General features: G+C 31.9%; 57 protein-coding genes and 1 tRNA gene (2 of these 58 running past the window's edge). 26 read left to right on the top strand and 32 right to left on the bottom strand.

Features of this window, described 5'->3' with window-relative positions:
- Positions 1 to 433 carry the 3' portion of a 3-hydroxyanthranilate 3,4-dioxygenase gene (locus tag ACYSNV_RS02845; protein ID WP_461761047.1) on the top strand. It extends 101 nt beyond the left edge of the window, so 433 of the gene's 534 nt are visible here — the last part of the coding sequence; its start codon lies off the left edge, out of view; the stop codon is at positions 431 to 433.
- Between the two features lie 99 nt (positions 434 to 532).
- Here the strand turns inward: ACYSNV_RS02845 and ACYSNV_RS02840 are convergent, their stop codons facing one another.
- Genes ACYSNV_RS02840 through ACYSNV_RS02830 form a run of 3 tightly spaced genes read right to left on the bottom strand, consistent with a single transcriptional unit; the run spans position 533 to position 3,007 of the window.
- Positions 533 to 1,090, bottom strand: a complete 558-nt coding sequence (locus tag ACYSNV_RS02840; protein WP_461761046.1) for a DUF3575 domain-containing protein — start codon at positions 1,088 to 1,090, stop codon at positions 533 to 535.
- Positions 1,091 to 1,125: 35 nt separating this feature from the next.
- Positions 1,126 to 1,860, bottom strand: coding sequence for a metallophosphoesterase family protein (locus ACYSNV_RS02835; protein ID WP_461761045.1), 735 nt, complete (start codon positions 1,858 to 1,860; stop codon positions 1,126 to 1,128).
- On the bottom strand, positions 1,853 to 3,007 hold the full coding sequence (locus ACYSNV_RS02830) for a DUF5929 domain-containing protein (RefSeq protein WP_461761044.1): 1,155 nt from the start codon (positions 3,005 to 3,007) through the stop codon (positions 1,853 to 1,855). The genes ACYSNV_RS02835 and ACYSNV_RS02830 overlap by 8 nt, the downstream gene beginning before the upstream one ends.
- Before the next feature lie 195 nt (positions 3,008 to 3,202).
- Between ACYSNV_RS02830 and ACYSNV_RS02825 the strand changes: the two genes are divergently transcribed.
- From ACYSNV_RS02825 to ACYSNV_RS02790, 8 genes are all read left to right on the top strand, one after another.
- The gene (locus ACYSNV_RS02825; protein ID WP_461761043.1) at positions 3,203 to 4,207 is read left to right on the top strand and encodes an AAA family ATPase; all 1,005 of its coding nucleotides are present in this window, start codon (positions 3,203 to 3,205) and stop codon (positions 4,205 to 4,207) included.
- A 96-nt stretch (positions 4,208 to 4,303) separates the two neighbouring features.
- Complete coding sequence (locus ACYSNV_RS02820) at positions 4,304 to 5,167, top strand: DUF58 domain-containing protein (protein WP_461761042.1); 864 nt, start codon at positions 4,304 to 4,306, stop codon at positions 5,165 to 5,167.
- Between the two features lie 10 nt (positions 5,168 to 5,177).
- Entirely contained in the window at positions 5,178 to 6,803 is a 1,626-nt protein-coding gene (locus tag ACYSNV_RS02815; protein WP_461761041.1) for a BatD family protein, read from the top strand.
- Positions 6,800 to 7,801, top strand: coding sequence for a vWA domain-containing protein (locus ACYSNV_RS02810; protein ID WP_461761040.1), 1,002 nt, complete (start codon positions 6,800 to 6,802; stop codon positions 7,799 to 7,801). Before ACYSNV_RS02815 ends, ACYSNV_RS02810 begins: the two co-directional genes overlap by 4 nt.
- A 9-nt stretch (positions 7,802 to 7,810) precedes the next feature.
- Positions 7,811 to 8,842 carry a VWA domain-containing protein gene (locus ACYSNV_RS02805; protein ID WP_461761039.1) on the top strand — a complete coding sequence of 344 codons (1,032 nt, stop codon included), beginning with the start codon at positions 7,811 to 7,813 and terminating at the stop codon, positions 8,840 to 8,842.
- Between the two features lie 18 nt (positions 8,843 to 8,860).
- Positions 8,861 to 9,700: a tetratricopeptide repeat protein gene (locus ACYSNV_RS02800; RefSeq protein ID WP_461761038.1), complete on the top strand. Its 840-nt coding sequence runs from the start codon at positions 8,861 to 8,863 to the stop codon at positions 9,698 to 9,700.
- 6 nt (positions 9,701 to 9,706) lie between these two features.
- Positions 9,707 to 11,467 carry a BatD family protein gene (locus ACYSNV_RS02795; RefSeq protein ID WP_461761037.1) on the top strand — a complete coding sequence of 587 codons (1,761 nt, stop codon included), beginning with the start codon at positions 9,707 to 9,709 and terminating at the stop codon, positions 11,465 to 11,467.
- A gap of 3 nt (positions 11,468 to 11,470) precedes the next feature.
- On the top strand, positions 11,471 to 12,235 hold the full coding sequence (locus tag ACYSNV_RS02790; protein ID WP_461761036.1) for a tetratricopeptide repeat protein: 765 nt from the start codon (positions 11,471 to 11,473) through the stop codon (positions 12,233 to 12,235).
- Between the two features lie 7 nt (positions 12,236 to 12,242).
- Here ACYSNV_RS02790 and ACYSNV_RS02785 read toward each other — a convergent pair whose 3' ends face one another.
- Positions 12,243 to 12,776 carry a CvpA family protein gene (locus tag ACYSNV_RS02785; RefSeq protein WP_461761035.1) on the bottom strand — a complete coding sequence of 178 codons (534 nt, stop codon included), beginning with the start codon at positions 12,774 to 12,776 and terminating at the stop codon, positions 12,243 to 12,245.
- Between the two features lie 81 nt (positions 12,777 to 12,857).
- On the opposite strand from ACYSNV_RS02785, the gene ACYSNV_RS02780 reads away from it, so the two are divergent.
- The 3 genes from ACYSNV_RS02780 (at position 12,858) to ACYSNV_RS02770 (ending at position 15,635) form a co-directional block, all read left to right on the top strand.
- Entirely contained in the window at positions 12,858 to 13,214 is a 357-nt protein-coding gene (locus ACYSNV_RS02780) for a hypothetical protein (protein ID WP_461761034.1), read from the top strand.
- A 90-nt stretch (positions 13,215 to 13,304) separates the two neighbouring features.
- On the top strand, positions 13,305 to 14,321 hold the full coding sequence (gene pheS / locus ACYSNV_RS02775) for a phenylalanine--tRNA ligase subunit alpha (protein WP_461761033.1): 1,017 nt from the start codon (positions 13,305 to 13,307) through the stop codon (positions 14,319 to 14,321).
- A 261-nt stretch (positions 14,322 to 14,582) separates the two neighbouring features.
- A complete protein-coding gene (locus ACYSNV_RS02770) occupies positions 14,583 to 15,635 on the top strand; it encodes a 2Fe-2S iron-sulfur cluster-binding protein (RefSeq protein ID WP_461761032.1) in 1,053 nt (350 codons plus the stop codon).
- 43 nt (positions 15,636 to 15,678) lie between these two features.
- On the opposite strand, the gene argH is transcribed toward ACYSNV_RS02770, so the two are convergent.
- The 11 genes from argH to ACYSNV_RS02715 form a co-directional block, all read right to left on the bottom strand.
- Positions 15,679 to 17,010 carry an argininosuccinate lyase gene (argH, locus tag ACYSNV_RS02765; RefSeq protein ID WP_461761031.1) on the bottom strand — a complete coding sequence of 444 codons (1,332 nt, stop codon included), beginning with the start codon at positions 17,008 to 17,010 and terminating at the stop codon, positions 15,679 to 15,681.
- A 1-nt stretch (position 17,011) separates the two neighbouring features.
- The gene (locus ACYSNV_RS02760) at positions 17,012 to 18,076 is read right to left on the bottom strand and encodes a M20 family metallo-hydrolase (protein WP_461761030.1); all 1,065 of its coding nucleotides are present in this window, start codon (positions 18,074 to 18,076) and stop codon (positions 17,012 to 17,014) included.
- 17 nt (positions 18,077 to 18,093) lie between these two features.
- The gene (argB, locus tag ACYSNV_RS02755) at positions 18,094 to 18,879 is read right to left on the bottom strand and encodes an acetylglutamate kinase (protein WP_461761029.1); all 786 of its coding nucleotides are present in this window, start codon (positions 18,877 to 18,879) and stop codon (positions 18,094 to 18,096) included.
- A gap of 8 nt (positions 18,880 to 18,887) precedes the next feature.
- Entirely contained in the window at positions 18,888 to 19,880 is a 993-nt protein-coding gene (locus ACYSNV_RS02750) for a Rossmann-fold NAD(P)-binding domain-containing protein (protein WP_461761028.1), read from the bottom strand.
- A gap of 13 nt (positions 19,881 to 19,893) precedes the next feature.
- On the bottom strand, positions 19,894 to 21,030 hold the full coding sequence (locus ACYSNV_RS02745) for an aspartate aminotransferase family protein (RefSeq protein ID WP_461761027.1): 1,137 nt from the start codon (positions 21,028 to 21,030) through the stop codon (positions 19,894 to 19,896).
- A 14-nt stretch (positions 21,031 to 21,044) separates the two neighbouring features.
- Positions 21,045 to 22,016 carry an N-acetyl-gamma-glutamyl-phosphate reductase gene (gene argC, locus ACYSNV_RS02740; RefSeq protein WP_461761026.1) on the bottom strand — a complete coding sequence of 324 codons (972 nt, stop codon included), beginning with the start codon at positions 22,014 to 22,016 and terminating at the stop codon, positions 21,045 to 21,047.
- Positions 22,017 to 22,027: 11 nt separating this feature from the next.
- A complete protein-coding gene (argG, locus tag ACYSNV_RS02735) occupies positions 22,028 to 23,221 on the bottom strand; it encodes an argininosuccinate synthase (RefSeq protein WP_461761025.1) in 1,194 nt (397 codons plus the stop codon).
- 17 nt (positions 23,222 to 23,238) lie between these two features.
- Positions 23,239 to 23,919 (bottom strand): GNAT family N-acetyltransferase, encoded by a 681-nt coding sequence (locus tag ACYSNV_RS02730; protein WP_461761024.1) that lies wholly within the window; start codon positions 23,917 to 23,919, stop codon positions 23,239 to 23,241.
- 409 nt (positions 23,920 to 24,328) lie between these two features.
- The gene (locus ACYSNV_RS02725) at positions 24,329 to 24,847 is read right to left on the bottom strand and encodes an adenine phosphoribosyltransferase (RefSeq protein WP_461761023.1); all 519 of its coding nucleotides are present in this window, start codon (positions 24,845 to 24,847) and stop codon (positions 24,329 to 24,331) included.
- Positions 24,848 to 24,870: 23 nt separating this feature from the next.
- Positions 24,871 to 25,914 carry a glycosyltransferase family 9 protein gene (locus ACYSNV_RS02720; RefSeq protein WP_461761022.1) on the bottom strand — a complete coding sequence of 348 codons (1,044 nt, stop codon included), beginning with the start codon at positions 25,912 to 25,914 and terminating at the stop codon, positions 24,871 to 24,873.
- A gap of 75 nt (positions 25,915 to 25,989) precedes the next feature.
- The gene (locus ACYSNV_RS02715; RefSeq protein WP_461761021.1) at positions 25,990 to 26,595 is read right to left on the bottom strand and encodes a DUF4254 domain-containing protein; all 606 of its coding nucleotides are present in this window, start codon (positions 26,593 to 26,595) and stop codon (positions 25,990 to 25,992) included.
- Between the two features lie 59 nt (positions 26,596 to 26,654).
- Here ACYSNV_RS02715 and upp point away from each other — a divergent pair, with 59 nt between their 5' ends.
- Positions 26,655 to 27,308 (top strand): uracil phosphoribosyltransferase, encoded by a 654-nt coding sequence (upp, locus tag ACYSNV_RS02710; RefSeq protein WP_461761020.1) that lies wholly within the window; start codon positions 26,655 to 26,657, stop codon positions 27,306 to 27,308.
- Here the strand turns inward: upp and ACYSNV_RS02705 are convergent.
- Entirely contained in the window at positions 27,303 to 28,241 is a 939-nt protein-coding gene (locus ACYSNV_RS02705) for a DUF6427 family protein (RefSeq protein WP_461761019.1), read from the bottom strand. The genes upp and ACYSNV_RS02705 overlap by 6 nt on opposite strands.
- Before the next feature lie 113 nt (positions 28,242 to 28,354).
- Between ACYSNV_RS02705 and ACYSNV_RS02700 the strand changes: the two genes are divergently transcribed.
- The gene (locus ACYSNV_RS02700) at positions 28,355 to 28,585 is read left to right on the top strand and encodes a DUF6341 family protein (protein WP_461761018.1); all 231 of its coding nucleotides are present in this window, start codon (positions 28,355 to 28,357) and stop codon (positions 28,583 to 28,585) included.
- A 7-nt stretch (positions 28,586 to 28,592) separates the two neighbouring features.
- On the opposite strand, the gene purD is transcribed toward ACYSNV_RS02700, so the two are convergent.
- The 7 genes from purD to ACYSNV_RS02665 all read right to left on the bottom strand — a co-directional run bounded on the left by purD (position 28,593) and on the right by ACYSNV_RS02665 (position 36,758).
- Positions 28,593 to 29,864: a phosphoribosylamine--glycine ligase gene (purD, locus tag ACYSNV_RS02695; protein ID WP_461761017.1), complete on the bottom strand. Its 1,272-nt coding sequence runs from the start codon at positions 29,862 to 29,864 to the stop codon at positions 28,593 to 28,595.
- Positions 29,865 to 30,024: 160 nt separating this feature from the next.
- Positions 30,025 to 31,008, bottom strand: a complete 984-nt coding sequence (locus tag ACYSNV_RS02690) for a UDP-glucuronic acid decarboxylase family protein (RefSeq protein WP_461761016.1) — start codon at positions 31,006 to 31,008, stop codon at positions 30,025 to 30,027.
- A 115-nt stretch (positions 31,009 to 31,123) separates the two neighbouring features.
- Complete coding sequence (rfbD, locus tag ACYSNV_RS02685) at positions 31,124 to 31,918, bottom strand: dTDP-4-dehydrorhamnose reductase (protein WP_461761015.1); 795 nt, start codon at positions 31,916 to 31,918, stop codon at positions 31,124 to 31,126.
- Complete coding sequence (gene rfbC, locus ACYSNV_RS02680; RefSeq protein ID WP_461761014.1) at positions 31,915 to 32,463, bottom strand: dTDP-4-dehydrorhamnose 3,5-epimerase; 549 nt, start codon at positions 32,461 to 32,463, stop codon at positions 31,915 to 31,917. The genes rfbD and rfbC overlap by 4 nt, the downstream gene beginning before the upstream one ends.
- 217 nt (positions 32,464 to 32,680) lie before the next feature.
- The gene (locus ACYSNV_RS02675) at positions 32,681 to 34,366 is read right to left on the bottom strand and encodes a DUF6909 family protein (protein ID WP_461761013.1); all 1,686 of its coding nucleotides are present in this window, start codon (positions 34,364 to 34,366) and stop codon (positions 32,681 to 32,683) included.
- 11 nt (positions 34,367 to 34,377) lie between these two features.
- The gene (locus tag ACYSNV_RS02670; RefSeq protein ID WP_461761012.1) at positions 34,378 to 35,865 is read right to left on the bottom strand and encodes a GH3 auxin-responsive promoter family protein; all 1,488 of its coding nucleotides are present in this window, start codon (positions 35,863 to 35,865) and stop codon (positions 34,378 to 34,380) included.
- A gap of 5 nt (positions 35,866 to 35,870) precedes the next feature.
- The gene (locus ACYSNV_RS02665) at positions 35,871 to 36,758 is read right to left on the bottom strand and encodes a murein hydrolase activator EnvC family protein (RefSeq protein ID WP_461761011.1); all 888 of its coding nucleotides are present in this window, start codon (positions 36,756 to 36,758) and stop codon (positions 35,871 to 35,873) included.
- 193 nt (positions 36,759 to 36,951) lie between these two features.
- Here ACYSNV_RS02665 and ACYSNV_RS02660 point away from each other — a divergent pair, with 193 nt between their 5' ends.
- Positions 36,952 to 37,167, top strand: coding sequence for a twin-arginine translocase TatA/TatE family subunit (locus tag ACYSNV_RS02660; RefSeq protein WP_461761010.1), 216 nt, complete (start codon positions 36,952 to 36,954; stop codon positions 37,165 to 37,167).
- A 127-nt stretch (positions 37,168 to 37,294) separates the two neighbouring features.
- On the opposite strand, the gene ACYSNV_RS02655 is transcribed toward ACYSNV_RS02660, so the two are convergent.
- On the bottom strand, positions 37,295 to 39,421 hold the full coding sequence (locus ACYSNV_RS02655) for a Tex family protein (protein ID WP_461761009.1): 2,127 nt from the start codon (positions 39,419 to 39,421) through the stop codon (positions 37,295 to 37,297).
- Positions 39,422 to 39,476: 55 nt separating this feature from the next.
- Between ACYSNV_RS02655 and ACYSNV_RS02650 the strand changes: the two genes are divergently transcribed.
- Entirely contained in the window at positions 39,477 to 39,740 is a 264-nt protein-coding gene (locus tag ACYSNV_RS02650; RefSeq protein WP_461761008.1) for a DUF1294 domain-containing protein, read from the top strand.
- A 63-nt stretch (positions 39,741 to 39,803) separates the two neighbouring features.
- On the opposite strand, the gene rpiB is transcribed toward ACYSNV_RS02650, so the two are convergent.
- The 3 genes from rpiB to ACYSNV_RS02635 form a co-directional block, all read right to left on the bottom strand.
- Positions 39,804 to 40,235 carry a ribose 5-phosphate isomerase B gene (gene rpiB, locus ACYSNV_RS02645; RefSeq protein WP_461761007.1) on the bottom strand — a complete coding sequence of 144 codons (432 nt, stop codon included), beginning with the start codon at positions 40,233 to 40,235 and terminating at the stop codon, positions 39,804 to 39,806.
- A 50-nt stretch (positions 40,236 to 40,285) separates the two neighbouring features.
- Entirely contained in the window at positions 40,286 to 41,899 is a 1,614-nt protein-coding gene (locus ACYSNV_RS02640; RefSeq protein WP_461761006.1) for an AMP-binding protein, read from the bottom strand.
- A gap of 260 nt (positions 41,900 to 42,159) precedes the next feature.
- Complete coding sequence (locus tag ACYSNV_RS02635; protein WP_461761005.1) at positions 42,160 to 43,056, bottom strand: 3-hydroxyacyl-CoA dehydrogenase; 897 nt, start codon at positions 43,054 to 43,056, stop codon at positions 42,160 to 42,162.
- A 351-nt stretch (positions 43,057 to 43,407) separates the two neighbouring features.
- Between ACYSNV_RS02635 and rnr the strand changes: the two genes are divergently transcribed.
- The 3 genes from rnr (at position 43,408) to ACYSNV_RS02620 (ending at position 47,034) form a co-directional block, all read left to right on the top strand.
- A complete protein-coding gene (gene rnr / locus ACYSNV_RS02630) occupies positions 43,408 to 45,582 on the top strand; it encodes a ribonuclease R (RefSeq protein WP_461761004.1) in 2,175 nt (724 codons plus the stop codon).
- 4 nt (positions 45,583 to 45,586) lie between these two features.
- Positions 45,587 to 46,264 carry a GIN domain-containing protein gene (locus ACYSNV_RS02625; protein WP_461761003.1) on the top strand — a complete coding sequence of 226 codons (678 nt, stop codon included), beginning with the start codon at positions 45,587 to 45,589 and terminating at the stop codon, positions 46,262 to 46,264.
- Positions 46,265 to 46,356: 92 nt separating this feature from the next.
- Positions 46,357 to 47,034, top strand: a complete 678-nt coding sequence (locus ACYSNV_RS02620; RefSeq protein WP_461761002.1) for a LysE family translocator — start codon at positions 46,357 to 46,359, stop codon at positions 47,032 to 47,034.
- Between the two features lie 212 nt (positions 47,035 to 47,246).
- On the opposite strand, the gene ACYSNV_RS02615 is transcribed toward ACYSNV_RS02620, so the two are convergent.
- Positions 47,247 to 47,317 (bottom strand) — tRNA-Cys (locus ACYSNV_RS02615).
- 86 nt (positions 47,318 to 47,403) lie between these two features.
- The gene (gene folB / locus ACYSNV_RS02610) at positions 47,404 to 47,760 is read right to left on the bottom strand and encodes a dihydroneopterin aldolase (protein ID WP_461761001.1); all 357 of its coding nucleotides are present in this window, start codon (positions 47,758 to 47,760) and stop codon (positions 47,404 to 47,406) included.
- Positions 47,761 to 47,889: 129 nt separating this feature from the next.
- Between folB and ACYSNV_RS02605 the strand changes: the two genes are divergently transcribed.
- From ACYSNV_RS02605 to ACYSNV_RS02590, 4 genes are all read left to right on the top strand, one after another.
- Complete coding sequence (locus ACYSNV_RS02605) at positions 47,890 to 49,572, top strand: glutamine--tRNA ligase/YqeY domain fusion protein (RefSeq protein ID WP_461761000.1); 1,683 nt, start codon at positions 47,890 to 47,892, stop codon at positions 49,570 to 49,572.
- Between the two features lie 111 nt (positions 49,573 to 49,683).
- Positions 49,684 to 50,025: a YtxH domain-containing protein gene (locus tag ACYSNV_RS02600; RefSeq protein WP_461760999.1), complete on the top strand. Its 342-nt coding sequence runs from the start codon at positions 49,684 to 49,686 to the stop codon at positions 50,023 to 50,025.
- A gap of 14 nt (positions 50,026 to 50,039) precedes the next feature.
- Positions 50,040 to 50,390: a hypothetical protein gene (locus tag ACYSNV_RS02595; protein ID WP_461760998.1), complete on the top strand. Its 351-nt coding sequence runs from the start codon at positions 50,040 to 50,042 to the stop codon at positions 50,388 to 50,390.
- A 12-nt stretch (positions 50,391 to 50,402) separates the two neighbouring features.
- Positions 50,403 to 50,654 carry a DUF6327 family protein gene (locus ACYSNV_RS02590; RefSeq protein WP_461760997.1) on the top strand — a complete coding sequence of 84 codons (252 nt, stop codon included), beginning with the start codon at positions 50,403 to 50,405 and terminating at the stop codon, positions 50,652 to 50,654.
- An 85-nt stretch (positions 50,655 to 50,739) separates the two neighbouring features.
- Here the strand turns inward: ACYSNV_RS02590 and ACYSNV_RS02585 are convergent, their stop codons facing one another.
- The 3 genes from ACYSNV_RS02585 to gltX form a co-directional block, all read right to left on the bottom strand.
- Positions 50,740 to 51,714: an SPFH domain-containing protein gene (locus ACYSNV_RS02585; protein WP_461760996.1), complete on the bottom strand. Its 975-nt coding sequence runs from the start codon at positions 51,712 to 51,714 to the stop codon at positions 50,740 to 50,742.
- Between the two features lie 112 nt (positions 51,715 to 51,826).
- Entirely contained in the window at positions 51,827 to 52,360 is a 534-nt protein-coding gene (locus tag ACYSNV_RS02580) for a hypothetical protein (protein ID WP_461760995.1), read from the bottom strand.
- Between the two features lie 145 nt (positions 52,361 to 52,505).
- The gene (gene gltX, locus ACYSNV_RS02575; RefSeq protein WP_461760994.1) at positions 52,506 to 54,023 is read right to left on the bottom strand and encodes a glutamate--tRNA ligase; all 1,518 of its coding nucleotides are present in this window, start codon (positions 54,021 to 54,023) and stop codon (positions 52,506 to 52,508) included.
- 2,143 nt (positions 54,024 to 56,166) lie between these two features.
- Here gltX and ACYSNV_RS02570 point away from each other — a divergent pair.
- From ACYSNV_RS02570 to ybeY, 3 genes are all read left to right on the top strand, one after another.
- Complete coding sequence (locus ACYSNV_RS02570) at positions 56,167 to 56,397, top strand: transposase (RefSeq protein ID WP_461761072.1); 231 nt, start codon at positions 56,167 to 56,169, stop codon at positions 56,395 to 56,397.
- A 243-nt stretch (positions 56,398 to 56,640) separates the two neighbouring features.
- Positions 56,641 to 57,387, top strand: a complete 747-nt coding sequence (locus ACYSNV_RS02565) for a hypothetical protein (protein WP_461760993.1) — start codon at positions 56,641 to 56,643, stop codon at positions 57,385 to 57,387.
- Positions 57,388 to 57,588: 201 nt separating this feature from the next.
- Positions 57,589 to 57,671 carry the 5' end (the start) of an rRNA maturation RNase YbeY gene (gene ybeY / locus ACYSNV_RS02560; protein WP_461760992.1) on the top strand. The gene runs 337 nt beyond the window's last position, so only the first 83 of its 420 coding nucleotides appear in the window; it begins with the start codon at positions 57,589 to 57,591; the stop codon falls past the right edge of the window.

The raw sequence follows: 57,671 nt of genomic DNA, 5'->3' as shown, positions 1-57,671 counted from the left end.
TGATTATATTATTATGGTTGTTGGAGGTCCCAATGCACGAAAAGATTTTCATTACAATGAAACAGAGGAATTTTTTTTTCAACTAGAAGGTACTATATATATAGATATCCAGGAAGATGGACAAAGGAAAAGAATCACTCTAGGTCCTGGAGATATTTTCCTTTTACCTGCAAAGGTCCCACATCTTCCAATTCGAACAAAGGGATCCATAGGATTGGTTGTCGAACATAAAAACAAACCAAAAATGGCCAAAGATGGACTAATATGGTATTGTGAGAATTGTAATCATAAGTTACACGAGGTTTATTTCCAATTAACCAATATTGAAACAGACTTTTTAAAACACTTTAAAGATTTCTATAGTTCTAAAGAATTAAGAACTTGTAGTTGTTGTCAAACAGAATTACAAGCAGATAAAAAGTACGTTAAGTAATTTTACACCGATAGAAAACAAAAATGCCATACGACACTATTTCTAAGATGCATATCCTTAAATTCGTGTTGTATGGCATTTTTTTCAAAAAAAAGTATTCTAGAAACGATACCCTATATTGATTCCTGCATTAATTTCAATTGCAGAGAATCTATCATTTACCTTTTGACTAAAATTTCGAGCTATATCTATAAAGGGATTTACAATAAATGAGTCTCCTAAAGCCCATTTATAACCAGCTCCAATACCGAAAATAAAACTATTCATGTCGGTTGTTACTCTTACATTATGACTTGTTGTAGTATCGAATTTATTTTCGTGGAAGTTTCCAAAACGATATTTCACAAAAGGAGTAAAAACATAACCGCTACCATTTGCCCCATTTTTAGCTCCCAGGTAATAGTTATAATTTAACCCCACACTAGTTGTTTTGAATTTTTGTCCCTTACTACTTTTCTCCGAGTGGTAGGAAAACCTATCATTAATAAAAAGATCCACACCAATTGACTGATTTACATCAATAAAGTGTTCATATCCTAATTCCACAGATTCAATAATCATGGTATTTAAAATATTAATTTTCACTTCATTTAAAGCTTGTGAAAATCCCTGAAAAGAGCCTGCCATTAAAAACAGCCCCAACAATAACTTTTTCATATCCTTTATTTTGCTCCAAAGATAATAAAACTAGATTAAATTTTATTTCTTCCAAGCTCTTTAGGGTATAGCTCCCAAATAGGATCACTTTGAAAAACTTGTTTTGTATCTACATCCATAATAGAAATACATCCTTTAAAAGCCGCACCCGTATCTAAATTCCATACCCCTGAGAACTGCATAGGTCGTTGGTAACCGAAATTACTTACTGGCGTATGTCCTATGAAAATTTCATCATAATGTAATAAACGCTTAGGGTAATGTGGATTACTCTTATCCATAGTAGGATCCATAGCCATCACTAACTCCCATAAAGTCCTATCCCACAATAAATATTCACTAAAAAATTCTGCCTTTACTCCTCTAGGATTAGTAAATCCAGCATGAACAAAGAGTCTATTAGATTTATCAATATAATAATTCTCTAAACTTTGTAAAAACACAATATGTTCTTGTATCCTATGTTGTTCCATACTATGATATCCTCTCATAGTGGAAAGCCCTCCATGGCTCTGCCACAATAAGTTTTCCTTGCCTGTGGTTAACCAATTATATAAAAGACTCTCGTGATTTCCTCTTAGTAAAATACAGCGTTGTGTTTGACTTAATTCTTTTACTAATTCTAAAACTTCAACCCCTTGACTCCATCCATCGACATAATCTCCAAGAAAGATCAATGTGTCAGATTTATTTACTTTAGCTCTATCTAAAACTTGGTGTAACCCTTTTAACCCTCCATGTATATCGCCAATTACTAATGTTCTACTCATCTTTTAATTCCTTTTCATATTTAAGTTTCCGTAAAATACGCATTACTTCCTTAAATCCTTTAAATAAATTTGGATCCTTATGAACTTTAAAATAATCTTTAATTGAAATCAATTCCTCTTTCGCACTCTGAAAACCGTTTAAATAACATAACATTAAATTAAAACTTAACTTTTGTACTACTCGCTCTTCTTTTACACTTAAAACCTGATTAGTCAAAATCTTATTGATTATCTTTAAAGAAGCATTGTAAATATGGTTTAAAATTTTTTGATTGTATTTTGGCGGATTGAACAACAAAGTATGTTGGATTTCATAAGTCCCATTATCGTTAAACTTAATTGCAATTTCAACAAAAGGATAATAACTAGTTCTATCATTAAGTCCTAAATTTAAATATTCAGTTATTACAAACTCATCCTGATTGTAAAAAATCGTAACCGAATCTAAATCGGAATAAAAAAGTTTTATTTGCTCATTGATAAATGAAATATCCATTCTAGAATAAAAAGGGGTACCTCGTACCATGCTCTTATTTCCTGCCCAGCATAAAACAAATTGTTCTTTAAATACCTTATATTTAGGACTAATATCTCTGTGGGTTTTTGTTACAAAATTCAAAACACTATCTAATGTAATTTGTAAGTTATTCCAAGAATTTCTTTCTATACTAGTTACAGTATCAAAATTATTTTCTAAGTTTTTTACCAATCGATTTGGAATAGAATTACTGCCTATGCGAAAAAAAAATGTGTCTTTCTCGATAGTAGAGATACTACGTTTAAAACTAGTGACTCCCGTTTTTGGCTTTATGGTTACCAATCCCACAACACTATCACTTGACAAGGAATCAAACGATACATTATCATAAGTTATCAAAGGCGGATTATTTAAATAAGCATCAACTAAATTCTGGATTTTACTATCGTCATAGAAATCTACGCCTATAATAACATTATCATTATCCTGAATACCCACAACTAAATAAGCATTATTTTTAGGGTTAGAATTTGATAAGGCACATATATGCTTTAAAAACTTAGCTTTTCCATTAGCAGTATGCAGATTTAACTGCCTTTTCTTATCGTAAAAGCTGTTTTCATCATAAAAAGCCAAGATGTTCTTTATCAAAAGACGTTTATTAATCAAATCTTATTAATTTTAGAACTTAAAAATAGTAAATAGATTTTATTACTTAAAAAATTTTAAAAAGAAAAACATAAATCACAGTTAATACACGTAATTGATTCGTATATTTAACCATACATTAACAACTTTGTACAGATTATTTTTCCAATTTGCGTAAAGTATTAGAAAAGAGCGTATTTAAACAAAAAAACAAATATGGATACAACAGCATCAAATTATGACATTCGTGAGTTAAATGAATTAATCGAAAGAGAAAGTGCTTTTATTGACATTTTAACCATGGAAATGAATAAGGCTATCGTAGGTCAAAAACACATGATTGATCGTTTATTAATTGGATTGATAGGGCAAGGACATATTTTACTAGAAGGTGTGCCCGGACTTGCTAAAACCCTTGCAATTAATACGCTTGCTAAAGCTGTAAAAGGAAGTTTTAACCGTATACAATTCACTCCCGATCTATTACCTGCAGATGTAGTAGGAACGATGATTTATAATGTAAAAGAAAACGATTTTTCAATCCGTAAGGGACCTATATTTGCTAATTTCATACTAGCAGACGAAATCAATCGTGCACCTGCGAAAGTACAATCCGCTTTACTTGAAGCCATGCAAGAAAAACAAGTTACAATTGGTGATACAACTTATCCTTTGGAACGTCCTTTTTTAGTAATGGCTACACAAAATCCTGTTGAGCAAGAAGGTACTTATCCTTTACCGGAGGCCCAAATGGACCGTTTTATGTTAAAAACCGTAATTGACTATCCAAAACTTGAAGAAGAGCGCCTTATTATTCGCCAAAATCTACAAGGTAAAAATCCTCAGATTAATGCAGTAGTTAGTTTAGAGCAAATTCTTAAAGCCCAGCAAGTAGTCAAGCAAGTATATATGGACGAAAAAATCGAGAAATATATATTAGATATTGTATTTGCAACACGTTACCCTGAGCAATTTAGACTCGAGAAATTAAAGCCTTTAATAAGCTTTGGATCTTCTCCTCGTGGAAGTATTAATCTTGCAACAGCTGCAAAATGCTATGCATTTATAAAACGAAGAGGCTATGTAATTCCTGAAGATGTTAGAGCAGTAGTGGTTGATGTACTTCGTCATCGTATAGGTATTACTTATGAAGCAGAAGCCGAGAATATAACAACCGTAGATATTATCAATCAAATCGTAAACGAAATTGAAGTGCCTTAATAGTCTTATAAACTATTAATAAACAAAACAAACTAACCTATTTGTCTTAATGCAAATAGGTTTTTAAGGTTCAACATTTTTGCATAAACCCTTGTTATGGATACCAAAGAGATATTAAAAAAAGTCAAAAAAATTGAGATTAAAACCAAACGATTGAGTGATCATATATTCTCTGGAGAATATCACACCTCATTCAAAGGTAGAGGTATGACATTCTCAGAGGTTAGACAGTATCAATTTGGAGATGATATTCGCGCCATTGACTGGAATGTAACAGCTAGATACAATGAACCCTATATAAAAGTTTTTGAGGAAGAACGAGAGCTTACCATGATGCTACTTGTAGATATTAGTGGATCACAAGATTTTGGCTCATGCGATGAGTTTAAAAAAGATATAGTAACGGAAATAGCCGCTACATTAGCTTTTTCCGCTACCCAGAATAATGATAAAATAGGTCTAATACTCTTTAGTGATCAAATCGAATTGTTTATACCTCCTAAAAAGGGAAAAACACATGTACTTCGAATTATTCGTGATTTAGTTGATTTTAAGCCCAAAAGTAATAAAACAGATGTAGGTATTGCCTTGCAGTACTTAAGCAAAGTCATTAAAAAGAAAGCTATTGTCTTTATCCTGTCTGATTTTATTACTCCAAAATTTGAATCTACTCTTAGAATTTCGGCCAAGAAACACGATTTAACGGCTATAAGAGTTCATGATAAAAGAGAAAAAGAGATACCGAATGTTGGAATAATTAATGTTTTTGACCCCGAGACTGGTCAAGAATTATTAATCAACAGTTCCGATTCGCAAAGACGAAATAAATATCTTCAAGACTACTTAAAAAGAGAGGCACAATTTAATAAACTTTTCTCTAGATGTGGTGCCGGTAGCCTGGATATTGAAATTGGAGAAAGTTATGTGAAAAAGCTTTTAGGCTACTTTAAATCTAGATAACTGTATGAAAATGAAAAACAAGCATCTAAATACTCTGTTTTGTCTACTGTTCTTTACATGTACTACCTTTGGACAATCTGCACTTGAAACAGTAGTTGATACTACTCAAATTAAAATTGGAGACAGTTTCTCTTTAACATTAAGAGCCCATGGTAAACAAACAGACCAAATTATCTTCCCAGAACAAGAACACTTTGGGGAATTTGACGTTTTAGAAACTTACCCAACCGATACGATACTATCTCAAGGATTAATGGAGCTTATTAAAAAATATGAGCTTACCCAATTTGATCCAGGTGATTATAAGCTACCTCAATTACCTGTTGTAATCGACAAAAAGTTATTTCAAAGTGATTCTTTACAAATCCATGTTCTCGATGTACAAGTTGATACATTAAAAACCCCATTATACCCGATAAAGAATATTTCAACAAAAGGAGCTTCTTTCTCTACATATTGGTATTATGTGTTTTTTGTCATTTTGTCATTGGTAATTGGTATAGCTATTTACTTTTATATTAAACACCTGCAAAACAAATACCTTACAGAAGAAGATAAGTATAAAACTCCTTTTGAAAAAGCCTCTAAAAAGCTTAAACGACTTGAGCAAAAAAAGAATTGGACCAAACAAGGTGCAAAACCATACTATTCAGATATGAGTAATATAGTTCGCTCATTTTTAGAGGATACATTTGACATATCTGCTCATGAGCTTACTACTTTTGAGACTTTAACTTTATTAAAGCTTACTTTGAAAAATAAGAATATTAAGCTTGATCCAGCTGTTATTACAGAGTTCAAACACATTTTAGAGGCTTCTGATTTAGTTAAATTCGCCAAAAGTCAACCAACGGATCAGCAAATACTTGCAGATACGTTAAAAATGCAAAAAATTGTCTCGGATATTAATATAGCATACCCAATTTCCGCTGCAAATCAAACCATGAGAATCCGTTTAAGGGAACAACGCAAACGCAAACGCATGCGTATTAGAGTTTTAGTACCAATAGCTGTTAGTGGACTTTTATTAATTTTCACAGGAATTGCATATATAATTAATACAAAAGCCGAGAGAGACTATAACTTCTTTACTTTTAACTCTACACAAATCCTATTGGATAACCAGTGGATTACTAGTACATATGGGGTTAACCCAGGATTAACCATATCTACCCCTGAAGTTCTTGTTCATAAAAACGATCCAACTTTACAAGATTCTAGTCTTGAGGGAATCCAATATCTTGAGCAATTTAGATTCAATGACCTTGAAGATGACATTTTTATAATTGTTAATAACCTTACTTTGGATAAAGACAAAAAAAATGGGCAGAACGATATTATTAAACAATTTACAGCACTGTTAACTCAAAATTATCACATCAAAAACTTGGAGCAAAAAGAATCCGCATTTGAAAATGCCAATGGAGTTAAAGGCACAAAAATAGATGGTACATTTAGTTTTGAAGATGCAGGGAAACAACAAGAAAAGCAAGTTGCTTTTCAGGCAGTATTTACGCAATTCGGTAATAATTGTGATCAAGCATGGATTTTTTACAAAGATTCTGATAAGCTAGCTCCTGAATTAGCACAGAGAGTATTTGAGTCTATTTTATATAAGCAAGTAAATAAACAATGAGAGATATAAGTTTTTTAAATCCGGAGTTCTTTTGGCTTTTTCTGTTACTACCCATAGCTTTATTTGTTTGGTATAAAAACAGAAAAAAACAAAGACCCACTGTAAAGTTAAGTTCGATTCAGGCCTTTGAAGGATATACATCCCCAATCGTTAAATTACTACCAATCCAAATAGTTCTACGTCTATTGGCTCTCTCTGCTTTAATTATAGCTCTTGCACGACCACAGGTAATTAGCGTAGACCACCATATACATTCAACACATGGGATAGATATTGTTATGGCAATGGATATCTCCGGTAGTATGCTGGCAAGAGACTTAAAGCCCAATCGATTAGAAGCTTTGAAATCAGTCGCTTCTGATTTTGTCAAACAAAGAATTACCGATCGTATTGGAATTGTAATCTATGCAGCAGAGGCATATACAAAAACACCTGCAACTAGTGATAAACCACTTATACTAAATTCACTTAATGATATTCATTACAGTAATGATATTCAAGATGGAACAGCTATAGGAGTTGGCCTAGGAACAGCTGTAAACAGATTAAAGGATAGTCCAGCTAAAAGCAAAGTTATTATTTTACTCACCGACGGGGTAAACAACACCGGGGCAATTGACCCTTTAATGGCTGCAGAGATAGCTAAACAATACGATATAAAAGTATATACAATTGGGATAGGAACCAATGGCTTAGCCGAATCGCCAGTTGCCATGAAAGCCAATGGAGAAATCGTCTATGAAAAAGTACCCGTTGAACTTGATGAAGAATTAATGAAACAAATTGCACAAATAACAAATGGTGTTTATTTCAGAGCAACTGACACCCAAAGTTTGAAGAACATTTATGAGGAAATTAATCAATTGGAGAAAACAAAAATTGATGAGCAAAAGTTTGTCAATACCCAAGAAAAGTTTCATGTTTTAGCATTGATTAGCTTTGCTTTATTAAGCGTAAACTTCATACTTCGAAAAACATTATTTAGAGGTTTTATTTAAAAAAATACTATGTGGGAACTTGATCAAAAAAAATACCTGTTTTTATTTATAGCCATAGCAGTCTTAGTGATACTATTTATCGCTGATATGCTATGGAGAAAGAAAAAACAAGCAGCTTTTGCAACACCAAAAGCAATGCTACTACTTGCTCCTAATCAATCCATCCATAAGACAATTATCAAAGCAGTTATTTACCTAATGGCATTAATCTGTATTGTGATTGGACTTGTAAATCCAAAAATTGGTACTAAAATAGTTACAGTCAAAAGACAAGGAGTAGATATAGTTTTTACCTTAGACGTTTCTAAAAGTATGTTAGCACAAGACATGGCTCCAGATAGACTAGCTAAAATGAAGCAGTTAGTTTCTCAAATAATTAATAATCTAGGACCAGATAGAGTAGGAATAGTTGGTTATGCTGGAAGTGCTTTTCCTATGCTTCCTATTACCACGGACCATTATGCTGCTAAAATGTACTTGCAATCAATGAATACCGATATGGTTTCCTCCCAAGGTACAGCCTTTGAAGACGCCATTTCTGTTGCTAGTAATTACTATGACAACCCAAACACTAGTAAAGTTATGATATTAATTAGCGACGGTGAGGATCATGGTGAGGATATGAGAAAGGCCATTGATATTGCTAAAGAAAAAGGCATTAAAATAATAACCATAGGTGTAGGTACAGAAAAAGGAGGTCCAATTCCAATACAAGATAAAAAAGGAACAAGCTACAAAAGAGATTGGGATGATCAAATTGTTATCACAAAACTTAATCCCGCAACCTTAGAACAAATTGCTAAATCTACAGGTGGAGCTTATTACTATGGGGCCAATACCCAAGAAGTAGTTGACTTAATAAAAAAAGATTTAGCTCAAATAGAAAAGTCAGATTTTGAATCGCAGCAAATAGCAGAGTTTCAATCCCAATATCAGTGGTTCCTAGCACTTGCTTTTTTATTGATATTTGTAGATATTTTTATTTTAGAACGCAAAACACAATGGCTTAAAAAGCTTAATCTTTTCAATGAAAAGCATTAAGCATAAAGTTTAGACCCTATGAAGAATTTTTTCAACATTATATTTCTTACCCTACTAAGTACTTATTGTTATTCACAATCTGGTGCACGTGCTTTAAGTAAAGGTAATGAGGGATATGACAATAAGTTTTATACCCAAGCAGAGGCCTCTTATAGAATTGCTAATTCGAAGTTAGAGAATAACTCCACTGCTAACTACAATTTGGGAAATGCTTTAATACAACAAAAAAGAGTTGAAGAGGCTAAAACTGCTTATCAAAGAGCAATAGCAACTGCCACTACGAAACAAGAAAAGCATCAAGCTTATCATAATCTTGGCAATGCTTTTATGGATCAAAAAAATTATAAAGAAGCAGAACAAGCATACAAACAAGCGCTAAGAAATAATCCTAAAGATGACCAGACAAGGTACAATTATGCCTTAGCAAAACAACTAAATCAACAAGACCAGGACAATCAAGATAACCAGGACAATCAAGATAACCAGGACAATCAAGATAACCAGGACAATCAAGATAATCAAGACAATCAAGACAATCAAGATAACCAGGACAATCAAGACAACCAGGATAATCAAGATAATAAGGACAACCAGGACAATCAAGATAATCAGGATAATCAAGATAATAAGGACAATCAAGATAACCAGAACAATCAAGATAACCAGGATAATAAGGACAACAAACAACCTGATCAAGGTCCTATGACTCCTCAACAAATTCAAAATATACTTGAATCCTTAGAAAGGGATGAGAAAAACATACAAGAACGTCTAATTAAAAAAGATCAAGGAAAATATGGACAACCAGTAGATTCAACAGGTAGTCCTATTAAAAACGAACGTAAAAAAGATTGGTAAGATATTATGCGAATTTTATTAAAATATTTTTATTTACTATCGCTATTGTTAAGTAGTCAAGTTTTATTGGCTCAAGTTACATTTCAAGCAACAATTAGTAAACAAAATGTTCCATTAAATGAGAATTTAACGGTTGAATTTGCTATTAATGAAGATGGTGATTTCTTTCAAGCCCCTCCTTTTAAAGATTTTAATGTTGTTGGTGGTCCAAATACTTCCATTAGTGCCACTTGGATAAACGGTAAAAAATCCTTTAATAAGTCATACTCCTTTGTATTAAGACCAACAAAGAAAGGTAAATTTACTATTGGCTCAGCATCTATAGAAGTTAATGGACAAAAATACCAAACACAACCAGTCACTGTCAATATTGTAGATCCAGTTAAAAGAGAATCACAAGAGAACAGCTTAAATCAAATTCAAAAACAGTCTTTAGAAACTATTCACCTAGTTGCCGAGGTTAGTAACCGCAATCCTTACGTAAACGAACCAATAACTATTAGTTACAAAATTTTCTTCAGAGAAGGTTTAAGTGGCTATGCAGGCAAGAAAATACCCACTTTTGATAAATTCTGGGTTCACAATGTAAAGGTGCCCGAGCCACAACCAATTGAAGGAACTTATAACAATGAGCCTTATTATTATATATTAATAAAGCAAGATGTTTTAATGGCTCAAGAGGTAGGAACCTTTGAAATCGACCCACTTGTTTTGGACGTTCATGCTCAAATTCTAACCGGTAGAAGAGATTTTTTTGGCTTCCCAGAATACGGAAATATCGAAAAAGAATTCTCTACAAATAAGATTGTCATAAATACTAAAGCTCTACCCACACAAGATCAACCCTCTAATTTCTCAGGAGCAGTAGGTGATTTTAATTTTAAAGCAGTTCCTAATAAAAGGGAGTTAAAAGCTGGGGAGCTACTTAATTTAAAAGTAGAAGTTAGCGGCAGAGGAAATTTAAATTTATTAAAAATGCCAACTCCAACGGCTAACAGTGCCCTTGAAATATATGATCCTGTTTACAGTGAAAAGTTATCTACTGGTTTATACGGCATTCAAGGTAGTAGAACAAATAATTACACGATAATTCCACAGTATCAGGGAGAATATACAATTGATCCAATGGAGTTCTCGTATTTTGATTTAGCCAGTAAAACATATAAAACAATAACAACAGACAGTATAAAAATAAATGTATTAGAGGGACCTACTCTACCTACAAACAAAGATCTTCAAGATCCTGAAACTTTACAAGAAAATGATTTATTTCAAAATATTAAAACCTCATTTTCTCAAGTAAATCCTCAGGTAAATAAGTACTGGGGAAGTACTTTATTTTACCTACTCAATGCCTTGCCCTTTCTAGGAGTATTAGTATTGCTAATTGCATCTAAACTTAAACAAAACGCTCTTAAAGACACACAAGGTAATCGTTTAAAGGCAAAAAGTCGTTTAGCTAAGAAATATCTAAGTCAAGCAAAAAAACATACCTCAGATAAAGACAAGTTTTATGAGGCATTAGAACTATGTTTGCACAATTTCTTAAAAGCAAAGCTTCATATTGAAACTAGCGAAATGTCTAATGAAACCATAATAGATTTATTGGAAAAAAATCAAGTAGATTCTAAGAACATTCATGAGTTTATAGCTTTAAAAAATGCATGTGAATGGGCTAGATATACCCCAAGTGAACAGGTAAATATAAATGGTGATTATCATAATGCCATTGAAATTTTAGCACAATTGGAAAAACAAATAAAATAAAAAATGAAGCATTTCATAATATCATTACTGGTAGGCCTAAGTAGTATTGTTGGATTTGCTAACGATACAAACCAATTACAAATCGATTTTGAAAAAGCCAATGAATTATATACTAAAGAACATTACGACAAGGCTGTTACAGCTTATTTAGATCTAATTCAGAAAGTAGATAACTCTTCGCAGCTCTACTTTAATTTAGCAAATTCCTACTACAAAATAAAGGATAACGTAAATGCTGTTTATTATTACGAAAAAGCACTTGCATTAGCCCCAGAAGACAAACACATACAAACTAACTTGGATTATGCAAGAGCTAATTTACAAGATGACATTGTAGTTGTAACAAAATATACCAACCAAGATATTATACATCAAAGTTTAAAAGGTTTAACTATTGATCAGTGGGCTTATTTAATTACAGCTTTTACAATAAGTCTATGTGTGTGTTTTGCAATCTATTACTTTAGTAAAAAAACTCTAATAAAACGCCTATCATTTAGCTTTATATTATTGTGTGTGCTAGGTATTGGAGGTAGTAGTTATGCCGCAATTTTTGAATCTAATTACTCTAGTGAACAACCAAAGGCTATTGTTTTTAATAAAGAAGTTGATCTAAAACAACATCCTAGAAGTAATTCAGAGACACTATTGCAAATTCACAAAGGGACAAAGGTTTACATACTTGAGCAAAAATCGTTATGGGTATTGGTGCGCTTGGACAACCAAGAGCAGGGCTGGATATTAAAAAGTTCTATAAAAGAGATTTAAATACTTTCTAGGGCATTTCTATTTTTTCAATAAATTGTGAACTAGTCTCAAATAAGCTATCTATTAAAGCAAAGAAACTTGGAAAAATATGCTTTGATATCTCTTGATAAATTCGATAACTATGGGATAACTCTAATTCTTGTTTGCTAATCATAGGATAAATGGCGTTTAATTTGTCAAATAAACTCAGAAATAAACTAACTAAAAGGATAACTACAAGAATTTGAAAAATAGCACCGAATATTCGATTCAAAAACCCTAAATAAACCGCTTGCAACAAATGCGTAATTAATTTAGCTACAAGTTTTACACATAAAACAGCTAAGAAAAAAGTTAATACAAAAGCTATTATGGGTAAAAAAGACGAATCCCAGCCTAAACTAGAATAAAGATACCCTTTAATTACGTTAGAGAACTTTAGTGCTATTATAACTCCAATTAAAAGAGATATAAAAGCTGCAATAGAGACAAACAAACCCTGTTTCGCTCCTTTGTAAATTCCAAAAATCAAAGCAATAGTCACAAATAAATCTAAAATCATATTTTGTTTAATAAGTTGTTACTTTCTTGGAATCTTCGTCTATTGTAAAATCGTATCTTTGCATAACTATATAATAAAGAAATGGCTAGAGATGAACAAATGCAACAAAGGTGGAATACCCTTGTTCAAAAAATATCTGATAAATTCGCCGATGGAGATCAATTGGATTTAGAATCTATCATCTACCTTATCGGCATACAAGAACGTGGCAAATTTAAAAAAAAATATAAGAAAGATGACAAAGTCAATTTAATGCATATCGCTATTTGTCGTTTATTAGAACCTTATGGTTACTATGAGTTTGATCACTTTGATCAAGATGGTTGGCCACATTACAATGTTAAGGAAAACTTACCGGCATTAAAAGCAGGTGAGCAATCTGTCTTAATGAAAGAGGCAATTATAAATTACTTCCTCGAATCAAAATTCATCGAATAAAAATAAACTATACGATTTATAAAATAATAAGGTTTTAAAATTTTAATGTCTAATTGAAAAGCAGTAAATTTGCTTTTTACTTTACTTAAGATGATAGATAAAATAAAAGAATACGTTGGTCAGGCACAAGAATTTACAACTGACAACAAAGAAACGCTTGAAGCATTTAGAATAAAATTCTTATCAAAAAAGGGAATATTAAATGACTTATTTGCACATTTTAAAACAGTCCCTAATGACCAGAAAAAAGAATTTGGACAAGCGATAAATTTATTAAAAAGTACTATTGAAGATAAAGTAAAGTCGATTCAAGATGCTTTAGATTCAAAAGATATTCAAGGTCTTTACGGAGATTTAACACGTCCTGGATATCCAAATGAAATTGGCGCTAGACACCCTATTTCACTAGTGAAAAATCAAATTGTTGATATTTTCAACTCTATTGGTTTTAATATTTCTGAAGGACCAGAAATTGAAGACGATTGGCATAATTTCTCTGCATTAAACTTCCCAGAATACCATCCGGCTAGAGATATGCAAGATACTTTTTTTGTTCAAACAAACCCAGAACACTTATTGCGTACCCATACCTCAAGTGTACAGGTTAGATATATGGAGAAAAACACACCTCCTCTACGTACTATATCTCCAGGAAGAGTATTTAGAAATGAGGCTATCTCGTCTCGTTCACACTGTATCTTTCACCAAGTAGAAGGATTATATATTGACAAAGATGTTTCTTTTGCTGATTTAAAACAAACTCTTTTATATTTTACCAAAGAAATGTTTGGCAAATCTAAAATACGTCTACGTCCTTCTTACTTTCCTTTCACTGAACCTAGTGCGGAGGTAGATATCTATTGGGGACTAAAAACCGAAACAGATTATCGAATTACCAAAGGTACGGGATGGCTTGAGATAATGGGATGTGGTATGGTTGATCCAAACGTTTTAAAAAATTGTAATATTGACCCTAACCAGTATAGCGGATTTGCTTTTGGAATGGGAATTGAAAGAATTGCAATGCTTTTATATCAAATTGGTGATATTCGTATGTTCTATGAAAATGATGTTCGTTTCTTAGAACAATTCAAATCAAGTTTCTAAAGATATAATATTAAGAAAATATAAAAAGGGCTCTTTTTTAAAAAAGAGCCCTTTTCTATTTTATATTTTATAGCATATATTTTTGCAATTCATCAATAACTTCCAATTGCTTGTGCCAAGATATACCCAAATCTTCTAAAGCCTACCTAATCAACTGTTTTAAGAGAAATTTAATGAATAATTTTATCTTTAAGTAGTCTTAATGTTTCATTTAAATATTTGGGTTTCGTATTTTTGCGTGCGTACAAACAAAAACTATCTATGTCTAAATTCCATCCATTAACTGTAAAGGAAATTCGTCAAGAAACTCCTAATGCGGTATCGATATTATTTGATATCCCTGAAGATAAAAAACAAGACTATACCTTTATTGCGGGACAGTATCTAAATATTAAGTACCACGAGGATCAAAAAGAAATCCGTCGAGCTTACTCACTTTGTTCTACACCAAATAGTCAACAACTACGAATTGTGGTAAAAAAAGTAGCCAATGGTATTTTTTCGACTTATGCCAATGAGATTTTAAAGGTAAAAGATGTCTTACAGGTCCAAGTTCCTGAGGGAAGGTTTACTTTAGTGACCAATGCTGATAATAAGAAAAATTATGCTGCATTTGCAGCCGGTAGTGGTATCACCCCTATCTTTTCTATGATAGAAAGTGTTTTAGAAAATGAACCTATGAGTACTTTTGTACTGGTTTATGGAAACAAAAGCCAAGAAGAAACTATTTTTCACTCAGAATTACATTTGCTCCAAGAGAAGTTTGCTCAACGACTTTATGTACACTTTGTTTATTCTCGTGAAAAACAACCCGATGCTTTATTTGGTCGAATTGATAAAGCAGCTACAAATTTTGTGATCAATAATAAACATAAAGAAACTAAATTTGATCAATATTTTATTTGTGGTCCAGAACCAATGATTGACATTGTAACAAATACAATTGTTGAAAAAGAAGGTTCAAAAGATAAAATTTCATATGAAATATTTACACCCAATACAGATAATACCCAACAAGTTCAAGCGGATTCAAGTTTGACTAAAGTAACTGTATTGGTTGATGATGAAGAAACTACCTTTGAAATGCAAAAAGATCAAATCTTATTAGATGCTATTTTAGATAAAGATATTGATGCTCCTTATTCTTGTCAAGGTGGAATTTGCTCATCATGTATGTGCAAAGTTTTAAAAGGAAGTGCTGTTATGCGTAAAAACAGCATTTTAAGCGACCAAGAGCTTGCAGATGGAATAATCCTTTCGTGCCAAGCTATTGTTACCTCTGATGAGATATATGTGGATTTTGACCAAATGTAAAAAAAAGGCCCTTGTTAAATATAACAAAGGCCTTTTATAAAAATCACGACACTAAACTTACTAGTTTATCATTAACTTGATCAAATTTAAAAGTATTATAAAGCGCTATAAACTCTTGTTCGATCTGTTGATTCATCAAATTTCCGATACTCCCTTGATGAGTGTGATTAACCTCTTTTTGGGGCTTATATGTACCATCTTCTATTGATAAACCTATATTTTTATAAGCATCTCTAAAGGCTACTCCTTCTAATACTTGATTATTTACAACCTCAACACTGAATAAATAATCATACTTAGGATCATCCAAAATCTTTGGATTAACTTGAATATTATCAAGCATTAACTTTAATATATCTAGACACTCTTTTAAAGAGGTGAAAGCTGGAAACAAATTCTCTTTTAATAACTGTAAATCTCTGTGATACCCTGAAGGTAAATTCGTAGTCATCATTGCTATTTCATTGGGAAGAGCCTGAATTTTATTGCATCTAGATCGTATTAATTCTAACACATCGGGATTCTTTTTATGAGGCATAATACTAGAACCCGTTGTTAAATGATCTGGAAACTTAATGAACCCCATATTTTGGCTCATATACAAACAACCATCCATCGCAAACTTGGCAAGTGTTGCAGCTATACTTGAGAGTCCTTGAGCCAATATACGCTCTGTCTTACCTCTTCCCATTTGAGCATAAACTACATTGTAATTCATAGTGTCAAATCCAAGTAAATCAGTAGTTACTGCCCTATCTAAAGGAAAAGAAGACCCATAACCAGCTGCTGAACCTAAAGGGTTTTTATTGGTTACTTTCCAAGCAGCCAACATCATTTGTAAATCATCGATCAAACTCTCGGCATAAGCACCAAACCACAAACCAAAAGAAGAAGGCATAGCAATTTGTAAATGCGTATAACCGGGAAGTAAAACTTGTTTATGCTTCTCACTTAAATTTAACAACGTCTGGAAAAGCACTTTTGTTTTTTCTACAATTTCTTGTATCTCATAACGAAAGTAAAGCTTTAAATCTACTAAAACTTGATCGTTTCTAGATCTTCCCGAATGTATCTTTTTTCCCGCATCTCCAATTCGACGAGTCAAAAGTAATTCGACTTGAGAATGGATATCCTCTACATCAGATTCTATATGGAACTCCCCTTGAAGTATTTCATTATAAATCTTCTTTAACTCTATTTGAATTATATCTAAATCCGATTTACTTAATAATCCAACGCTTTGCAACATTTGTGTGTGTGCTAATGATCCCAGAACATCAAAAGCCGCTAATTGCATATCCAATACTCTATCTTGACCTACAGTAAAGGAATCAACACAATGATTAACTGTAGTATTTTTTTGCCATAATTTCATGTTAGTAAACGATTTTATTTAACATTTCTATATATAAATCAACCCCTTGATAAATTTCATCTACATAGATGAATTCGTCTGCTGTATGAGATCTTGCTGAATCTCCAGGTCCACATTTAAGAGAAGGAATATCTAATAAAGCTTGGTCACTTGTAGTTGGTGAACCATAAGTCTTACGTCCTAATGTGATACCAGCCTGTACAATAGGGTGCTCTTTTTTTATGGATGAAGGTTTTAAGCGAGTAGAACGTGCCTTTACAATACAATCCACATGCTGATCAATGATTTGCAATACTTCATCATTGGTATAAGCATCAGTAACTCGTACATCCACAACAAAATCACAAGTAGAAGGAACAACATTATGTTGGGTACCGCTTTGAATCATTGTTACGCTCATTTTTATTGGACCAAACGCTTCTGATTCCTTTTCAAATCTATAACTGTTAAACCAAGTTATATCTTTAATTGCTTTAAAAATTGCATTATCTCCTTCATCTCTTGCTGCATGACCACTTTTACCATGTGCTGTGCAGTCTAATACCATTAGGCCTTTCTCGGCAATTGCTAAATCCATTTTTGTTGGTTCACCAACTATCGCAAAATCTAAGTTACCAAGCTGTGGTAAAATTAACTCCAGCCCATTACTGCCCGATATTTCTTCTTCTGCTGTGGCTGCTAAACAAAAATTGTACTTTAAGTCCTTTTTTGGGTAAAAATAAATAAAAGTTGCTATTAAACTAACCAAACAACCTCCTGCGTCATTACTTCCTAGACCAAATAATTTACCTTGTTCTACCTGTGCTTTAAAAGGATCTCTGGTATAATCCTTATTAGGCTTCACCGTATCATGATGAGAATTCAATAGTATGGTAGGCTTTTTTGGATCAAAATTTTGATTAAAGGCCCATACATTATTCATATGTCGATTAATCTCTATTCCAAAAGATAGTAAGTATTTAGCAATTAACTCAGCTGTGAAATTCTCCTGTTTACTAAAAGAAGGTGTTTGTATTAATTGCTTTAATAACTCTATAGATTGGTTTGTTAAATCCTTTTTATCCATTACATTTTGATTAGTGATTAATGATTGGTTTGTATGGTTGTACCTGCTGAAGGATCCAATAGATCTTCCGCTAACTTTATACATACCTTATTTACTCCTTGCTGAGTTGCTTGTAATGCATTATAAATTTTTGGTACCATACCATGATTTATAATGCCTTTTTGTTGTAAATCAACAAAGTTTTCTTGGTCTATCTTAGCTATTACAGAATCTGGATTATCTATATTTTGTAATACTCCCTTATGTTCAAAGCAATAAATTAAATCTACTTCATACTCCAATGCCAATGCTATGCTAATATTAGAGGCAATGGTATCGGCATTAGTATTTAAAAGCTGACCGTGACTATCATGTGTTATTGCACATAGGACAGGGGTTAAACCGATGTGAAAAAAATCTTTGAATCGAGATACCTTTACATCCTGCCAGTTAAAATCTCCTACAAAACCATAATTAATTGGATTCGATTCTCTTTTTGAGGCGGTAATAATATTAGCATCAGCACCACTTAAACCAATTGCGTCCACCTTTCTCTCTTGCAATGCAGCCACGATTGATTTATTTATCAAACCAGCATAAACCATAACAGTAATTGGTAACATCTTGTTATCAGTGATTCTTCTACCTTGGATCATTTGAGCTTGGATTCCTAAATCATTTGCCATTTTAGTGGCTATTTTACCACCTCCATGAACTAAAATTTTCGCTCCAGGAATGTTTTGATAAATATCCAAGAAATTAGCTAATGCCTTTTGATCATCGACTATATTTCCACCTATTTTAACTACAGTAAGCTTTTGCATAACTTAATTTATTTCAACATTTGTTTTAAAACAGCTTGCGCTGCCCAAACGCGATTACTAGCCTGTTGAATGACAATAGAACTAGGGCTATCTAATACCTGTGATGAAATTACCAAATCTCTTCTAACAGGCAAACAATGCATTACCTTTGCTTTGTTTGTTATTTGTAGCTTATCCAAGGTAAGCATCCAAGATGGATCACTTGAAATGATTTGACCATAATCCGAAAAACTTGACCAGTTTTTCACGTATACAAAATCAGCATCCGATAAAGCTTTTTCTTGGTCATATTCAATAACAGTATCTTGGGTAAACTCCTTACTTAACTCATAACCTTTTGGATGTGTTATTACAAAATCCACTAGACCTTGCTGCTGGGCTCTACACATCCACTCAGCAAAAGAGTTGGGAACCGCCTGTGGTAAGGCCTTTACATGCGGCGCCCATGTTAATACTACTTTTGGCTTTTTGGATAAGGGTTTATATTTTTGACTTTGTTTATCAAATTGGTAATCCCAATTTTGAAAAATGGTTATTAAATCCGTAAAACTTTGTAAAGGGTGACGAGTCGCACTCTCTAAGCTAATTACTGGTTTATTACAATATTTAGTAAACTTATGAAACAATTCCTCGCTATAATCTTGCTCTGCATCTTTTAAACTCGGAAAACAACGTAACCCCAAAATATCACAATATTCACCCATCACAGCTGCAGCCTCCTTTATATGTTCTGCTTTATCAGAATCCATTATAATACCGTCTTTAGTCTCTAAAGCCCAACCATCCGAACTCATATTTAAAACCATAACATTTATACCTAGATTCATAGCTGCCTTTTGAGTGCTCATCCTAGTTCGTAAACTTGGATTTAAAAACACTAAACCTAGTGTTTTATGTTTTCCTAAAGATTCATCTGCAAAAGGTGTCAGTTTTGCCTGTAGAGCACTTTTTAATAATAAATCTAAATCCTGTACATCATTAACGCAAAAAAACTGTTTCATGGTTCTACTGTTTTTAATATTGTTTTAATCTATTAGAGAATTTCTCCAAAAATAAATCAGCTTGCTGTTTCTCTAAATTTAAAGCTGGTAATAAACGTATTACATTAGGACTAGCTGTCCCCGTGAAAATATGATCTTTAAATAATAGGTCTTTACGTAAATCCTTAAATGCTGGATCTAAATCAATCCCAATCATCAACCCTTCTCCTCTTACTTGTTTGATTTTTTCCAAAGAGGATAATTCTTGCATTAAATACTCACCTATTTGTTGTGCATTTTGCATTAAAGAGTGTGTTTTTATTTCTTGTAAAACTGCAATTGCCGCAGCACATGCTAAGTGATTCCCACCAAAGGTAGTTCCCAATTGTCCATGCCATGGGGTAAACTTATCACTAATGGCAATACCGCCAATAGGAAAACCATTACCCATTCCCTTTGCCATGGTATAGATATCAGCCTTTACAGCTTTTTTATCAATACTAAAAAAACTACCACTACGCCCATAACCACATTGCACTTCATCGGCAATAAACACACTATTGTATTGCTGGGTTAAGCTTCTAATTTTTTGTAAAAACTCCACACTTGCTACTTGAATTCCACCTACTCCTTGAATACCTTCAACAATTACAGCACAAATTTGATCTCCTTGTTCTGTAAAAACCTTTTCTAAGGCTAATATGTCATTAAATGGTAAAAACTCAACATTTTCTGATTCATTAACAGGGGCAACTATCTTAGGATTATCGGTTGCTTTAACAGCCAAGGAAGTTCGGCCATGAAACGCACCTTTAAAGGCAATAATTTTCTTCCTTTTGTTATAAAAAGACGCTAATTTCAATGCATTTTCATTAGCCTCAGCTCCCGAATTACATAAAAATAATTGATATTGCGGAAGGTTTGAGATTTCTCCTAACAGTTGTGCTAGTGTTTGTTGTTGTGGAATTAAAATCGAGTTGGAGTAAAAGCCCAACTTATCTAATTGTTGTTTTATCGATTCAATATAATGGGCATTACTATGTCCAATCGAAATAACAGCATGTCCTCCGTATAAATCTAAATACTTATTTCCATTACTGTCATAAACAAAACTTCCTTTACCTTGAACAATTTCAATGGGATTTAAAGGATAAACATCATATAATTTCATACTTGTTTTGATTTTTAAAAGGCGGAAGCCTTTAAGTTTAACCCTGCCTTTTGATCTAAATTGAACATTAAATTCATATTTTGAACTGCTTGTCCACTTGCCCCTTTTAACAAATTATCTATCGTACTTGTAATTAGTATATCCTGATTATATTTTTCGATAGAAATTAAACATTTATTAGTATTTACTACCTGTTTTAAATCTATAGGAGTATCACTAAGATGAGTAAAGGGATGATCTTTATAATACATTTTATAGATCTGCATTAAATCCTCTAAAGTATCATCACTTTTTAACACCACGGTAACAAAAATACCTCTAGCAAAATCTCCTCTTTGAGGAATAAACTTTAAATCCTTATCAAAATCAGCTTGCAATAAGCTTAAGCTTTGATTAATTTCACCTAAATGTTGATGACTAAAAGCTTTATATACCGAAATATTATTACTTCTGTAACTAAAGTGGGTTGTTTCACTTGGTTTTTGACCTGCTCCTGTGCTACCAGTTATTGCATTTATATATACATCCGACTTTATCTTCTGAGCATTAGCAAGGGGTAACAAAGCCAATTGAATTGCTGTGGCAAAACATCCGGGGTTTGCTACAAAATCAGCTTGTTGAATTTTATTTTTATTTAATTCAGGTAAACCATATACAAAAGAATTCGCATTGTCTAAAAGTCGAAAATCTTGACTTAAATCTATTATTTTAATACCAGAGTTAATCGGGTTTTCACTTAAAAAAACCTTTGAATCACCGTGGCCTAAACAAAGGTAAATAAGGTCTATTTCTTGTGATAACTTATCGGTGAACTCCAAATCTGTATCGCCTAATAAATCTCTATGTACCTCATATAACTTCTTTCCAGTGCTACTAATAGAATGTACAAAAACGATCTCTACATTTGGATGATTAATAACTATTCTTAATAATTCACCAGCGGTATACCCAGCACCACCAACAATACCAATTCTAATGTTTTGCATAATTTAACTCCTTATTGATTATTATTTACTTTATGCCAAATCATGGTTTGATTTCCAAACACTTTAGAGAATCCCTTGACATCTTGACCTGTCCAAGTATTATTCATCTCTCCATAACTTCCAAATTGATTACTCATCAAATCATATTCAGATTCAATTCCTAAGATAACAAAACGATGGGCATGTAACTCTACAAAAACTGTCCCAGTCACACTGTTTTGGGTACTTTGTAAAAAAGCCTCTATGTCTCTCATAATCGGGTCGTGAAATTGTCCCTCATGTAAATGATTACCATAAAAAGAACCTAATTGTTCTTTCCAACTTAATTGCCATTTAGTTAATGTGTGTTTCTCTAAAGTATGATGTGCTTTTACTAAAATAATAGGTCCTGCTGCTTCAAAACCAACTCTTCCCTTTATTCCAATAATAGTATCCCCAACATGAATATCTCTTCCAATACCATAGGGTTGAGCCATATCTTGTAAATTTTGGATTACTTGGGTAGGGCTCATCTGTACTCCATTTATAGCTATTGGTTCACCTTTTACAAATTGGATTTCAACTTTTTGACTATCTGTTTTTGTAATTGGAGTTGGCCAAGCATGTTCTGGCAAATACTCTTTTGATGTTAAGGTCTCTTTTCCTCCAACCGAAGTTCCCCATAATCCTTTATTGATAGAATACAATGCTTTTTCGGCATTAATTTCTACACCATGTTTTTGCAAAAACTCTATTTCCTCTTCTCTACTTAATTTAAGATCTCTTATAGGAGTTATTATCTGAACGTTAGGTACTAGAATATTAAAAATCATATCAAAACGTACTTGATCATTTCCTGCACCTGTACTACCATGGGCAACTGCTGTGGCCCCAATTTGCTTGGCGTAATTAGCTATTGCTGTGGCTTGACAAACACGCTCAGCACTAACCGATAACGGATAAGTACCATTTTTTAAAACGTTTCCGAAAATTAAATACTTTACGCTTTCTTGATAATAACTTTCTGTCTGATCAATCGTATGGTGAGATGCAACCCCTAAATCATAGGCTTTTTGTTCGATCTCTTGTAATTCAACTGGTGAAAAGCCTCCAGTATTCACAACAACTGAATGCACTTCATATCCCAATTCTTGTTTTAAATATATAACGCAGAAGCTTGTATCTAAACCTCCGCTAAATGCTAATACTACTTTTTTATTATTCATTTTGTTGTGTGTTTTAGTTAAAATAAATGGGTTTTGTTTATTGTTCTTCTAATTTGAATCTGAAGCTTTTTAAGCAATGATTGCTTTTTTTTCATTCTTTGTAGACGTTCCTTAGCCTCTTGCTTTTGTCCTATTTTACTTTGGAGTTTCTTTTGCTTAGATTCTGGATCCCATAACATGGCTGTGCACAAGCAATTCTTCCTTTCTTTACTTTCTAGAATTTGAAAATTAATACAACTCTGACATCCTTTCCAAAAAGCTTCATCGTCTGTTAAGGCAGAATAAGGCACTGGTTCATAGCCCAATTCTGAATTAATTTTCATTACAGCAAAACCGGTGGTCAACCCAAAAATTTTAGCAGTAGGGTACTTACTTCTTGATAGCTCAAAAATTCTTTTCTTTATAGCCTTTGCAAGTCCCTCATTACGATAAACAGGATTAACAATTAAGCCTGAATTGGCAACATATTGACCATGCCCCCAGGTTTCAATGTAACAAAACCCAGCCCAAGTACCATCTTTATGTAAAGCAATAACAGCCTTACCCTCCAGCATTTTACCGGCTACGTACTCTGGTTTTCTTCTAGCAATTCCTGTACCTCTAGCTTTAGCAGATTGTGCCATTTCCTCACAAATTTGTTCAGCATAGCCAACATGTGATTCATTCGCTGGTACAACGAGAAATTGATTTGAATTCATTCTAAATCAGTGAATTAAAATCCAATAATCCAAAAGCATAGATGTAATTCTTGTATACAAGAATGCCTCAGGTTATTTGAAAAACATTAAAAATTATTGATAAATAAAAAGGGGTAATAGTATAAAAATACTATATACAATAAAAAAAGGCAAAGTGTAATTATGCCCGAACCCGCGAAGACCGCGAATTAAAAATAACTGACACACCAGACACTATACAGATAGTGCTGTTGTTTAAAATCTCTATATTTAGATCAGTGTGTCTCATTTATATTACTTTGCGTGAATGCAAGTGCAAATATTTCGAATAATTTTTGACTTATGCAAATATTATTTTAAAAAAAAATCCTAATATATTTTTACCAACAAATAAAAATACATTAGGATTAGATTACAAACAGGTAATTGACTAATAAGTAATTAAGCTTTTAACCTGGTAATTCTTAATTTTTTCTCTCCCGTGTAAAAAGCCAAGTTCCATAAGGAAATTAAGTTGTACTATTTCTCCCCCTAAAGACTCCACTAATTTACAAACTGCTTGCGCAGTTCCTCCGGTAGCCAGTACATCGTCATGAATTAAAACTTTTTCTCCGGGTTTTATTGCATCTTGATGCATCTCAAGAATATCCGTGCCGTACTCTAAACTATACTGCTGAGATACTTTTTTATAAGGAAGTTTATTGGGTTTTCTAACAGGAACAAATCCCGCGTTTAATTCCTTTGCTAAGATACTTGCAAAGAAAAACCCTCTACTTTCCATTCCTACAACTTTATCAATTTTTTGATTTCCAACTAATTCAAGTAGTGCCTTAGTGGTTTGAACCAATGCTTGATGATTATTTAAAAGTGGGGTAATATCTTTAAAAACAACGCCAGGCTTAGGAAAATCCTGAACATCTCTTATATACTGTTCTATTTTAAACTCCATATTATTTCAGTTTTTAATTTCTATTAAGACTTACGTATTTCTTGTATAATCTTATCACAAATCACATTGGGATCAATAGTTCTCATCACATCTTGATATCCCTCTATATTTTTATTGCCATATACCGAGGTAGGCAATAATGGGTATAAATCTCTATTGGCTGTAATACAAAAGTCTAAAGGTTGATTAAAAGGTCTAAATCCAGCATAAGGATGGGTTGCCCCCCATAGGCTTATTACCTTTACTCCAAGCATAGCTGCTATATGGGCATTTCCAGAATCCATAGAGAGCATAATGTCCAAATTTGCAATAAGATTTAACTCTACATCAAATTTAACTTTTCCAGCAATTACAATAACATTTGGATTGTCCCTTTTTAACTGATTTAATAAAGCTATCTCTTTTTCGCCACCACCAAATAAAAAAATAACAGATTTCTCTCGTTCTGCTAAAGTATCTATAACTTTTTGCATAAGATCTAAAGGATAGACTTTAGTTTGGTACTGTGCAAAAGGAGCAATTCCAATCCAGAAGGTATCTTTTTGTTTTATATAAGGATAAAGTTCCTTGGCTATTGGCTTTTTTTCAGGAAATTTCGGATCACTTAAGTCTACCTTAATCCCCAACTTTTGTAAAGTGTTTAGGTGATTCTCAAACATACTTGTAACAGGCTGAAACACTTTATTTTTAGCACGTGTTAATTCTTTTTTTGCTTTTCTCCCCTTATCCAATGCAGCTACCTTGTATCCAGATATTGCAAATAATCGACGAATAATCGACGAGCGTAAAACATTGTGAAAATCTGCAAAATAGTCTACTTCTAAAGCTTTTATGTCTTTATATAATTGCCATAAACCCAGTAGTCCTTTATGCCTTTTTTTTAAATCAACACCCATGAAGTCCACCCTAGGTATATCTTTAAAAAAAGGTTTAAAAAAAGGTCTAGAAACTACCGTTACCCGTAACTCAGGATGTTGTTGAACCAAAGCGCGAATAACCGGAACTGTCATTGCGACATCTCCCATTGCAGATAGCCTAAAAATTACGATATGTTTTAATTTTCTCACCAAACGTTTAATTTTGATTTACAAAAATAAAAGCGTGATATACACGCTTTTATAAAAATTATTCCAAAGATATAACTATTTTTTATTCTGATACAACACTGGGTTTAATTCCTCGTCATTGTACATTTTCATTTGCTTATAAACCTTCATATACTTCGCACCAGAGGCTATATCTACTAATAAATCGTCTATAGCTGTTGTTAAATCCTTTTTTTGCTCTAACAATACATCCAACTTAGCTTGACATTTTGCACGATGATCAGCCGAGGCTTGCTCTCTGTTTGCTTCTTCTTTCATATGATAAATCTTCAAGGCTAAAATTGATAGACGATCAATAGCCCAAGCTGGACTTTCTGAATTAATTTTCGCATCCTGCTTGATTTGCACATCTTTATATTTTTGTAAAAAATAACTATCGATATACTCTACCATATCAGTTCTTTCTTGATTAGAAGCATCAATTCTTCTTTTCAAAGACAAAGCTTGAACCGGATCAATTTGTGGATCACGAATAATATCCTCAAAGTGCCATTGTACGGTATCAATCCAATTTTTTAAGTACAATAAATGTTTAATATCATCCTTAGGATAAGGGTTAGAGATAGGTTGATCTACATTGTCAAACTTATGATAGTCTTGAATGCTTTGTTCAAATATCGGAAATGCTAATTCTGAAAACATGATAAATATTTTATTTACAAATATAGTTTTAATACCTTTATACTACTAATTATATTTTTATGAAAATTCACTATATCTCCGAGCAAAATAGTATTCTAAATCATTTTTTAGCCCAACTAAGAGATCAAAACATACAAAAAGATAGTATGCGGTTCAGAAAAAATATTGAGCGAATTGGGGAAATAATGGCTTACGAATTAAGTAAAACACTTCAATACAAGCCCATCTCGGTAAAAACGCCACTAGGGACAAAACATACCACTTGCGTGCAAGACAAGGTTGTTTTATGCTCCATCTTACGTGCCGGTTTGGCCCTTCATACGGGATTTATGAATTTCTTCGATGATGCAGAGAATGGTTTTGTTTCCGCAATGCGAGTACACACACCAGGAGATTTAAAGGATGAAATACTAGTGGAATATCAAGCTGCACCATCCTTTGACGACAAAATTTTGATTTTAATTGACCCCATGTTAGCAACTGGAAAATCTTTAGTGGCGGTAATTGAAAAACTAATGATAAATCAAACTCCTAAAGAACTGCACATTGCTGTTGTATTAGCTGCTCCACAAGGAATAAAATACTTGCAAGATCACTTAGCAGATAATGTACATCTTTGGGTGGCTACTTTAGACGATACCCTAGATTCTAATAATTATATTGTTCCAGGATTAGGAGATGCTGGTGATTTGGCATATGGTCAAAAATTATAATATCACTTGTCCGATATAAAAGCTTATGGCTAGTAAAAACACGGAATAGACCACTGCTTCTTTGCGCCAATTCTGTGGAATTCTATCCACATAATTGGCCCCTAGAATTGATAAGGGGAAAAAAGAGAAAATTAACATGCCATTATTTTTATCATCAGATAATACATAAACTGCAATACCTATTAGAAAAGTTAAAAGCATTTTTTTATAGGTACTTTGCATATTATAGGCTTTTAAAGGTAGTGCCATAAGCTCTGCTACAAAAAACAATAATGCAACCGAGACAAAAACTGCTAAAGATAAATTTTCAAATACATTATCAAAGTACATAAAATCAAAACTTACGCGAGCTTTTTGTAAAAACCACTGTGAGTAGCTTACATCTTGATAAAGTAAATAGATTGTCAAACCTATAAAAACAGCTATAAAAGCTAAAATTGGTATAACAAAATTCCTATGATCTTTTTGAACAAACCCAGCAATGGCAACAAAAAGTAATATTACGAACAATATACTCCAAAAATGAAATAAACTAGCTACAAATATCCATAAAGAGGCATCAAAAATTTTTTCCTTACTTTGTTTTAAAGAATGTAAAGAATAAATTCTCCTTAATGCAAGCATTATAAAGTAATTAGAAATCAAAAGCTTTATATCATTAAGAACACTTGGAAAGAAAAGTACAAAGCAAACAAAAAACAAAGGGACGTAAGCGTTATCTCTTACAAGTCTATTACGTGAGACTACAAATTGAGAAAGATACATCATCAATAAAATAAGTAGTAACTCCGTGGATTTTATACCAAAGGTCTTTAAAGTGAAATCATTGCTATAAACCTGCGTAAATTGGTAGATTACAAAACAAACCAATAAAAGTATGGTAAGAATTATATAATTAATTGGTTTTGTTTTACTAAAAATACTTGCTAACATTTATATATTTTATATTTTTGTAACTAATATGGTTTACTGTAACCTTCTTAAGGCGAGTAAAGCGTATTACGGATTAATAAAATAATTTTATTTAATTTAAAAAATAAATAAAAATGACTTCATTTTTCAACGGAATTGGATTCCTATTCGAAAGAGTTCTTTTTATCCCAATGGATTATTTGGCGAAATTAGAACTAACAAATTGGTGGGCCGCAAATACGGTAACTTGGATTTTCATCCTTATCACTTGTTATTATTTTGTATTTTGGTTAAAACAATTACAAATATTTAAAGATAATAATGAGGATAATCAAGATACTACAGCCCACTCATTTTTAAAATAATTTAATCTTAAAGATCAAATCCAATATCTTTTCGATAATTAATCTTATCAAAGCAAAGTTTATCTATGTTTTGATAAGATTTTTTTAATGCTTCTTGAAAAGTATCTCCGAAAGAAGTAACTGCTAAAACACGACCTCCATTGGTTACTATTTGTCCCTGTTTTAAAGCCGTACCTGCATGAAATACCAAAGAATCTTGAACTTGTTCAAGCCCGGTAATCACCTTACCTTTTTCATACTCTAAAGGATAACCACCTGAAACTAACATAACTGTAGTAGCTGAACAGTCCTGAATTTGGATTTCATGTTTATCTAAACTTTCATTGGCTATACTCTTAAATAACTCTACTAAATCCGATTTTATTAAAGGCAATACAACTTCGGTTTCAGGATCTCCCATTCTCACATTGTATTCGATAACAAAAGGATCGTCTCCTACTTTGATTAAACCAATAAAAACAAACCCTTTAAAATCTAATTGGTCCTTAATTAAGCCTTCAACAGTAGGTATAACAATTCGTTGTTCAATTTTTTGCATAAACTCTTCACTCACAAAAGGAACTGGTGATATAGCACCCATACCTCCTGTGTTCAGTCCCTTATCCCCTTCTCCAATACGTTTGTAATCCTTAGCGGTAGGCAATATTTTATAGCTTTTCCCATCCGTTAATACAAAGCAACTTAATTCTATTCCATCTAAAAACTCCTCGATTACAACTTTAGAGCTAGCGTCTCCAAACTTTGCATCGACTAACATATCTTCAAGTTCTATTTTGGCAGCTTGCAAATCATCTAAAATAACTACACCTTTACCTGCAGCTAGCCCATCGGCTTTTAACACATAAGGAGCTTTTAAAGTTTCTAAAAACGCTTTACCTTGCTCTATGGTGTCTTTGGTAAAAGAAGCATATGCCGCTGTTGGTATATTATGTTTGAATAAAAATTCTTTTGCAAAATCTTTACTTCCTTCTAATTGTGCCCCCTTCTTTGAAGGCCCTATCACAGGAATATGGTTTATTTGCGAATCCAAAGCAAAAAAATCAACAATTCCTTTAACTAGCGGATCTTCTGGTCCTACAACAACCATATCGATTGCTTTTTCCAGCACTGCTTGTTTTACTTTTTGAAAATCGTTTGGATCAAAATCCAAATTATGTGCTATTGATGCTGTACCTGCATTCCCTGGCGCAACATATAGATTTTTACAGTGCTCACTTTGAAGCATTTTCCAAGCAAATGCATGCTCGCGTCCTCCGGAACCTAATAGTAAAATATTCATTGTATTGTGTTGTTTGTAATTAAACATCAAAAATAGTTCATTTAACTGAACTATTAAAAAAACTATTTCAAATAAAAAAGAGATTATCCTTTAAGTGGTTAATCTCTTTTTTAGCTTTTGTAAACTTATTTTTTTATGCCTTTTCTCAATAGTTTAGTTTTTAACTTATATAGTTTGTAAAATCCTTATGGTCTTGCTTTAACAACTCACTATTTGAAAAATTTTTAAAATATTCAAAGGTCTTTTTCATTCCTTGTGCTCTATCTACTTTGGGTTCCCATCCCAGTATTTGCTTTGCTCTTGTAATATCAGGACACCTTTGCAAAGGATCATTTTGTGGTAATTCTTTAAATACTATAGACTGATTACTTTGGGTTAAAGCTAAAATCTCTTTGGCAAAATCAATAATAGAAATTTCCTGTGGATTACCAATGTTCACTGGCAAATGATAATCAGATAATAACAATCGATAAATACCTTCAACCTGGTCATCGACATAACAAAATGAACGAGTTTGCAAACCCTGTCCAAAAACTGTTAAATCTTCTCCTCTTAGTGCTTGACCAATAAATGCAGGAATAACCCTACCATCATTTAATCGCATCCTAGGTCCATAGGTATTAAAAATACGAGCTATTCTTGTCTGAACCCCATGAAAAGTATGATAGGCCATTGTGATGGATTCTTGAAATCGTTTTGCTTCATCATACACCCCCCTTGGGCCGATAGTATTTACATTACCATAATAGTCCTCATTTTGAGGATGTACAAGTGGATCACCATAAACCTCAGAGGTGGAAGCAATAAGCATTCTTGCTTTTTTTACTCTAGCCAATCCAAGTAAATTATGAGTTCCTAATGATCCTACTTTTAGTGTTTGGATGGGAATTTTTAAATAATCAATTGGACTTGCAGGAGAAGCAAAATGTAAAATGTAATCCAGGCTTCCTTCTACATGAACATACTTGGTAACATCATGATGTAAAAATTCGAAATTAATACGTCCAAATAAATGTTCTATATTTCGAAGATCTCCGGTTATTAAATTATCCATAGCAATCACATGATATCCCTTATTGATAAATTTGTCACAAAGATGGGATCCTAAAAAACCTGCTGCACCGGTTATAAGTATACGTTTCATTTTCATTATGTTTTAAATATCAAAGAAATACAGTGCTAAATATGATCAATTTATTACACTTTTTTTCTTTAAACCATTAACTAGAGTTCTCTTAATTAGAATGCTCGGTTATGTACTATAGTATGCTTTTGATTATTGAATTTTCTAAAACACTATATTTTGGCCTTTTTGCTACACTATTAAATTCTTGAGTAGAGATAGGAATCAAATCCACCTTTATTTGAGCTTCTTCGAATATTCTTTTTGCAAACTCATACCAAGACCCAATCCATTTTCCAGTATAATGATAGATACCATACTCGGGTTTTGCTTGAATTAATTTACATATAAAAAAGCATAAATCATTAGCATTAGTAGGAGCTCCAATTTGATCATCAACTACTTTAATCTGCGGGATACTTTTTGCTAATTTAAGCATTGTTTTTTTAAAATTATTACCAAACTCACTATAGACCCATGAGGTTCTAATAATATAATAATCGGTTAAAATACTTTCGATGAACTCTTCCCCCCTTAATTTTGAAGCGCCATACACGTTAATAGGATTAGGGGTATCATTAACTAAATAAGCAGTAGACTTGTTTCCATCAAAAATAAAGTCCGTGGATATATGTATAAGAACTGTTTGTACCTCTTTGCAGGCTAAGGCGAGATTTCTAACTCCTGAGGCATTCACTAAAAAAGCTTTTTCCTTTTCAAATTCAGCCTTATCAACTTGGGTATATGCAGCAAAATTAATACAGTAATCCCATCTTTGACTTGAAAGTTTGTTTTTACAGGATTGCAAATCTGTGATATCCAAAGTCTGCGAATCTACAAATTCACATTGCAAATCTACAAAGTCTTTACTAACACTTTGCATTGCTAAACCCAATTGCCCTTTACAGCCGGTTATCAAAACTCGTATCATAGTGATTGTGTATCTTTAAATCCAGGCAATAATAAATCCTTTTCAGACACCACAATATCCTTGGGGTTTATTTCCCAGTCTATTTGCAGGTCTTTATCATTGTATATAATACCACCTTCCGATTCCTTATTATAATAATTATCGCATTTGTAAGTAAAAGTAGCTGTAGGGCTTAAAACTACAAACCCATGTGCGAATCCTCTTGGAATAAATAATTGTTCATGGGACTTATCGTCTAACACTTGTTTTATATACCTGCCATAAGTAGGTGAGTCACCTCGTAGATCTACTGCTATATCCAATACCTTACCTTGGGTAACCCTTACTAATTTGGCTTGCTGAAAATCACCAGTTTGAAAATGCAATCCTCTTAAAACTCCATAAGTGGAAAAGGACTGGTTATCTTGCACAAAATTAATATTTAAACCAGTTGCCTTGGCAAATGTATCTTGATTATAAGATTCGGTAAAATACCCTCTATCATCATAAAAGATAGTAGGTTGTAAAACAAGTACGCCAGATATAAAGCTTTTTGAGACTTTCATATTCTTATTCTTTTAATTTTCGAGCAAAATGCTCCTTATTAATACTGTTATCTCATACGAGTAAACAAAAGTATTAAAAAAGAGATTTACTCTATTTATAAGCTCCCCAACAAAAAAGAAAAAGACTCTTTAAATACAACTCAATCAAAGCTATATTTATAGAGTCTTTTTTAAGGTTTATATTTTAAGGCATGTTACATTATTTCTTAAATACCTTTTATTTTTTTTCAACTTCGAAAATCTGCTCTAGTATTTTAATAGTAATCAGATAAGTTGGTTTAACACCTGTTGTCCCTAGTCCTCCCGAGGCCAATGTACTTCCTGTTTCCAATGGATTATCGGAGGCATAATATGCATATCTTACCTTTACATTTGGATTTATACTCTTACGTATCTTAGATGCAGATTGAATCGCTTTCTGATAATGAGAACCTTCCATTTCTAAACCTATTACTCCCCATGTTGAATCATGGAAGAATTTTAAGAGATCTTTATTTTGTAAAGAAGTTCCTAAAACAGTAACCATGGTTCCTCCAAATACAGGAATATCCTCATTTTTAAACATCTCTACCGATAATTGGTTATCAAAGGGATAATTATCTCCTGTACCTTCGTTAATATGAGCAAAGGGTATCATAATATCACCTTTGGCTCCCACTAAAATACCAGCCTTACCCATAATTGAAACCGATTCCACATTTAAATGAGTATTCTTATGATATGGCTTTAAGAGTTCATCTATTGTTTCATATGCTTGTTCACCAAAGGCATAATCCATAACTATAATTACCGGATAATCTTTCTCAAACTTAGTTTTCGCGAAATTAGTGTTCTTAAAATCAATCTTAGAAGTATCGAAAATTTGTACATCTATATTAGTACCACTTTCATCTTCCAAGAAAATCATTCCTTCTTTTTTAGCTCGCGCCCTTACCTGATCACGAAGTTCCCAATTTTCACTCTTACTTAATTCCTCATATACTTCTAACTCATTTTTAATACTCTTTACCTTTTTCACAACCGATGGCGCGAAAATAGAGTTCATCACACTATGCATATTGGCACTAATAATATGAATTGGGCGTTGAAGTAAATTATTCTCTAATAACACATCTTTAATACGATCTGACCACATCTCACCATAAATATGATGCCCTAATCGTTCTCTTAATAATGGACTAAAAGTAATGGTACGTTTATTATTGTCAACATCTTCTTCTATAGCGAATTTCCCTAACCAATAAATAACATCTAAGAAACGATCAGCATTACCAGGTACAGCAAATTTCTCATAAATTTCTAATACCTCTGAAAAAGAACGCCCTAATACGTTAGCTAAATGAGACATAGCAATTTCTTTTTCATGTTGTTCTAAAGGCTCTACTCTGTTGGCTGCTTGGGTAATCTTTTTCCAATCCCTGGTAAAATTACCATCTTCACTAATTAAAACACGATCCTTTATTTTATGAGATTCAATGAATATAAAAGTAAGATGTGTTAAAACATCATATATATCACTACGTCCGCGAGTGATTTCGATGTTCATTTGTTCTTGATCTATTCGATAACAATTTCGCCTTCTTTTTGGTGGAACAATTGCTTTAAAATGAGAAAAGGAATATCCTTCATCAGAAGTTAAATTAATATAGCGGCATTCCTCTATACCAATTGGCAAACGCTCAATGACATACAGTAATCCATTTAATTCCACCTTTTCTCCAGCAATGCTACCATAAATCTCAGGACTTAACTCTAACAAAGCTTCTCTTAAAGTATCTCCGGAGACTCCCATAGGCTTATAAAATCCTCGATTAAACAAATGACGCATGGTTATGTACATACGCTCGATTGCCGCTGAGGAAATCTGAGCTCTTGTTCTTGTTATATTGATATTCTCTTTCATATTTTCTAATTTTAAATTGTTTTTAAACGATCTGCAATACTTCGATCGTTACTCAAGCGAGGTAATTTATTTTGACCTCCTAACTTCCCAATACTTTTCATATAATCTTGAAATCCATCTTTCTGTACCTGGGAAATAACTAAGGTACGTAATACCTTTCCTTTAATCAAATCTTGGTAATAAGCATTTTGCTGTTGTAAAGCAAAATCGATATCAAGGGCAAATTTCTCAAGATCTTCGGGTTCTTGTTCAAAATCTATAAACCACTGGTGATAAGGTAAACCTTGGATTGGGTTTGTTTGCGGAGCTACTGTAAACTCATTTATCTTTACCTTTGTATTTTGCATTGCAATTTGGATAGCTGTTTCTACTTCTTTTGCAATAACGTGCTCTCCAAAGGCCGAAATAAAATGTTTTATTCTACCTGTTACAACTACACGATGTGGCTTTAAACTAACAAATTCTACAGTATCTCCCAAATTATAGGCCCACAATCCAGCGTTAGTCGATATAATCATTACATAATTAACCCCTAATTCTACTTCGCGAATTGTATAACGAGGAGGATTTGGTAAATCAAACTCATTAGTTTTTACAAACTCATAAAAAATTCCCGAATTAAGCAATAAAAGTAAACCTTTCTCTTTCTGTGAGTCTTGATAAGCAAAGAAACCTTCAGAAGCAGGAAAAAGCTCTATAGATGGAACTCTTCTTCCTATTAACTGTTCAAATTTTCCACGGTATGGTTCAAAATTAACACCTCCATAAATAAATAACGAAAAATTCTTGAAAATTTCGCCAACTGATTTTTTATTTTCCTTTACTAAGCGTTCAAAGTACATCTGTACCCAGCTTGGAATCCCGGAAATAACCGTTAAGTCTTGCTTTTGAGTCTCTTGTACAATTGCGTCTACTTTTTCTTCCCAATCTTCAATACAATTTGTTTTTAAACTAGGTAGTCTATTTTTTTGAAGGTATGAAGGAACGTAATGTGCAACTATACCTGATAGTCTTCCTAATTGAATTCCATTGATTGATTCTAAAACTGGACTACCTTGTAAAAAAATCATCTTTCCGTTCACAAAGTCAGCTTTACCAGTTTCGTGAATATAAGATAGTATAGCATTTCTAGCAGCAGTTATATGATAAGGCATTGATTCCTTAGTTAAAGGAATATATTTGGTACCAGAGGTTGTACCAGATGTCTTAGCAAAATAAATTGGTTTGCCAGCCCATAGTACATTTGGCTCGCCTTCCACTACTCTATCCATATATGGTTTTAACTGCTCATAATCTCTAATAGGAACTTGTTTTACGTAGTCTAAATGAGAACGTATATCCTTAAATTGATGATCTTTTCCAAATTCTGTATTTTTTGCCTGATCTAACAAAGATTGGAATACTTTTTCTTGTGTTTCTACAGGCTTGTTAAGCCATTTTTGTCTATTAGCCATTGTAATAGAGGCAAAAATTTTCGCTGCAAATGATTTTATTGACATAATTTTTAATCTAGGTCTATAAATAAAGAAGGATCTAAAGGAAATCCATCTTTCCAAAGTTCAAAATAAAAGTTGGGTAATATCGTTGTGGGACTCAAGGCCGTTTGTTGATCACTTGTGTCAAATAATCCAAGAACTTCTCCACTTTGTACAGTATCATATTCGTTTTTTATCAAACTTGTTAAGTGTTTATATACCGAAACAATACCTTCTCGATGTAATACCACCACTATATATCCGTCTTTAATACTCCAATCTGTAAATAAAACGGTCCCCTTTGCTATAGACTTAACAGGAGAAGTACCTGCTAAAGCAAAATCCACACCGAAATAAGCTGATGAAGGATCAAAATTTCTTACCACTTCACCGTCTACTGGTGAGAATAAAATTTCACTTACTTTTAAGTTCGCCTCTGGAAATAAATTATATTTATCCTCCATTTTTACCATCTCCCTTAGTTCAGTTTCCTTTTGGCTCGGTTTATAATCTTTCAATTGCTCGGTTGCTTTGGCAGAAATTTGTAAAGAATCAATACTATTTTCTGTGATGGGAATATCCCCTTGCAAAACTCTTTTTATAGCATTTATATAAGCTACATTTCTTTTAGATTCTGCCTCTAAGGAATCTACCTTTAATGTTAACTCTATACTTTGCTGTTTTAAATCAGATGATGAATACCCTGGTATATACTCCTTTATAGGAGTAAGAACTAACAATAGAACAGTAGAGAAAATCAAAAGAAAAATTAAAGTGGTAATGGCCATCCAAACATTTAGAACATTTAATTTAAATGTTTTTACATCCTCAAAAGTCCGATCATTAACAATTACGACGCGATACTTATCTAAAAGCTTGGTTTTCCACTTCTTTGAGTTTGATACTTTATTTGACATTCCTTACTTTTTTATTAAACAAATATAATAATTATCGCCTTTACTGTAGATACGTAACCTAGTTAATATTTAATCTATTCCAACACCGGAGTGCGAAAGTTTTCTTAAAAAAGCAATAATTCCCCATATTGACAACTGTTTTCCATTTTTCTTGCTATATTTGTGAACACATAATGTTTCAAAGAGATTAAATATGAACTCATTACACATTTTTTTAGGAGTAGTAGGACCTTGGCAAATTGTACTTGTCATAGCAATTGTTCTTTTATTATTTGGAGGTAAAAAAATTCCAGAATTAATGAGGGGGTTAGGTAGTGGAATAAAGGAATTTAAGGATGCTACAAAAGAAGATACACAAAACAGTGCTTCTAAAGAAAACGCCCAAAACAATACAAATAAATCAGAGTAATTTCCAATAATTACTTTTTTAAAAGACAATACTCACGCGCTATAGTAAAGTTACTTTGGCGCTTTTTTTATATTATTTTTTTTGGTTTCAATAAATTCGAAACCAAAAAAATAATATAAATTATATCCTATAAAATCATAGATAATTGAATACGTTTTTTGCCTAAATCGACTTCTAAAACTTTTACCTTAACGTGTTGATGTAATTTTACAATTTGATTTACATCACTTACAAATTCATTAGCAAGTTGCGAAATATGTACCAACCCACTTTCTTTAATACCTATATCTACAAAACAACCAAAGTTTGTAATATTGTTTACAATACCTGGTAAAATCTGACCTAGTTTTAAATCGCCTATTTGCTTAACAGAGGGCTCAAATTCGAATATTTTTGCAGACTTTCGAGGGTCCAAACCGGGCTTATCTAACTCTTTAATTATGTCTGTTAAAGTATGAATACCTACTTTATTATCGATATAATCGTGCAATTTAATAGAGTCAATTAAATCCTTATTAGATATTAACTCTTGCAATGGAACTGTCAGATTCTTAGCCATTTTCTCTACTATCCAATAGGATTCGGGATGAACGGCTGAATTATCCAATGGATTTACAGAATCTTTAATTCTAACAAAGGCTGCTGCCTGCTCAAAGGCCTTGGGTCCAAAACGAGGTACTAATTTTAGCTGTTCTCTAGAGGTAAAACTCCCATTTTCTTGTCTATAAGATACTATATTCTCTGCAAGTTTATCTCCTATACCAGAGACATAACTTAGTAGGGATTTACTTGCCGTATTTAAATTCACTCCTACCGAGTTTACACAACGAATTACCACAGTATCTAATTCTTGTTTTAAAAGGTTTTGATCCACATCATGTTGGTACTGTCCTACTCCAATACTCTTTGGATCAATTTTCACAAGTTCTGCTAATGGATCACTTAATCTTCTTCCTATTGAGACAGCACCACGAACTGTCACGTCATAATTTGCAAACTCCTCGCGAGCAATCCTGGAAGCTGAATAAACAGAAGCCCCTGCTTCATTAACTATAAATACCTGAACAGGTCTATCAAAGGCTATTTTTTTTATAAAAAACTCGGTCTCTCTAGATGCTGTGCCATTACCAATAGCGATGGCTTGTATGTCGTAGGAATTAACCATAGATCGAATTTTCTTCATTGCCATGGAAACTTCTTTTTGTGGTGCATGAGGGTAAATAGTTTCGTTGTATAACAAATTACCTTGCTTATCTAAGCATACTACTTTACAACCAGTTTTAAAGCCAGGATCTATAGCTAAAATTCGTTTTTCTCCAAGAGGTGCTTGCAAAAGAAGCTGAGAAAGGTTATTTGCAAAAACACCAATAGAATTTAAATCTGCTTTTAATTTTGCTTGAACTAAAGTTTCATTACTTAACGTAGGCTCCAATAAACGTTTATAACTATCTTTTATCGCCTTTTGAATAATATTAGTTGTGCTGCTATTTGCTTGTTTTATAATTGTTTTGAATATAAACTCCAATGCTTGATGCTTATCTATACTTACACCCACACGTAAAACCCCCTCCTTCTCAGCTCTTAATATAGCAAGTAGACGATGAGAGGGCATTTTATGCAAGGCTTCCTCCCACTGAAAATACTGCTGATATTTCTTTGAATTTTCTAAATCTTGTTGACCTTTAATTACCTTGGTTTCTACAATGGCATGTTGATCAAATTTAGAGCGCAATACTTTTCGAATAAAAGTATTTTCATTAACCCACTGAGCAATAATATCACAGGCTCCATCTATAGCTTGTTGCGCATTTTCAAGGCTACCTTTAACATAATTTTTAGCCACCTGTTGTACATCATTACAGTTCTGTGATAAAATTATTTTTGCTAACGGCTCTAAGCCTCTTTCTATGGCAAGGTCAGCTTTTGTCTTTCTCGTTTTTTTAAAAGGTAGATATAAATCCTCGATTTCCACCAAATCAAAGCTGGCAGCTATTTTTTCTATAACTAGTGTATTAATGCTATCTTGTTGTTCTAAAGATGCTAATATGGTTTGTTTTCGTTTGACAATCTGTAGATATAAATCCCTGAATTTTGCTATTTGCTCAATTGCTACTTCATCTAAATTACCTGTCTTATCTTTTCTGTATCTAGCAATAAAAGGTATAGTACAAGATTCATCAAAAAGTGAAAGGGTATTTTCTATGCTCGATTTAGAAGCAGAAACAGTTTGTTGAATAAATTCAATTACCGTCATAATAAATTATTTTTAGTATAGCTAAAATACTACCTTTACATGAATTATTAAGCAAATGAAGTTTATATTAATTTATCTATTTATAATCAATTACTTAGCCTTTACTATATTTGCACATGATAAAGAACAGGCAAAAAAAAATGGCAGAAGAGTACAAGAAAAGAACTTGCTGACCTTGTGTTTTTTTGGTGGTAGTCTAGGTGGATTACTGGCTATGAAAAAATTACGCCATAAAACTTCAAAAAAAAGTTTTTTATATAAATTTTATGCTATAGCAATCTTGCAGTTGATTGTATTTTTTTCTGTTTTCAAAAGATAAAAAATTGCCCCAAAAATTCAGATATTTCTAGGGCAATTTCAAACTAAAGGATAATTTTTATTTTTAACAAAAGCTGATTTTATCAACTCTCAAGGCATGTCTTCCTCCTTGAAATGGTGTACTTAAAAAGGTTTCTACCATGCCTACAGCTTGTTCTATAGAAGTAAACCTGGCTGGAATACTAATTACATTAGCATTGTTGTGCAGCCTTGCTAATTCGGCAATTTCCTTTGTCCAACATAAAGCGCAACGTACCTTTTGATGCTTATTTGCCGTCATAGCAATTCCATTGCCACTTCCACAAATTACAATACCAAAATCTACCTGATCATTTTGTATATCTAAAGCTACTTTATGGGCAAAATCAGGATAATCCACAGATTCCAAATCATCTGTTCCGTAATTAATTACTTGGTGTCCTAAAGACTCCAAAAAAACTACAATTGCCTTTTTGTAATCTGGACCTGCATGGTCATTTCCAATTGCTATTCTCATGAATGTGTTGTGTTGTTATTACTGACTACAAATTTAAAACAATTTTCTTTTTAAAGGCCTAATTCTTTACTTGCAATCTCTCGCATCTCAATTTTCCTTACTTTTCCTGAAATAGTCATGGGAAACTCCGTTACAAACTTCCAATACTTTGGAATTCTAAAATGCGCAATTTTTTGATCACAATATGCCTTTAAGCTCTCACTTGTTTCTTGCGAACCGTTCTTTAAGATTACCCAGGCCATAATCTCTTCTCCAAATTTTTTACAAGGAACTCCTATTACCTGAACATCAGCTATGCTAGGATGTGTATATAAAAAATCTTCAATCCATTTAGGAGAAATATTCTCACCTCCTCGGATAATTAAATCTTTTATTCGTCCAGTTATACTAATATATCCATCTTGATCCATAGAGGCTAAATCTCCAGAGTGCATCCACCTGTTTTGGTCCAAAACTTCATTAGTCATCTCGGGGTTATTCCAATATTTTAACATCACTGAATATCCTCTTGTACACAACTCTCCATTTTGTCCTCTAGGAACTATTACACCTGTTTGTGGATCTATAATCTTAATTTCAATATGATCTTGTACTGTTCCAACTGTTGAGGTTTGTTTAACGATATCTATACCAATATGGCTTTGGGTTGAAACCGGAGAGGTTTCAGTCATACCATAACAAATGGTTATTTCTTCCATATTCATTTCCTTTTTTACACGGCGCATAACAGCCTCTGGACATAATGACCCCGCCATTACTCCTGTGCGCAAAGAAGAAAGATCGTAATCTTTAAAGTTAGGCAATTGTAATTCTGTAATAAACATTGTTGGTACACCGTATAAAGAAGTGCATTTTTCCTTTTCAACACATTCAAGAGTTAATGCTGGATCAAATCCATCATTTGGAATCACAATAGTTGCTCCATGAGATGTACAACATAAATTTCCAATAACCATTCCAAAACAATGGTAAAAAGGTACTGGAATACAGACTCTATCTCTATGCGTATATTTTAATCGCCTTCCAATAAAGTAACCATTGTTTAATATATTATGATGAGTTAAAGTAACGCCTTTTGGAAAACCAGTAGTTCCTGATGTGTACTGAATATTTACAGGCTCACCAAACTGTACTGTTTCCTCTATTTGATCTAGATCTTTTTGTGTTATTTTGGAAGAATCAAGTAAAAAATTATCCCATTGCGTACCTAAAAAAATTACCTCTCGTAAACTTGGACAATCTTCTTGAACCATTGAAATAATCTCCCTATAGTTGCTTTTCTTGAAACTTTCAGAAGAGACCAAAACAGATATTCCAGATTGATTAATTGCAAATTCTAACTCATGTGCACGATAAGCAGGGTTAACATTTACTAAAATTGCACCAATTCGGGCCGTAGCATATTGTAACAATACCCATTGGTAGCAGTTCGGAGCCCATATCCCAACGCGATCTCCTTTTTGAACTTTATGTGCTAAAAGTGCCTTAGCAAGAATTGTTGTTTGTTGGTAAAATTCCTCATAAGTTGCTCTATAGTTTTGAAACACACTAACTAACGCTTCATTTTTTGGGTATTTTTGAGCAATTCTCTTTAAGTTTTGACCAATTGTTTCTCCTAACAATGGTGTTTGAGATGCACCATGCACATAAGAAATGTTTTCCATATTTAATTATTTATTGTTGGCAAGGCCAATTTACAAAAATTAATATACTACCTCATAAATTTATTAATTTGTTTACCACTATTATTCAATCATAACAATCGTGTTTATTTGATTTACTTTAATTGCAAAAATAAAAATACTTGTCTGTTATATTTATAGTAATTTATGACAAAACTTGTCATTGAAAAAAGAGCTTTAAATAATCGATAATATATAAGCCTAGAGTTTTTCTTTTTTGGTAAAAACCTAAAATTTAATAACTATTTTAAAAAATCTTTATCTTGATACTCTGGATTGGGATAGTTATAAAATCCTTGACCGGTACTAACTCCTAATCTATTTTTATCTAAAAATTCACGTTTTAAATATTCAATTGTTTTTAAAGCTAATGCGGATTTTGTTGAATCAGCTTTTAATTTATTAATATTATAAACTGTAGTAATACCCACAATGTCCAAAATTCCAAATGGTCCTAATGGAGAACCTGTGCTTATCATCCAAGTCTTATCTATTGTCTTGGCATCTGCAATATCATTTACCACTAAAGAAGTAGCGGCCTCTAAAAAAGGAACTAATAAAGAATTCAAAATATAACCGGGTTGTTCCTTATATAGGGGCAATGGAACCATTCCGATGGCTTTCGCAAATTCTACTACTTGATCAAAAACTTCCTTTTTGGTTTGTAAACTACCCATAATCTCAGCGATATTATGAATCCTAATATCATTAGCAAAGTGTAAAGCCAAAAAACGATCAGGTCTTTTAGTTGCATGTGCAAAATCACTTGGTAATAGAGTAGAGGAGTTAGTAGCAAAGATTGTTTTTTCGGGAGCCAAGGGCGCTAGTTGCTTGTAGAATGAAAATTTAATTTTAGGATCTTCAGGAACAGCCTCTATTAGTAAATCAGCATCCTGTACAGCAAGAGCTAAATCGGTAAAGTAAGATAAATTATTTTTAGTCTGTTGAATTTGAGAATCACTTGCTTGTAAATCCTTTTTATAGGACTTAGCCAAAGAATCAAACTTATCTTTAGCCTTGTCTATAATTTGCTCATTTATATCATAAACACTAACTCTAAACCCTTTAAAAGCACATTGAAAAGCAATTTGATATCCAAGTACACCACTTCCAGCTATAGTAACATTTCTAATTTCCATAATTCTATTTTTAACAATTAAAAAAATACCCTAAGACTTCTGACTTTCTTTAAATAAAACACAACTATTAAAAAGGCTATGCTTTAGGCAAGAATGTAGATTTTAAAGTTATATAAAAATAAATAAAAAATGTTAATTTTTACATAATTAAAATCTCACCCTATTTAATATATCTAATAATATCTCCTATTATAAACTTAATTTATAAGTTGTAAAATAGACTTAAATCAATAATAAAAACTTAATATTCTTATAATTTATACACATAATGTATCTCAAGTCCGTCGTATTTCGTACATTTAAACTAAAATTTTTAGCTAAATCGCTGAAAATGAAAAAATATTAGAAAAAATGGCAAAAAGCATTAAATATAAAAAGAAAAAAGCAACAGATTTTTCAGGAAAGATTTTAAAGGTCCTTTCTAAAAGTTCTAATAAAAGCTTAAACTACAAACAAATAGCAGCAAAGCTTGAAATTACAGACACTAACGGACGAAATCAAATAATTCGAGAACTTAAATACCTACATTCCAAAGCAAAAATAGAAGAAACTGAAACTGGTAAATACAAATTTGTAGGCCAATCTAATTACTATGAAGGCTATATTGATATGACCTCGCGAAAGACAGGTTATTTTGTAAGTGAAGAATTAGAAGAAGATGTATTTATTCCGACAAATAATTTAAATCATGCTCTAGATGGAGATTTTGTAAAAGTGTATGTTTACAACAAACGAAGAGGAAAAAAACCCGAAGCAGAAGTAGTAGAAATTATTGAAAGAAAGAAAACGCAATTTGTTGGAGTTATTGATATTCAACCCAATTTTGCTTTTGTATCAACTGCTAGTCCAAAAATGTATACCGATATCTTTATTCGTAAAGATAAAATGGGAGAAGCCCAAAATAAAGATGTTGTTCTAGTAGAGTTAGAGGATTGGCCAGAGAAAGCAGATAGTCCTTTTGGTCGAGTTATACAAGTTTTAGGAAAACAAGGAGAGCATAACACTGAGATTCATGCTATTTTAGCTGAATATGGCCTACCATCTGCATTTCCAGATGAAGTTGAGCAATTTGCAAATCAAATTGATACTAGTATTAGTGAACAAGAGATTGCCAAAAGAAAAGATATGCGAGATACACTAACATTTACCATTGACCCTAGAGATGCTAAGGATTTTGATGATGCATTATCTTTTGAAGAACTAGAAAATGGTAACTATCAAGTTGGAATTCATATTGCAGATGTTTCTCATTATTTACAAGAGGGGACTGTTTTAGACCAAGAAGCTTATCAACGTGCGACCTCTATTTATTTAGTAGACCGAACAATACCTATGTTACCAGAGGTATTGTCCAACTTTGCTTGTTCTCTACGTCCAAATGAAGATAAATTTACATTTTCTGCCGTTTTTGAATTAGATAAAAATGCACAAATCGTAAATAAATGGTTTGGAAGAACAGTAACCCATTCTGATTACCGTATGGCTTATGAAGAAGCCCAGTATATTATTGATACAAATGATAACTTAATACCAGCTGAGATCTCAATTAATGGACAACAGACTCAGGTTGCAAAACCTATTGCTGATGCAGTTTTAACTATGAACTCTTTGGCCAATAAACTTCGTGTTAAGCGAATGGAAAATGGAGCTATATCTTTTGACAAAATAGAAGTTAAATTTAACTTAGATAGCAACAACGTTCCTACGGGAGTGTATTTTAAGGAAGCAAAGCAAGCAAATCACTTAATTGAGGAGTTTATGCTTTTAGCCAATAGAAAAGTCTCTGAATTTATCGGTAAACAAAAAAAGACATTTATTTACCGCGTTCACGATGAGCCAGATCAAGACAAATTATTTGCCCTTCAAAATGTAATTTCAAAATTCGGATATAGTATAAATCTAAAATCCAAAAACTCTATTTCAAGCTCTTTAAATAAGCTCTTAAAAGATGTAAATGGTAAAAGAGAACAAAACCTTGTAGATACTTTAGCTATCCGAAGTATGAGTAAAGCAAGCTATTCGACAGATAACATTGGTCATTATGGGTTGGCCTTTGATTATTATTCTCATTTTACCTCGCCTATTCGAAGATATCCTGATGTAATGGCTCACCGATTATTGCAATTTTACTTAGATAATGGAAATTCTGTTAATCAAGAAGAATTTGAGCAAAAATGTTCACACTGTTCACAGATGGAAAATATAGCTGCCTCAGCCGAAAGAGATAGTATCAAGTACATGCAAGTAAAATACATGCAAGATCAACAGGATAAGGAGTTCGTTGGAGTTATTTCAGGAGTTACCGAATGGGGTATATTTGTAGAAATTCAAGAGAATAAATGTGAAGGAATGGTGCGAATTAGAGAGATTAAGGATGATTATTACGTATTTGATGAGAAACAATATGCGCTAGTTGGTCAATCCACACAAAATCAATTACAGCTTGGAGACCAAGTAATAGTAAACGTAAAAAATGCGGATTTAGTTAAAAAACAACTTGACTTTAATTTAATAAAAAAACTTTAAAACTATGACAAGAAATTTTCTTATTGCATTAACAGTGTTGCTCACCAGCCTTGGTTTTGCTCAAAATACTAAAGATGTAGGTACTTTTAATAGAGTAAGTGTATATGATCAAATAATTCTTACATTGGAGGAATCAGACGATCCTTCAAATACCATTGTAATATCAGGTAATAAAGCAGACCAGGTTAATGTTATTAATAAAAATGGACATGTAAAAATTAAGATGAATCTAGCAAATAGCTACCAAGGTGATCAAATAAAGATTACCCTTTATCATCATGGAGTGGATCATATTTTGGCTGCTGAAGGAGCTGTGGTTAAGTCAAAACAGCCTTTAACTGCAACTGCATTAGATTTACAGGCTAAAACTGGTGGATTAATTTCATTAGATATTCAAACCCAACGTGTAAATATTAACTCTGGAGCTGGAGCTGTGGTTAAATTAACAGGATCAGCTACTGTTCAAGATATTGTATCGAACTCTGGAGCTGAAGTACAAAATAAAAACTTAGTTACCAGTCAAACAACAGTTACAGTTAATGCAGGTGGTATAGCTAGTGTAAATGCAAGTGAATTAGTAGATGCTAAAACTAGGGCAGGAGGTAACATTTATATTTACGGTGATCCAAAGGTAATTAATCAAAAAAATGTTGCAGGCGGAGTTATTAAAAAAGTTAAATAAGCTTTTTTTTACAATTGAAATAAAAAAAATGTAACTTGCAAAAAAAATACAAATGCCAATTTTATGCGAATTGGCATTTTTAATTCAATCCAATGTTAGACGACTTAATTACAGGTATTTCCCTGGGCTTTTTTTTAAGCTTCATGATAGGGCCTGTTTTTTTTATTCTTATTGAAACTAGTATAACCAGAGGGTTTAAGGCAGCTCTTACCTTCGATTTAGGTGTTATTTTAGCAGATACCATTTTCTTTGCAATTGCTTTTTTCAGCAGTTTTCGTCTTATTCATACAATTAAAGATGATCCGGCTTTATTTATCTTCGGTGGTTTTATTATGCTCACCTATGGTATTATCTCTTATGTCAGGCTTAAAAAAGTTCAATTAGACACACTTTTAATTACTCCTCCAAATTTACGCAGAGATTATCTAAACCTATTTGCAAAGGGTTTTTTATTGAATTTCATAAATGTAGGAGTACTAGGTTTTTGGCTAGCTATAATAATAACCTTAGGGCCAAAAATGGAAATGGATACCAATCGAATGTTTACTTTTTTTGGTTTTACCATAATGGCATACTTTATTACTGATATTTTTAAAATTGCACTTGCAAAACAATTAAGAAGAAAACTAACTCCTTATAACATTTTAAGGATCAAAAAAATTAGTAGTATTCTATTAATTATATTTGGACTTGTAATTATAACCAAAGGTTTTGTTCCTATTAATACAAAGTCCAATATAAATTTACCTATACTAAAAAATAACAAATAGCCCCGTGTGTGGATATTTATTTTACAAGTAATAAAAAACTGCCTTGTAATATCTTTATAAATAATTAGCTAAAAGAAAAGGGTAGGGGATTACACAATTTTGGCCATCATGAAAATTGTGCTGTCAGTAATCATTATTCTTACTGAAAAATAAGAAATACAATATCTCTATAAATAAAAAACGCTTTAGTATATACTAAAGCGTTTTTTTTGAGGCATCGAGCGGATTCGAACCGCTGTAGACGGTTTTGCAGACCGCTTCCTAGCCACTCGGACACGATGCCTTATCTCCGAATTGGAATGCAAACTTAGCATTTTTTTTTAATGTTCAAAAATTTTCACACAAAAAAAAAACAATATTTTATTTATTTTATCTAATCTCTTGCATCTCAACTGTTACCGATTCTACATCTCCACCCACAGGAGGATTTATTTTTGAAACTGCAACGTTTATTTGTTCTACCATAGGTATTTCTAACAAAACTCTATTGATTATACGTTGACAAACGTTCTCAAGTAACTTTGCTCGTATAGCCATCTCCTCTTTAACAATTTGATTCAAATGAACATAATCAATAGCATCGTTAAGATCGTCTGAAGCTGCAGCGTTTCTAAAGTTTCCTTTTGCTTGAAGATCAACGCGGTAATCTGAACCTATTTTAGCTTCCTCTTCCATACAACCATGAAAAGAAAAAACGCGAATATTATTTAATCGAATTATTCCCATTTTATAATAACTTTAATTTAAAGGCTATAAAACTACAACATTTTTTTAGCCTAATGGAAATCAAAAATATTTAATTATTAAGAATTGAATAGATTTTTGATACCTTTGTGTATATTATAAATTATATCCATGTCAACAAAAGAGAAATCATTAAACTTTATTGAGCAAATCATTGAAGATGATATCAAAAATGGTATGCCAACTGAAAAACTTCATTTCCGTTTTCCTCCAGAGCCTAATGGTTATTTACATTTAGGTCACGCGAGTTCTATTTGTTTAAACTTTGGGTTAGGATTAAAATACAACGCGCCAGTAAACTTGCGTTTTGATGATACAAATCCTTCGAAGGAAGAACAGGAATTTGTTGACGCAATCAAATATGATGTAGAGTGGCTAGGTTACAAATGGGCTAATGAGGTATATGCATCTGACTATTTCCAACAGTTATATGATTGGGCAGTAGAAATGATAAAACAAGGCAAAGCTTATGTAGATAGTCAATCTTCAGAAGTGATGGCTCAACAAAAAGGAACACCGACAACACCAGGAGTAAATAGTCCACATAGAGATCGTTCAGTACAAGAGAATCTAGATTTATTTCAAAGAATGAAAGATGGAGAATTTGACGAAGGAACTCACATTTTACGTGCTAAAATAGACATGTCTCATACCAATATGTTAATGAGAGATCCTATTATGTATCGAATCATGAAAAAACCACACCATCGTACAGGAGACACATGGTGTATTTATCCAATGTATGATTGGGCACATGGTGAAAGCGATTATTTAGAGAGTATCTCACATTCGTTTTGTACCTTAGAATTCCTTCCACACCGTGAACTATATGATTGGTTTTTAGATCAAATAGTAGATTCTTCACGAATTAGACCAAAACAAAGAGAATTTGCACGTCGTAATTTATCTCATACAGTAGTTAGTAAAAGAAAATTAGCTCGTTTGGTAAATGAAGGATTTGTATCGGGTTGGGATGACCCAAGAATGTCAACAATATCTGGCTTACGAAGAAGAGGATATACCCCTGAATCCATTAGAAATTATGCCGATACTATTGGTATTGCAAAACGAGATAACTTAATTGATGTTTCACTTCTTGAGTTTTGTGTAAGAGAAGATCTCAATAAAAAAGCTCCACGTGTAATGGCCGTTTTAGATCCTGTTAAATTAGTTATTACAAACTATCCTGAGGGTGAAACAGAATGGTTAGAAGCGGAAAATAATCCGGAGGAAGAACATATGACATATCGTCAAGTTCCTTTCTCTAAAGAGTTATATATAGAAAGAGAAGATTTTAAAGAAGAAGCAAATAGTAAATTCTTCCGCTTAACTTTAGGAAAAGAAGTTCGCCTTAAAAATGCCTACATAATCAAAGGGGAGAGTGTAGTTAAAGATGAAAATGGAAACATAATTGAAGTACATGTAACTTATGATCCATTAAGCAAAAGTGGTAGTGGTACTGAAGAAAGTAAACGCAAAGTAAAAGGAACAATACACTGGGTATCTATCAATCATGCAATTAAAACAGAGGTAAGAATTTATGATCGATTATTTACCGAAGAAAACCCAGATGCAAACAAAGATGTAGATTTCTTAGAATTTATTAATCCTAATTCTTTAGAGGTTGTTACTGGTTACGTAGAGCCAAGTCTTGAAGTTGCAAAAGCCGGAGATAAATTCCAATTTCAAAGGTTGGGATATTTTTGTGTAGACAAAGATAGTACACCAAAAAATCTAGTTTTCAATAAAACCGTAGGGTTAAGAGATACTTGGGCTAAAGTAGATTCAAAATAAGATTTTTATCTCCTTAAAATATTCATATAAAACAACGCTTTAACTTTTTTTTAACAGTTAAGGCGTTTGTTTTTTCATAACTTTAGGTAATTAATTTAAAAAACTATTGTTATGTCAGATCGTTTAGGAAGTACATTAATTGCTGTGATTGCAGGAGCTGTAGTCGGAGCAGGTTTAGGAGTTTTATTTGCTCCAGAGGAGGGAAGAAAAACTAGAAAGAAAATACAAAGATCTTTTGATTCATCTAAAGAAGAATTTGAAGACAAAATTGATGAGTTAAAAAAACAAGTTAAAAGTGTTATTGAAAGAAAAAAACATGATTTCGAAGATAATTTTGACGATTTAGTTTCAAGTACAGGTAAAAAAAGAGATGAGGTAATTGCTGCTTTAGAGAAAAAATTAGCCGAACTTAAAAAAGAAACGCATCAAGTTGCACAACACGTTAAGAAATAAATCTAAAGCAAAAAATGGCATTTAAAGAAATTAAAGATGAACTAGGTGATATTAAAACTAATTCGGAAGAATTTATAACATCCAGTTTAAACTATTATCGTTTATGGGGGTTTAAAGTCAGTGTAAAGGCAAGTAGTATCTTTATGACTGTCATTCTTCTTAGCCTATTTTTAATGATGGCAATGCTATTTTTGTCCCTTTTTGCCGCTTTTGCTATTGGAGAAAGTCTAGATTATAAGCCATTTGGCTTTTTAATTGTAGGAGGTGTATATATTGTTTTCACAATTATAGTGTATCTGTTAAGAAAGCAACTAGTAGAAAAGCCATTATTAAAGAAACTTTCCGAGATAATTCTACAAGATTAAAAAGATTTAACCATGATAAGAAAGACTTATACCTCAATAGATCAAATTAACAATGACCTAAATATTCTAAGGACTAAAAGGGATTTACATTATCAAAAAATATTTAGATCGGTTGATGTACTAAAACAAGAGCTAACCCCTGATCATTTACTTAGAAGTACATTAGGATCAATGGTTACTTATGTAAAAAGCTCAGGAAATATCCAAGCTTTTTTAATTACAGCGATATTGAAAAAAATTTTTAACCGACGCAAAGGAGCTTAAATAGATGTATGTTTAAAATAAAAAAGGCCTATCTCAAATGAGATAGGCCTTTTTTAGTATTTTAAAGCCAAATAAGACGTATTTATTATAAATCGTCATCTTCCTCTATTAACTCAGATTTAATGTCCTGATTAGCCTTATAATTACGTTGTTGTTCAACATATAAATCTTGCTGTTCACTAATTTTATTACCCGCAGCAAAAGAAGCTACCATATTGGTTAACATATCAGATGCTACATTAGGTGCATTGGGTAGTAAAATCAAATTTGAACGCGTATCAGATCCAACGCTTTGTAATGTATCATAATGCTGAGTTACTACAATTAAAGCGGAAGCTTCTTGTGAATTAATTCCCACTTTATTTAACGTATCCACGCTCTCAACAAGTCCATTGGCAATCTCTCTTCTTTGATCGGCGATACCTTGACCTTGAAGTCGCTTAGATTCAGCTTCGGCCTTGGCCTTGGCAACAATACGAATACGACTAGCTTCAGCTTCATATTCAGCAGCCACTTTCTCACGATCGGCAGCATTAATACGATTCATAGCATTTTTCACTTGAATATCTGGATCTATATCCGTTATTAACGTATTAATAATATCATAACCATAAGTAGTCATTGCCTCATTTAATTCGCCTTTTACAGCGATCGCGATATCATCTTTACGCTCGAAAACATCATCCAAAATTAACTTAGGTACTTCTGCTCTCACAACATCAAAAACATAAGAAGTAATTTGATCATGAGGGTATTCCAATTTATAAAAGGCTTCGTAAACTTTTTCGGAGATAACCTTAAATTGAACAGAAACTTTCAATTTAACAAAAACGTTATCTTTAGTTTTAGTCTCAATTAAAACATCTAGTTGCTGAATGCGCAGATTTAGAACTCCAGCAATTCGATCAACAACTGGTATTTTTAATTGTAACCCAGAATGTCGAATACTATTGAATTTTCCAAACCTCTCAATAATAACAGCTGATTGCTGTTTTACAGTAAAAAGCCCTAAAAAAATTAGAACTATAACAATAAACACAATAAAACCTGTAGAAATCATAATCTATATATTTGTACCTAAATATACAAAAATATCCCTTATTCCTTATGTATAAATAATAAAAATCTTATATAAATTAGCATTTTTATATAAATATGGGATAGCAGAATATCTATTTTACTAAAACTAGACTAACAACCAATAAATCTAATAGATCCTGTTCCAATTGATCAATCTCGGGATATAAATCCTTTATATAAGGCATAACCGTTTTTACTGGTACAGCCAATTCTAACTGATTGGAGCTCTTTTTTAATAATAAAGGAGTTATAACAGTCCCATCAGGTAAAGAAAAACGTAAACGCATAATAACATGACTCCAAGTAAAATCGATTTGCTCGGTAGTACATCCCTTCAAAAAATGTGTAAAATTACCACTATAGTCTCTATTGAGTGTTACCTGATCAATAGAGCAATCTTGTATAACTGGATAATTCATTGTAAATAGTGGTTTACCTATTAAAGGCTTTATTTCTATTACCGAAGGGTTCCAAGTTCCAATTAAATCCTTCTGAACAAAGTTCTCCCAGCTTTGAGCAGCACGATCTCCAATGGTATTATCATTATGAGTACATGAAAACAGTATCAATAAGGTAAAGCATAACAAAATCCTAGTGCAACTAACTAAAAAACTATATATTTTCATAGTGGTTTTTTAGTTAAATTTAATAATTTTTTAATTAATATTAAATTTTTTTAAAACTAAATGTATTAAAATAGTATATATTTAATGTAAAAAAGTCGAAGAGGTACTCTTCGACTTTTTTACATTAATACATTTTTTGAGTAATCTATTTTATGTTTTGTATAGCAAACTGAATTCTATTTATGGTTTCTTGCTTTCCAATTAATTCTATAATATCAAATAAATCGGGCCCTTTTAATTCACCCACTAATGATATTCTTAATGGCTGCATTACTTTGCCCATACCAATACCTTGATCGCTAATCCATTTCTTTACAATTTGCTCAATGTTATTAGCTGTAAAATTATCATCAATACTATTAATTATAGTACTAATTTGAGTCAAAATTTCGGGAGTTTCTTGCTTCCAATTTTTCAAAGATTTTGAATCGAAACTATCCGGAGCTACAAAAAAGAAATCAGATAAATCGTAAAAATCATTTACAAAAGTAGCGCGTTCTTTTATTAAACTTACCACTTTCTCAACAAATTCTTGCGTTACTTCAATCCCTTTTTGTTTTAAAATAATTTGGAATTCACTAGCTAATTCAGCATCAGGTTTAACTTTCAAATAATGTTGATTAAACCACTTATTCTTTTCGGGATCAAATTTAGCTCCCGATTTATGTACTCGAGTTAAATCAAATTTTTGAATCAGTTCTTGTAGACTAAAAATTTCTTGTTCTGTACCATCATTCCACCCCAATAGAGCCAGAAAATTAATTACTGTCTCGGGATAAAAACCTTTCTCTTTATAACCCCAAGAAATCTCATTAGAATTTGGATCTTTCCAAGTCAATGGAAAAACAGGAAATCCTAATTTATCACCATCACGTTTAGATAATTTTCCATTACCTATAGGCTTTAAAATCAATGGCAGATGAGCGAACTTCGGAGCTTCCCAACCAAATGCTTTATACAATAATTCATGCAAAGGCATTGATGGAAGCCACTCTTCACCTCTAATTACATGAGAAGTTTGCATTAAATGATCGTCTACAATATTTGCTAAATGGTAAGTTGGCATACCATCGCTTTTATATAAAACTTTATCATCCAGTAAGTTAGTGTCAAACCTAACTTCACCTCTTATCATATCATTTAACACCAGTACTTGATCTACAGGTGTTTTAAATCTAATAACATACGGTACACCACTATCTATTAAATCATTAACCTTATTGCTATCCATCATTAAAGAAGTCTTCAATTTCTCACGTATAGCATGATTGTATATAAATGTACTTCCTGATTTTTCGGCCTGTGAACGTAATAATTCTAAATCCTCAGCTGTATCAAAAGCATAATAAGCCCATCCACTATCAACAAGTTGCTTTGCATAATTTGCATATAACTCCTTACGCTCACTTTGTCTATAGGGGCCAAATTTTTCATTTTTACCAATTGTTTCATCAGGCGAAATTCCTAGCCATTGTAAAGCTTCCATGATATATTGCTCGGCTCCAGGAACAAAACGATTCTGATCGGTATCCTCAATTCTTACATAAAAAACACCATTATTTTGCTTTGCAAATAAATAATTAAACAACGCTGTCCTAACTCCTCCAATATGTAAAGGTCCGGTAGGACTAGGTGCAAATCGCACACGAACTTGATTAGTCATTTTTTTAATTTTTTACAAAGATAATATACAAACTAATTCTTTAGCAGACTTTTGTAGAATTAAATATTATTCCTAGTATAAATTTACTCCAAAACTTACCTATTAAACATCAAAATAGTTCTGTTTAAAATATCCAAAAAAAATAGTACAAAAACTCCCTTTACGAATCTATTTAAACAGTTTTAAATAATAAATTTTTATTTAAATAAATTGAAATATAGGATTCTCAAGGGTTATGTGTGAAGTTAGAAAAACTTGTTTTAAATCATTTTCTTTTTACTTTTTAACTTTTAAGTCATTTTAGTTGATTTCGCTTATTAGATTGATTATAAGTGTCTTATATCTTATTAACATTCTATTCTCTACAATTGCTTTAAAGGTTTGTTTTTCAAGCAACTATAAAAATGACAACTTTGTTAATAAGTATGGAATAAAATCAATAACTATTTTTTGTTTTTAATTAAATAATTGCAATACAGCATATCAAATGATATTTGCAACTTTATTTTTAAAAATATATTACATACATATCCATAGCCTAATGTCCAGTTATTAACATAAAAATAACACCTAACTTATCTAAAATTTACTGTTGATAACCAAAAAAGCCCCTGTTGATAACATTGCTAAGATCCACATTTAAAATATTTTATGATTTAATAAGCTGTTAATAAGTTTTGATAATTGAATTCTCCAAATTTATAAAAAAAACTTATCCCACTTATCAACAGGCTTATAATAGACTATAAAAAATTTAAATTTTAAAAATCTTTTATATTTAATATTAAAGGATGTTGATAAGGTTAAAAACTTTTATTTTTCTCTAGAAAAAAAATCTTGGAAGAAATGTTTTTTTTTTTTTTGAGAGTGGGCCTTTTTCATTTTTGAGAAAGTATTTACAAGCATTTATCTTGGGAAAATCTCCTTGTTATCTTTAGCGTATTTTTTTTTGATATGTACTTCTTACTTTTTAAGATAATTACAGGCGCTTATTTTACGTAAATCTCCTTGTTATTTTTCGCGTATTTTTTTTTGTTATGTAACTTTGACTTTTTAAGATAATTACAGGCGCTTATTTTTCTTTGATATGTATCTCTAACTTTTTAGGAAAATTACAAGTGCTTAGTTTACGTAAAACTCCTTGTTATTTTTGGCGTATTTTTTTTTGATTTGTAACTTTGACTTTTTAAGAAAATTACAAGAGCTTATTTTGGTAAATTTTCCTTGTTATCTTTGGCGTATTTTTTTTTGTTATGTAACTTTGACTTTTTAAGAAAATTACAGGCGCTTATTTTTCTTTGATATGTATCTCTAACTTTTTAGGAAAATTACAAGTGCTTAGTTTACGTAAAACTCCTTGTTATTTTTGGCGTATTTTTTTTTGATTTGTAACTTTGACTTTTTAAGAAAATTACAAGAGCTTATTTTGGTAAATTTTCCTTGTTATCTTTGGCGTAATTTTTTTTGATATGTATCTCTAACTTTTTAGGAAAATTACAAGTGCTTAGTTTACGTAAAACTCCTTGTTATTTTTGGCGTATTTTTTTTTGATTTGTAACTGTAACTTTTTAAGAAAATTACAAGCGCTTATTTTAGTAAATTCTCCTTGTTATTTTTGGCGTATTTTTTTTTGATTTGTACCTATAACTTTTTATTAAAATTACAGGCGCTCATTTTAAGAAATTCTCCTTGTTATTTTTCGCATATTTTTTTTTGATTTGTACCTGTAACTTTTTATTGAAATTACAGGCGCTCATTTTAAGAAATTCTCCTTGTTATTTTTCGCATATTTTTTTTTGATTTGTACCTGTAACTTTTTATTAAAATTACAGGCACTCATTTTAAGAAATTCTCCTTGTTATTTTTTAGAATTTTGAAAAAGCCATTTTCCCTGTTGAGACTTAAAACAAAAAGGTAAGCTATTAATAGCAATTGTTTTTGTAGCTTACCTCTTTCTGTTTGTATTAACCTGTTTTTTTATATTACCATCTCAGAAAGCTTTGTCTTTAAAACCTTACGGTAGTTTATATGATTTAAGTATTCTAGGATCATATCCTGGCGTAAGATTACTATTATTTAGTAGACTTTTCGTTTTTTCTTAATCAGCTAACAAATAATTACTGTTTAACCAACAAACAAACAGCTGAGTCTAATAATTAAGCTATATAAATACCTACTTTTAAAAAACATTTACGAAATCTGTGATGCGGCTGTAGTAGAATGTTCTTGTTTTAACATGGCTTGTAAATACTTCTTCGATATGGCTCGTGGCAATGATGTTATTAATCCTAATACAATTACTGATTTTAGAAAACTAAGATTGCCCGATACCGATTTATTAAAAGTACTTATCCCTGAAACAGTTCGCTTATAATCTCCAAATAGATTATAAGATCTAAAGCTATTATTGTATATACCACCCATACAGTAAATAGGTCTGTAAGCCTCCCTAAAAGTGAGAATTTGCCAGCTTTTAAAAAGCACTGGGTGAGCCGATTAAATCTAGCTTACCTATAAAACCAACCTAAACCATGAGCTAGCTTACAGTAAAGCTTTATTATAGTTATATATTAAAAAATATTCTTAAATTAGAATTTTATTAACAAAAATTATTATAATGAAGAAGTACTGGTTATTTTTAATTTTTATGTTTTTATATATTTCTTGTAATACATCGAATACTCAAGATATTAAAGTAAATTACATAAATAAAATTGTTCCTTTAGTAAAAAATTTACCCGAAGAGGATATAAATTTATTTAAAAAATCAATGATTTTCGAAAGAAATGGAATTCTTTCCTCATGGGATAATAACTTATTAAGAGTAGCTTATAAGGAAAATAAAGAAGAGTATGAAAAAGCTATAGTATATATAATGGCAATGCAAGGTGTAGACATTACTAAACCTATTTTTTTAATTGATAGTGAAAATAATGAAACAAGAATTTCTGCTAAATTCACAGACATTAATGGTAAAAAGTATGAAATAAATGAGATACTAAGTTTAGATGGCTTAATCTTATTTTCATCTTTAAAGTGTGGATATTGTTTAGAAGAGTATGCTAATTTAAACGATTTAAGTGAAAAATTTTCTCAAAATAATTTTAAGTTTATAGCTTTTGTTGATAATTTAGAATTTGTAGACAATTATAAGAAAACTAATTTATTTAAGAATTTTGGTTTTTTAAATGATAATTGGATCATAATTAATTTAGAGAAAGAAATTATAAATTCTGTTTTTAAAGATATTTATAACACGGAATATGGATACCCATATTCAATATTTAAAAAGGATGAGAAAATTATTAAAATTGATAGACTTAATTATGAAAAATTAGATTCAATTTTCACTTCTGCTAATTAAAATTCATTTATTAACATGATATCAGAAAGTATGTAAGGTTTATAATTATTTTGTATCGTAGTATTATGTCTTATTTTTTATTTATCTATTTGATATATATTGTTTTATGTTAAAGAATTCCTTTTTTACGTAGTTTTTTCTCCTCATTTTTAATTTTCATTGTACCTTTGCCGAAATAAGATTTAAAATCAAAAATTACACATGATTTTTTTTAACTATACTTCTGATTTCCAGTTAATTGATGAAAATAAATTTACAAAATGGATAGCTAATATTATTTCTTC

The sequence above is a fragment of the Myroides sp. LJL119 genome (assembly GCF_054871605.1).
Note: the sequence above shows the minus strand (reverse complement) of the source record. Positions and strands in the feature narration are given on the sequence as shown.

Bases quoted from the DNA above. Each gene is read 5' to 3' on its own strand.
- ACYSNV_RS02840 (WP_461761046.1), bottom strand. From the start codon at position 1,090: ATGAAAAAGTTATTGTTGGGGCTGTTTTTAATGGCAGGCTCTTTTCAG.
- ACYSNV_RS02835 (WP_461761045.1), bottom strand. From the start codon at position 1,860: ATGAGTAGAACATTAGTAATTGGCGATATACATGGAGGGTTAAAAGGG.
- ACYSNV_RS02825 (WP_461761043.1), top strand. From the start codon at position 3,203: ATGGATACAACAGCATCAAATTATGACATTCGTGAGTTAAATGAATTA.
- ACYSNV_RS02820 (WP_461761042.1), top strand. From the start codon at position 4,304: ATGGATACCAAAGAGATATTAAAAAAAGTCAAAAAAATTGAGATTAAA.
- ACYSNV_RS02815 (WP_461761041.1), top strand. From the start codon at position 5,178: ATGAAAAACAAGCATCTAAATACTCTGTTTTGTCTACTGTTCTTTACA.
- ACYSNV_RS02810 (WP_461761040.1), top strand. From the start codon at position 6,800: ATGAGAGATATAAGTTTTTTAAATCCGGAGTTCTTTTGGCTTTTTCTG.
- ACYSNV_RS02805 (WP_461761039.1), top strand. From the start codon at position 7,811: ATGTGGGAACTTGATCAAAAAAAATACCTGTTTTTATTTATAGCCATA.
- ACYSNV_RS02800 (WP_461761038.1), top strand. From the start codon at position 8,861: ATGAAGAATTTTTTCAACATTATATTTCTTACCCTACTAAGTACTTAT.
- ACYSNV_RS02795 (WP_461761037.1), top strand. From the start codon at position 9,707: ATGCGAATTTTATTAAAATATTTTTATTTACTATCGCTATTGTTAAGT.
- ACYSNV_RS02790 (WP_461761036.1), top strand. From the start codon at position 11,471: ATGAAGCATTTCATAATATCATTACTGGTAGGCCTAAGTAGTATTGTT.
- ACYSNV_RS02785 (WP_461761035.1), bottom strand. From the start codon at position 12,776: ATGATTTTAGATTTATTTGTGACTATTGCTTTGATTTTTGGAATTTAC.
- ACYSNV_RS02780 (WP_461761034.1), top strand. From the start codon at position 12,858: ATGGCTAGAGATGAACAAATGCAACAAAGGTGGAATACCCTTGTTCAA.
- pheS (WP_461761033.1), top strand. From the start codon at position 13,305: ATGATAGATAAAATAAAAGAATACGTTGGTCAGGCACAAGAATTTACA.
- ACYSNV_RS02770 (WP_461761032.1), top strand. From the start codon at position 14,583: ATGTCTAAATTCCATCCATTAACTGTAAAGGAAATTCGTCAAGAAACT.
- argH (WP_461761031.1), bottom strand. From the start codon at position 17,010: ATGAAATTATGGCAAAAAAATACTACAGTTAATCATTGTGTTGATTCC.
- ACYSNV_RS02760 (WP_461761030.1), bottom strand. From the start codon at position 18,076: ATGGATAAAAAGGATTTAACAAACCAATCTATAGAGTTATTAAAGCAA.
- argB (WP_461761029.1), bottom strand. From the start codon at position 18,879: ATGCAAAAGCTTACTGTAGTTAAAATAGGTGGAAATATAGTCGATGAT.
- ACYSNV_RS02750 (WP_461761028.1), bottom strand. From the start codon at position 19,880: ATGAAACAGTTTTTTTGCGTTAATGATGTACAGGATTTAGATTTATTA.
- ACYSNV_RS02745 (WP_461761027.1), bottom strand. From the start codon at position 21,030: ATGAAATTATATGATGTTTATCCTTTAAATCCCATTGAAATTGTTCAA.
- argC (WP_461761026.1), bottom strand. From the start codon at position 22,016: ATGCAAAACATTAGAATTGGTATTGTTGGTGGTGCTGGGTATACCGCT.
- argG (WP_461761025.1), bottom strand. From the start codon at position 23,221: ATGAATAATAAAAAAGTAGTATTAGCATTTAGCGGAGGTTTAGATACA.
- ACYSNV_RS02730 (WP_461761024.1), bottom strand. From the start codon at position 23,919: ATGAATTCAAATCAATTTCTCGTTGTACCAGCGAATGAATCACATGTT.
- ACYSNV_RS02725 (WP_461761023.1), bottom strand. From the start codon at position 24,847: ATGGAGTTTAAAATAGAACAGTATATAAGAGATGTTCAGGATTTTCCT.
- ACYSNV_RS02715 (WP_461761021.1), bottom strand. From the start codon at position 26,595: ATGTTTTCAGAATTAGCATTTCCGATATTTGAACAAAGCATTCAAGAC.
- upp (WP_461761020.1), top strand. From the start codon at position 26,655: ATGAAAATTCACTATATCTCCGAGCAAAATAGTATTCTAAATCATTTT.
- ACYSNV_RS02705 (WP_461761019.1), bottom strand. From the start codon at position 28,241: ATGTTAGCAAGTATTTTTAGTAAAACAAAACCAATTAATTATATAATT.
- ACYSNV_RS02700 (WP_461761018.1), top strand. From the start codon at position 28,355: ATGACTTCATTTTTCAACGGAATTGGATTCCTATTCGAAAGAGTTCTT.
- purD (WP_461761017.1), bottom strand. From the start codon at position 29,864: ATGAATATTTTACTATTAGGTTCCGGAGGACGCGAGCATGCATTTGCT.
- ACYSNV_RS02690 (WP_461761016.1), bottom strand. From the start codon at position 31,008: ATGAAACGTATACTTATAACCGGTGCAGCAGGTTTTTTAGGATCCCAT.
- rfbD (WP_461761015.1), bottom strand. From the start codon at position 31,918: ATGATACGAGTTTTGATAACCGGCTGTAAAGGGCAATTGGGTTTAGCA.
- rfbC (WP_461761014.1), bottom strand. From the start codon at position 32,463: ATGAAAGTCTCAAAAAGCTTTATATCTGGCGTACTTGTTTTACAACCT.
- ACYSNV_RS02675 (WP_461761013.1), bottom strand. From the start codon at position 34,366: ATGAAAGAGAATATCAATATAACAAGAACAAGAGCTCAGATTTCCTCA.
- ACYSNV_RS02670 (WP_461761012.1), bottom strand. From the start codon at position 35,865: ATGTCAATAAAATCATTTGCAGCGAAAATTTTTGCCTCTATTACAATG.
- ACYSNV_RS02665 (WP_461761011.1), bottom strand. From the start codon at position 36,758: ATGTCAAATAAAGTATCAAACTCAAAGAAGTGGAAAACCAAGCTTTTA.
- ACYSNV_RS02660 (WP_461761010.1), top strand. From the start codon at position 36,952: ATGAACTCATTACACATTTTTTTAGGAGTAGTAGGACCTTGGCAAATT.
- ACYSNV_RS02655 (WP_461761009.1), bottom strand. From the start codon at position 39,421: ATGACGGTAATTGAATTTATTCAACAAACTGTTTCTGCTTCTAAATCG.
- ACYSNV_RS02650 (WP_461761008.1), top strand. From the start codon at position 39,477: ATGAAGTTTATATTAATTTATCTATTTATAATCAATTACTTAGCCTTT.
- rpiB (WP_461761007.1), bottom strand. From the start codon at position 40,235: ATGAGAATAGCAATTGGAAATGACCATGCAGGTCCAGATTACAAAAAG.
- ACYSNV_RS02640 (WP_461761006.1), bottom strand. From the start codon at position 41,899: ATGGAAAACATTTCTTATGTGCATGGTGCATCTCAAACACCATTGTTA.
- ACYSNV_RS02635 (WP_461761005.1), bottom strand. From the start codon at position 43,056: ATGGAAATTAGAAATGTTACTATAGCTGGAAGTGGTGTACTTGGATAT.
- rnr (WP_461761004.1), top strand. From the start codon at position 43,408: ATGGCAAAAAGCATTAAATATAAAAAGAAAAAAGCAACAGATTTTTCA.
- ACYSNV_RS02625 (WP_461761003.1), top strand. From the start codon at position 45,587: ATGACAAGAAATTTTCTTATTGCATTAACAGTGTTGCTCACCAGCCTT.
- ACYSNV_RS02620 (WP_461761002.1), top strand. From the start codon at position 46,357: ATGTTAGACGACTTAATTACAGGTATTTCCCTGGGCTTTTTTTTAAGC.
- folB (WP_461761001.1), bottom strand. From the start codon at position 47,760: ATGGGAATAATTCGATTAAATAATATTCGCGTTTTTTCTTTTCATGGT.
- ACYSNV_RS02605 (WP_461761000.1), top strand. From the start codon at position 47,890: ATGTCAACAAAAGAGAAATCATTAAACTTTATTGAGCAAATCATTGAA.
- ACYSNV_RS02600 (WP_461760999.1), top strand. From the start codon at position 49,684: ATGTCAGATCGTTTAGGAAGTACATTAATTGCTGTGATTGCAGGAGCT.
- ACYSNV_RS02595 (WP_461760998.1), top strand. From the start codon at position 50,040: ATGGCATTTAAAGAAATTAAAGATGAACTAGGTGATATTAAAACTAAT.
- ACYSNV_RS02590 (WP_461760997.1), top strand. From the start codon at position 50,403: ATGATAAGAAAGACTTATACCTCAATAGATCAAATTAACAATGACCTA.
- ACYSNV_RS02585 (WP_461760996.1), bottom strand. From the start codon at position 51,714: ATGATTTCTACAGGTTTTATTGTGTTTATTGTTATAGTTCTAATTTTT.
- ACYSNV_RS02580 (WP_461760995.1), bottom strand. From the start codon at position 52,360: ATGAAAATATATAGTTTTTTAGTTAGTTGCACTAGGATTTTGTTATGC.
- gltX (WP_461760994.1), bottom strand. From the start codon at position 54,023: ATGACTAATCAAGTTCGTGTGCGATTTGCACCTAGTCCTACCGGACCT.
- ACYSNV_RS02565 (WP_461760993.1), top strand. From the start codon at position 56,641: ATGAAGAAGTACTGGTTATTTTTAATTTTTATGTTTTTATATATTTCT.